At 74.4% G+C, this 57,671-nt stretch carries 41 protein-coding genes and 1 pseudogene; 31 read left to right on the top strand and 11 right to left on the bottom strand.

What is annotated here, in order from left to right; all coding sequences use genetic code 11:
• The first annotated feature begins 556 nt into the window (after window positions 1-556).
• Both ACYQ02_RS00210 and ACYQ02_RS00205 read left to right on the top strand, forming a co-directional pair.
• Complete coding sequence (locus ACYQ02_RS00210) at window positions 557-838, top strand: AbrB/MazE/SpoVT family DNA-binding domain-containing protein (RefSeq protein WP_460038420.1); 282 nt, start codon at window positions 557-559, stop codon at window positions 836-838.
• Complete coding sequence (locus ACYQ02_RS00205; RefSeq protein WP_460038419.1) at window positions 831-1,241, top strand: type II toxin-antitoxin system VapC family toxin; 411 nt, start codon at window positions 831-833, stop codon at window positions 1,239-1,241. Before ACYQ02_RS00210 ends, ACYQ02_RS00205 begins: the two co-directional genes overlap by 8 nt.
• Window positions 1,242-1,340: 99 nt before the next feature.
• On the opposite strand, the gene ACYQ02_RS00200 is transcribed toward ACYQ02_RS00205, so the two are convergent.
• Window positions 1,341-2,516: an LLM class flavin-dependent oxidoreductase gene (locus tag ACYQ02_RS00200; RefSeq protein ID WP_460038418.1), complete on the bottom strand. Its 1,176-nt coding sequence runs from the start codon at window positions 2,514-2,516 to the stop codon at window positions 1,341-1,343.
• 337 nt (window positions 2,517-2,853) lie between these two features.
• Between ACYQ02_RS00200 and ACYQ02_RS00195 the strand changes: the two genes are divergently transcribed.
• Complete coding sequence (locus ACYQ02_RS00195) at window positions 2,854-4,125, top strand: serine hydroxymethyltransferase (protein ID WP_460038417.1); 1,272 nt, start codon at window positions 2,854-2,856, stop codon at window positions 4,123-4,125.
• 82 nt (window positions 4,126-4,207) lie between these two features.
• A complete protein-coding gene (locus ACYQ02_RS00190; protein ID WP_460038416.1) occupies window positions 4,208-4,993 on the top strand; it encodes a tyrosine-protein phosphatase in 786 nt (261 codons plus the stop codon).
• 195 nt (window positions 4,994-5,188) lie between these two features.
• Here the strand turns inward: ACYQ02_RS00190 and panD are convergent, their stop codons facing one another.
• Entirely contained in the window at window positions 5,189-5,563 is a 375-nt protein-coding gene (gene panD, locus ACYQ02_RS00185) for an aspartate 1-decarboxylase (protein WP_460038415.1), read from the bottom strand.
• A gap of 255 nt (window positions 5,564-5,818) precedes the next feature.
• On the opposite strand from panD, the gene ACYQ02_RS00180 reads away from it, so the two are divergent.
• On the top strand, window positions 5,819-6,235 hold the full coding sequence (locus ACYQ02_RS00180; protein WP_460038414.1) for an EVE domain-containing protein: 417 nt from the start codon (window positions 5,819-5,821) through the stop codon (window positions 6,233-6,235).
• Here the strand turns inward: ACYQ02_RS00180 and ACYQ02_RS00175 are convergent.
• Entirely contained in the window at window positions 6,204-7,178 is a 975-nt protein-coding gene (locus ACYQ02_RS00175; protein WP_460038413.1) for a 4-hydroxy-3-methylbut-2-enyl diphosphate reductase, read from the bottom strand. The two genes, ACYQ02_RS00180 and ACYQ02_RS00175, sit on opposite strands and share 32 nt — an antisense overlap.
• A 416-nt stretch (window positions 7,179-7,594) precedes the next feature.
• Here ACYQ02_RS00175 and ACYQ02_RS00170 point away from each other — a divergent pair, with 416 nt between their 5' ends.
• The 5 genes from ACYQ02_RS00170 (at window position 7,595) to hemG (ending at window position 13,722) form a co-directional block, all read left to right on the top strand.
• Entirely contained in the window at window positions 7,595-8,932 is a 1,338-nt protein-coding gene (locus ACYQ02_RS00170) for a quaternary amine ABC transporter ATP-binding protein (protein ID WP_460038412.1), read from the top strand.
• A 3-nt stretch (window positions 8,933-8,935) separates the two neighbouring features.
• On the top strand, window positions 8,936-9,826 hold the full coding sequence (locus ACYQ02_RS00165; RefSeq protein WP_460038411.1) for an ABC transporter permease: 891 nt from the start codon (window positions 8,936-8,938) through the stop codon (window positions 9,824-9,826).
• Between the two features lie 84 nt (window positions 9,827-9,910).
• The gene (locus ACYQ02_RS00160) at window positions 9,911-10,846 is read left to right on the top strand and encodes a glycine betaine ABC transporter substrate-binding protein (RefSeq protein ID WP_460038410.1); all 936 of its coding nucleotides are present in this window, start codon (window positions 9,911-9,913) and stop codon (window positions 10,844-10,846) included.
• A gap of 180 nt (window positions 10,847-11,026) precedes the next feature.
• On the top strand, window positions 11,027-12,112 hold the full coding sequence (hemH, locus tag ACYQ02_RS00155) for a ferrochelatase (protein ID WP_460038409.1): 1,086 nt from the start codon (window positions 11,027-11,029) through the stop codon (window positions 12,110-12,112).
• A 5-nt stretch (window positions 12,113-12,117) separates the two neighbouring features.
• Window positions 12,118-13,722, top strand: a complete 1,605-nt coding sequence (gene hemG, locus ACYQ02_RS00150) for a protoporphyrinogen oxidase (RefSeq protein WP_460038422.1) — start codon at window positions 12,118-12,120, stop codon at window positions 13,720-13,722.
• Between the two features lie 314 nt (window positions 13,723-14,036).
• Here hemG and ACYQ02_RS00145 read toward each other — a convergent pair whose 3' ends face one another.
• Both ACYQ02_RS00145 and ACYQ02_RS00140 read right to left on the bottom strand, forming a co-directional pair.
• Window positions 14,037-15,308 carry a PQQ-dependent sugar dehydrogenase gene (locus tag ACYQ02_RS00145; RefSeq protein WP_460038408.1) on the bottom strand — a complete coding sequence of 424 codons (1,272 nt, stop codon included), beginning with the start codon at window positions 15,306-15,308 and terminating at the stop codon, window positions 14,037-14,039.
• Between the two features lie 902 nt (window positions 15,309-16,210).
• Window positions 16,211-16,726 (bottom strand): Fur family transcriptional regulator, encoded by a 516-nt coding sequence (locus tag ACYQ02_RS00140; RefSeq protein ID WP_460038407.1) that lies wholly within the window; start codon window positions 16,724-16,726, stop codon window positions 16,211-16,213.
• A 299-nt stretch (window positions 16,727-17,025) separates the two neighbouring features.
• Between ACYQ02_RS00140 and ACYQ02_RS00135 the strand changes: the two genes are divergently transcribed.
• The 4 genes from ACYQ02_RS00135 (at window position 17,026) to ACYQ02_RS00120 (ending at window position 21,674) form a co-directional block, all read left to right on the top strand.
• Window positions 17,026-17,640: a DoxX family protein gene (locus ACYQ02_RS00135; protein WP_460038406.1), complete on the top strand. Its 615-nt coding sequence runs from the start codon at window positions 17,026-17,028 to the stop codon at window positions 17,638-17,640.
• Window positions 17,641-17,929: 289 nt separating this feature from the next.
• Window positions 17,930-18,604 (top strand): response regulator transcription factor, encoded by a 675-nt coding sequence (locus ACYQ02_RS00130; protein ID WP_460038405.1) that lies wholly within the window; start codon window positions 17,930-17,932, stop codon window positions 18,602-18,604.
• Window positions 18,605-18,628: 24 nt separating this feature from the next.
• Window positions 18,629-20,029 (top strand): sensor histidine kinase, encoded by a 1,401-nt coding sequence (locus tag ACYQ02_RS00125; RefSeq protein WP_460038404.1) that lies wholly within the window; start codon window positions 18,629-18,631, stop codon window positions 20,027-20,029.
• A 325-nt stretch (window positions 20,030-20,354) separates the two neighbouring features.
• Window positions 20,355-21,674, top strand: a complete 1,320-nt coding sequence (locus ACYQ02_RS00120) for an NAD(P)/FAD-dependent oxidoreductase (protein WP_460038403.1) — start codon at window positions 20,355-20,357, stop codon at window positions 21,672-21,674.
• A gap of 24 nt (window positions 21,675-21,698) precedes the next feature.
• On the opposite strand, the gene ACYQ02_RS00115 is transcribed toward ACYQ02_RS00120, so the two are convergent.
• Window positions 21,699-23,138, bottom strand: coding sequence for an FMN-binding glutamate synthase family protein (locus ACYQ02_RS00115; protein WP_460038402.1), 1,440 nt, complete (start codon window positions 23,136-23,138; stop codon window positions 21,699-21,701).
• A 398-nt stretch (window positions 23,139-23,536) separates the two neighbouring features.
• On the opposite strand from ACYQ02_RS00115, the gene ACYQ02_RS00110 reads away from it, so the two are divergent.
• The gene (locus tag ACYQ02_RS00110) at window positions 23,537-24,325 is read left to right on the top strand and encodes a hypothetical protein (protein WP_460038401.1); all 789 of its coding nucleotides are present in this window, start codon (window positions 23,537-23,539) and stop codon (window positions 24,323-24,325) included.
• Window positions 24,326-24,609: 284 nt separating this feature from the next.
• Window positions 24,610-25,209: pseudogene (gene nth, locus ACYQ02_RS00105) on the top strand (endonuclease III); the annotation flags it as partial.
• 275 nt (window positions 25,210-25,484) lie between these two features.
• On the opposite strand, the gene ACYQ02_RS00100 reads toward nth, so the two are convergent.
• Window positions 25,485-26,045, bottom strand: coding sequence for a hypothetical protein (locus ACYQ02_RS00100; RefSeq protein ID WP_460038400.1), 561 nt, complete (start codon window positions 26,043-26,045; stop codon window positions 25,485-25,487).
• A gap of 575 nt (window positions 26,046-26,620) precedes the next feature.
• Here ACYQ02_RS00100 and ACYQ02_RS00095 point away from each other — a divergent pair.
• From ACYQ02_RS00095 to ACYQ02_RS00075, 5 genes are all read left to right on the top strand, one after another.
• The gene (locus tag ACYQ02_RS00095) at window positions 26,621-27,400 is read left to right on the top strand and encodes a hemerythrin domain-containing protein (protein WP_460038399.1); all 780 of its coding nucleotides are present in this window, start codon (window positions 26,621-26,623) and stop codon (window positions 27,398-27,400) included.
• A gap of 390 nt (window positions 27,401-27,790) precedes the next feature.
• On the top strand, window positions 27,791-28,984 hold the full coding sequence (locus ACYQ02_RS00090) for a tripartite tricarboxylate transporter substrate binding protein (protein WP_460038398.1): 1,194 nt from the start codon (window positions 27,791-27,793) through the stop codon (window positions 28,982-28,984).
• Window positions 28,985-29,112: 128 nt separating this feature from the next.
• Window positions 29,113-29,937 carry a tripartite tricarboxylate transporter TctB family protein gene (locus tag ACYQ02_RS00085; protein ID WP_460038397.1) on the top strand — a complete coding sequence of 275 codons (825 nt, stop codon included), beginning with the start codon at window positions 29,113-29,115 and terminating at the stop codon, window positions 29,935-29,937.
• 51 nt (window positions 29,938-29,988) lie between these two features.
• Window positions 29,989-31,518, top strand: coding sequence for a tripartite tricarboxylate transporter permease (locus ACYQ02_RS00080; RefSeq protein WP_460038396.1), 1,530 nt, complete (start codon window positions 29,989-29,991; stop codon window positions 31,516-31,518).
• A gap of 225 nt (window positions 31,519-31,743) precedes the next feature.
• Window positions 31,744-32,619 carry an inositol monophosphatase family protein gene (locus ACYQ02_RS00075; RefSeq protein WP_460038395.1) on the top strand — a complete coding sequence of 292 codons (876 nt, stop codon included), beginning with the start codon at window positions 31,744-31,746 and terminating at the stop codon, window positions 32,617-32,619.
• Window positions 32,620-32,895: 276 nt separating this feature from the next.
• On the opposite strand, the gene ACYQ02_RS00070 is transcribed toward ACYQ02_RS00075, so the two are convergent.
• Window positions 32,896-33,411 carry an NUDIX hydrolase gene (locus ACYQ02_RS00070; RefSeq protein WP_460038394.1) on the bottom strand — a complete coding sequence of 172 codons (516 nt, stop codon included), beginning with the start codon at window positions 33,409-33,411 and terminating at the stop codon, window positions 32,896-32,898.
• A 351-nt stretch (window positions 33,412-33,762) separates the two neighbouring features.
• Between ACYQ02_RS00070 and ACYQ02_RS00065 the strand changes: the two genes are divergently transcribed.
• The 8 genes from ACYQ02_RS00065 to ACYQ02_RS00030 all read left to right on the top strand — a co-directional run bounded on the left by ACYQ02_RS00065 (window position 33,763) and on the right by ACYQ02_RS00030 (window position 51,632).
• The gene (locus tag ACYQ02_RS00065; RefSeq protein WP_460038393.1) at window positions 33,763-35,262 is read left to right on the top strand and encodes a hypothetical protein; all 1,500 of its coding nucleotides are present in this window, start codon (window positions 33,763-33,765) and stop codon (window positions 35,260-35,262) included.
• Between the two features lie 299 nt (window positions 35,263-35,561).
• Entirely contained in the window at window positions 35,562-36,971 is a 1,410-nt protein-coding gene (locus tag ACYQ02_RS00060) for a hemolysin family protein (protein WP_460038392.1), read from the top strand.
• A gap of 135 nt (window positions 36,972-37,106) precedes the next feature.
• Window positions 37,107-37,721, top strand: a complete 615-nt coding sequence (locus ACYQ02_RS00055) for a glycerol-3-phosphate acyltransferase (protein WP_460038391.1) — start codon at window positions 37,107-37,109, stop codon at window positions 37,719-37,721.
• A gap of 227 nt (window positions 37,722-37,948) precedes the next feature.
• Window positions 37,949-39,088, top strand: coding sequence for a metallophosphoesterase family protein (locus ACYQ02_RS00050; protein WP_460038390.1), 1,140 nt, complete (start codon window positions 37,949-37,951; stop codon window positions 39,086-39,088).
• Window positions 39,085-42,747: an AAA family ATPase gene (locus tag ACYQ02_RS00045; protein ID WP_460038389.1), complete on the top strand. Its 3,663-nt coding sequence runs from the start codon at window positions 39,085-39,087 to the stop codon at window positions 42,745-42,747. Before ACYQ02_RS00050 ends, ACYQ02_RS00045 begins: the two co-directional genes overlap by 4 nt.
• Complete coding sequence (locus ACYQ02_RS00040; protein ID WP_460038388.1) at window positions 42,744-46,538, top strand: PD-(D/E)XK nuclease family protein; 3,795 nt, start codon at window positions 42,744-42,746, stop codon at window positions 46,536-46,538. The genes ACYQ02_RS00045 and ACYQ02_RS00040 overlap by 4 nt, the downstream gene beginning before the upstream one ends.
• Window positions 46,535-51,163 (top strand): UvrD-helicase domain-containing protein, encoded by a 4,629-nt coding sequence (locus tag ACYQ02_RS00035; protein ID WP_460038387.1) that lies wholly within the window; start codon window positions 46,535-46,537, stop codon window positions 51,161-51,163. Before ACYQ02_RS00040 ends, ACYQ02_RS00035 begins: the two co-directional genes overlap by 4 nt.
• A 166-nt stretch (window positions 51,164-51,329) precedes the next feature.
• Window positions 51,330-51,632 (top strand): hypothetical protein, encoded by a 303-nt coding sequence (locus ACYQ02_RS00030; protein WP_460038386.1) that lies wholly within the window; start codon window positions 51,330-51,332, stop codon window positions 51,630-51,632.
• 35 nt (window positions 51,633-51,667) lie between these two features.
• Here the strand turns inward: ACYQ02_RS00030 and ACYQ02_RS00025 are convergent, their stop codons facing one another.
• Entirely contained in the window at window positions 51,668-53,065 is a 1,398-nt protein-coding gene (locus tag ACYQ02_RS00025) for a hypothetical protein (protein ID WP_460038385.1), read from the bottom strand.
• A gap of 203 nt (window positions 53,066-53,268) precedes the next feature.
• On the opposite strand from ACYQ02_RS00025, the gene ACYQ02_RS00020 reads away from it, so the two are divergent.
• Window positions 53,269-53,991 carry an SDR family oxidoreductase gene (locus tag ACYQ02_RS00020; RefSeq protein WP_460038384.1) on the top strand — a complete coding sequence of 241 codons (723 nt, stop codon included), beginning with the start codon at window positions 53,269-53,271 and terminating at the stop codon, window positions 53,989-53,991.
• 309 nt (window positions 53,992-54,300) lie between these two features.
• Complete coding sequence (locus ACYQ02_RS00015) at window positions 54,301-55,569, top strand: YpdA family putative bacillithiol disulfide reductase (protein WP_460038383.1); 1,269 nt, start codon at window positions 54,301-54,303, stop codon at window positions 55,567-55,569.
• Window positions 55,570-55,856: 287 nt separating this feature from the next.
• Here the strand turns inward: ACYQ02_RS00015 and ACYQ02_RS00010 are convergent, their stop codons facing one another.
• Window positions 55,857-56,204: an ASCH domain-containing protein gene (locus ACYQ02_RS00010; RefSeq protein WP_460038382.1), complete on the bottom strand. Its 348-nt coding sequence runs from the start codon at window positions 56,202-56,204 to the stop codon at window positions 55,857-55,859.
• Window positions 56,205-56,438: 234 nt separating this feature from the next.
• The gene (locus tag ACYQ02_RS00005; protein WP_460038381.1) at window positions 56,439-56,684 is read right to left on the bottom strand and encodes an alpha/beta-type small acid-soluble spore protein; all 246 of its coding nucleotides are present in this window, start codon (window positions 56,682-56,684) and stop codon (window positions 56,439-56,441) included.
• Window positions 56,685-57,671 lie beyond the last annotated feature (987 nt).

Genomic DNA, 57,671 nt, shown 5'->3' with positions numbered 1-57,671 from the left:
GTGGGGTAGGGCTTCGCCTCGGCCCGGGCCACGGCGGCGCGGAGGTCGTCACCCCGCGACTCCCCGCTGCCGCCGGTTCCCTGGTCGCTCGCTGCGTCGTGGACGGGAACGGTTCGACTGGCTGGTGCCATCCCTGTCGGGCGGTGAGTTGGGGAGCCAGGTTCGACCGCCGAACGGCCTTCGTCCCTGCGCTCGCCATCCTGCGGCATCGGATTTCACCCCGCAGTGGAACAGAGTGGTGCCGTGAGCGCGGCGCCGGACCCGTCTACAACGGGGACACGGCTTTTCTGCGCCCACGGGCCGGTGTGGCGAGGGACTGCCCGCCGCTCCCGAAGTATGGCCGAAACGGCAGCCCACCTTGCGCCACCCGGCATTCGGGGGCGCACCCCCTGTGCGGGGTGGCGACCTATCCCCGACCGTTCCGGAGAGGGTCGACGGCTCATGCGGGGCATGCTAAAGTAATGACAAAGGATAGGTGTAAGGAAGGAAAGGGCGATCCTTACCCAGTGGGTTTGATCTTACGGGGGTGCCACGGTTGCGTAAGGAGGGGCCGATCGTGGCCGTTGCCAAGGTAACGGCGAAGGGACAGGTTACCATCCCGGGAGAAATCAGGGAGCGTCTTGGCATTCGGGAGGGGGATGCGATTCTGTTCGAGCAGGTAGGCCAGGCGGTGACGATGATCCCGATCAAGCGCCGGAGCCCTTTGGAACTGGTCGGTCTACTGCCGGCTACCCGGCCTTACCTTGGAACGGACGCGATCCGGCGCGAGGTTCGGGAACGAATGGTCGCCGCCACTGGCCTTGAGGAACAACGGTTCGAGGAGACTCGGAATGGGTGAGAGGGCTTACGTCGACGCCAACGTCCTTCTCCGGGTCTTGACCAATGATCCGCCTGAGATGGTTGAACAGGCTCGTAAGTTGTTGGGAAGGGTATCCCGCGGTGAGGTCACGCTCGTCCTTGACCCGCTCGTGATCGCCGAGATGGTTTGGGTGTTGTCTTCGTACTATAAAGTTCCCCGGCGACAGCTGGGTACCACGCTCCTGGAAATGTGCGAGACGGAGGGATTTGAGGTCAAGGAGAAGGGCGTGGTCGTCCAAGCCTTGCGCAACTACGTCCAAACCAGCGTGGATTTCATCGATGCCTATCTGGCTGCCCGTTGTAATGCCGAGGCTTGTCCTGTGTACTCCTTCGACCGGGACCACTTTGCGAAGCTTGCGACCAAATGGCTCCCACCGGAATAAAGGTCCCCGTGAGTCCAACCTCCAGACCCGTCGAATATAAACCGTCAAGTGTAAAGGGGCCGGCGCGACGGGCCGGCCCCTTCGCCATCCACGGCCTACTCAGCCCATCATGGAGGGAGGTGTGCCCGCCGTGCTGGCTGGCGCTGTATCCCGCGAGCCCTCCCAGTCGCTGCGGGTTGGTGTGCGACCCAGACCACCCATATCCGGCTTGTCGTCCCCGCCGCGGTGACCACCGCGGTCCTCCGGTTCCTTCCCCAGCGCCTTTCGCACCGCCGGCGCCACCTTCGTCCCCAAGAGCTCGATGGCCCGCAGGACCTTCTTGTGGGGCAGCGTGCCCACCGTGAGCTGCAGCAGGAAGCGGTCGTGGTGGAACAGCTCGTGCTGGTAGAGGATCTTCTCGATGACCTCCTCCGGGTTGCCGACGAAGTCGGCGCCGTGCAGGGAGCGCGACCACTCGAACTGCTCGCGGGTGAGCGGTCCCCAGCCCCGCTCGCGCCCCAGCCGGTCCATGACCTCCTTGAAGGCCGGGAAGGCGGTGTCGGCCGCTTCCTTGGACGTGTCGGCGATGAAGCCGTGGGAGTTGATGCTCAGCCGCGGCACCGGATGCCCCGCCTCCCGCGCCGCCTGCCGGAAGATCTCCACCAGCGGCCGGAACCGCGCCGGGATGCCGCCGATGATCCCCAGGGCCATGGGCAGGCCGAGGCGCCCCGCCCGCACCGCCGACTCCGGCGTGCCGCCCACGGCGATCCACACCGGGATCGGGTTCTGGATGGGGCGCGGGTACACGCCGCGGTCGCGGATGGGCGGCCGGAACTTCCCCGACCAGGTCACCCGCTCCGATTCCCGCAGCTTGAGCAGGAGGTCCAGCTTCTCCTCGAACAGGGCGTCGTAGTCGCGGAGGTCGTAGCCGAAGAGGGGGAAGGACTCGATGAAGGAGCCGCGCCCGACCATGATCTCGGCCCGGCCCCCGCTGATCAGGTCCAAGGTGGCGAACTGCTGGAAGACCCGCACGGGATCGTCGGAACTGAGGACGTTGACGGCGCTGGTCAGGCGGATGCGCCGGGTGCGGGACGCCGCCGCGGCCAGGACCACGGCCGGCGCCGAGACGACGTAGTCGGGGCGGTGGTGCTCGCCGACGCCGAAGACGTCGAGCCCCACCTGATCGGCCAGCTCGATCTCCTCCAGGAGGCGCCGGATGCGCTCGGCCGGGCTGATCAGCTGCCCGGTCTCGGGGTCGGTGTTGCGGTCGCCGAAGCTGTAGATGCCGATCTCCAAGGGAGGCCCTCCTCGCCGGCGGCCAAGGCCGTGGCCGCCGCCCGGGTCGACCGGGCTGGATCCTCTTGCGGGACCAGTCTGCCCCGGGATTGTTCTTTCGAATATCAAGGTACTTTAAAAAAGTTAGTCAGGCAAGGGCCGCCCATCCCACCACCCCGCGGGGCCCCGTGCCGGGCACCTGGCCGGCGGGCCCGTTCCACCGCGATGGCCGGCCCTGCGACCCGCCCGTCCCTGCAGGTGAACGCCTGCCGCCTGCGAACACTTGGTACGACGGCTTCGGTCCCCCGGGACCCGCCCCGCTGTCCCGAGGCCCCGATGTCGAGAGGAGGAGAGCAGGGTGACCAGTCCCCTGGCCGCCACCGATCCCGAGATCCTGCGCTGGATCCGGGAGGAACACCGCCGCCAGCGTGAGACCCTGGAGCTCATCGCCTCGGAGAACTTCACCAGCGCCGCCGTGCTGGAGGCCATGGGCTCCGCCCTGACCAACAAGTACGCCGAAGGCTACCCCGGCCGCCGCTACTACGGCGGCTGCCAGTTCGTCGACCAGGTCGAAGAACTGGCCCGCCGGCGGGCCTGCGCCCTCTTCGGCGCCGAGCACGCCAACGTCCAGCCCCATTCGGGGGCCCAGGCCAACATGGCCGTCTACTTCGCCACCCTCCAGCCCGGCGACACGATCCTGGGGATGAACCTGGCCCACGGCGGCCACCTGACCCACGGCAGTCCCGTCAACTTCTCCGGGCAGCTTTACAAGGTCGTGGCCTACGGCGTCGACCCCGAGACCGAGCGGATCGACTACGACCAGGTGGCCCGCCTGGCCCGGGAGCACCGGCCGAAGCTGATCGTGGTGGGCGCCTCGGCCTATCCCCGGGTCATCGACTTCGCCCGCTTCCGCGCCATCGCCGACGAGGTGGGGGCCAAGGTGATGGTCGACATGGCCCACATCGCCGGCCTCATCGCCGGGGGCGAGCATCCCAACCCGGTGCCCCACGCCGAGTTCGTCACCTCGACGACCCACAAGACCCTGCGCGGGCCGCGGGGCGGGTTCGTCCTGTGCCGGGAGGCCGAGGCCAAGGCCCTGGACAAGGCGGTCTTCCCGGGAATGCAGGGCGGGCCGCTGATGCACGTCATCGCCGCCAAGGCCGTGTGCTTCCACGAGGCCGCCCAGCCGGCCTTCCGCCAGTACGCCCGGCAGGTGGTGGCCAACGCCCGGGCCCTGGCGGAGACCCTGGCCGCCGAAGGCCTGCGCCTGGTCAGCGGCGGCACCGACAACCACCTGATGCTGGTCGACCTGCGGCCCCTGGGCGTGACGGGCCGGGAGGCCGAGCAGGTGCTGGAGCGGGTCGGCATCACGGTGAACAAGAACGCGATCCCCTTCGATCCCCAGCCGCCCATGGTGACCAGCGGCATCCGCCTGGGCACGCCGGCTCTGACCACCCGGGGGATGAAGGAGACGGAGATGAAGGCCATCGGGCAGCTGATCGCCGCCGCCCTGCGCCACCGGGACGAACCGGCCGAGCTGGAGCGCATCGCGGGCCGGGTCCGGGAACTGTCGGCCGCCTTCCCCCATCCCTCGGGGGCGACGGCGACGGAACCGCCGGCCGGGGCGTGAGCGCCGCCCGGCCCAACGGGCGGGGGCGATCCCGATCCCGGTGCGGGAACCCCATCACGAGGCAGGACAAGGGAGGGACACGGTGGAGCCGCAAGGGACGCCCGGGCGGGTCGACGTCCACAGCCACCTGCTACCGGGCCTGGACGACGGCGCCGCGGGCTGGGACGAGTCCCTGGCCCTGGCCCGGGAGGCGGTGGCCGACGGCACCGCCGAGATCATCGTCACGCCCCACATCTACCCTGAGGTCTACGACAACGACCCCCGGACGATCCGGGCCCTGACCGCCGAGTTCCAGCGCCGGCTGGAAGCGGCGGCCCTGCCCCTGCGCGTGCGGCCGGGCAGCGAGGTGTTCCTCCTGCCCGACACCGCCCGGCGCTGGCTGCGCGGCGAGGTGGTCCCCCTGGGCGGGGAGGGGCCCTACGTCCTGGTGGAGTGGAACATGCTGGCCCTGCCGCCCTACGTGGAGGGGGTGCTCTTCGACCTCCAGGCGGCGGGGGCCGTGCCCGTGATCGCCCACCCCGAGCGCTACCTGCCGGTGCAGCGGCGCCCGGAGTGGCTGGTCCCCCTGGTGGAGCGGGGGGTGTGGCTGCAGATCACGGCGTCCAGCCTGCTGCGGCCGCGCAAGGACCCGGCGCGCCGGGTGGTGGAGTGGCTGGTGCGCCGCGGCATGGTCCACCTGATCGGGTCCGACGCCCACAACGCCCAGCGGCCGCCCCGGCTGCACGAGGCCTACCGGGTGCTGGAGCGCCTGCCCGGCGGCACCGAGACCCTGGCGGTGGTGGAACAGGCCACGGCCGCCGTGCGGTCGGGCCAGCGGGTCGGCCTGCCCCGCCCGGCCGCCCCCCGGCGTCGGCGCTTCTGGCTCTAAGGCGTTCGAAGGCGCTTCAAGGCCCGACAAGGAGCGGGGAGGGGCGGGCGTTGAGGGGGCGGTCGCCCGTCGCAGGAGGGCGCTGCCGGCAAGGGACGGCGCTGCCGGCAAGGGCGGTGCCGCCGGGCCCGGACCCGGGGGTATCCGCGACCACGGACGAGAGGCCGAAGCCGGGTTTAGCGGTAGAGCTGGGCTCTACAGCGCCGCCGGCTGCTCCCGGACCTCCAGGATGCGGTTCCCCTCGCCCAGGATCACCACCCGGCCCCGGAAGGTGGGGATCTCCGCCGGCTCCAGCTGCGCGTAGGCGATGACGATCACCTGGTCGCCGGGTTGAACCAGCCGGGCGGCGCCGCCGTTGGCGCCGAGGACGCCGGAGCCGGCGGGGCCGGGGATCACGTAGGTCTCGAAGCGGGCGCCGGTGGTCACGTTGATCACCTGGACGAGCTCGCCCGGCAGGATGTCCGCCGCGGCCAGCAGGTCCCGGTCCACCGTCAGGCTGCCCACGTAGTGCAGGTTGGCCTCGGTGATGGTGCCGCGGTGCAGCTTGGCGCGCATGAAGGTGCGGAGCACGATGGGCCCTCCTTGCCTCGTCCCTGGCCTTGCCGGCCGGGACCGGGTGAACCGCCCGCCCAAGGTCCCGGCCGGCGGCCCACCAGGGCTACACTGTAGCAAAAGAAGAGCCGGGCGGCACGGCACCGCCCTTCCGGTCGGCAGGTTCGTCAGGCGGGCGGTTCGCCCGGCGGGCGGCGTCGCGGCCGCGGCGGCCGCCGAGCCGAAAACCGGGCCGAAAAGGGAGTCGAAAAGGGAAAGGAGCCGATCATCCCCGTGGGCTACTGGCTGGTCAAGACCGAACCGTCGGTGTACAGCTACGCCGACCTGGAGCGCGAGGGGACGGACTACTGGGACGGGGTGCGCAACAACCTGGCCCAGAAGCACATGAAGGCCATGCAGCCCGGCGACCTGGTCCTGGTGTACCACACGGGCAGCGAGAAGCAGGCGGTCGGGGTCGCCGAGGTGGTGCGCGGCGCCTACCCGGACCCCACCGACCCGACGGGGCGCTGGGTGGCCGTCGACCTCAAGGCCCGGCTGCGCCTGCCGCGCCCGGTGACCCTGGTGGAGATCAAGGCGGACCCGGCCTTCCAGGACTGGGAACTGGTGCGCAACGCCCGCCTTTCGGTGATGCCCGTGCCCGAACCCCTGTGGGAACGGATCATGCGGATGGCAGGGCTTGGGGCCGTGTAAGGGCCGGGTCCGCTCCGGTCGCCCGGGCGCCGGAGGGCGCGCCGGGGGCGGTGCCGGCCGGTTCGTCCGGCTCGTAGGCCTCCAGCCACTCGATGACCTGGCGGGTGATCTGGCTCGGCGTGGACGAACCGGCCGTCACCCCGACCCGCCGGGCCCCCCGGAGCCAGGCGGGGTCGATCTGCTCCACGCTGTCGACCAGGTAGGCCGGCTTGCCCGCGATCTCCCGCACCACCTGGACCAGCCGGTTCGAGTTGTTGCTGCGCCGGTCGCCCACCACGATGACCACGTCGGCGTCCCGCGCCTGGCGGACCGCCGCCTCCTGGCGCAGCTGGGTGGCCAGGCAGATCTCGTTGTGGACCTCGGCGTGGGGGAACCGCTCCAGCACCGCCCGGATCAGCGCCTCGGTGTCCCACTTGCTCAAGGTGGTCTGGGTCACCACGGCCACCCGCGGCGTCGTGGCGGGGTCCAGGGGGATGGTGTCCAGGTCGTCGGCCGTCTCGATCAGGTGGACGTGGCCGGGCGCCTCACCCATGGCGCCTTCGGGCTCCGGGTGGCCCTTCTTGCCGATGTAGATGATCTCGTAACCCCTGGCCACCCGGTCCTTGATCAGCTCGTGGGTCCGGGTCACGTCGGGGCAGGTGGCGTCGATCCAGGTCAGGCCCTTCTCGATGGCGCGGCGGCGAACCTGGGGTGCGATGCCGTGGGCCGTGAAGATCACCGTGCCGCGATCCACCTGTTCCAGGAGGGAGAGGCGGTCCTCGCCGTCCAGGGTGTGGATGCCCTCGCGGGCCAGTTCTTCCACCACGTGGTGGTTGTGGACGATCATGCCAAGGATGTAGATCGGCCGGGGCAGGGTCGGGTCGGCGGCCGCCCGGCGGGCCAGGGCGATGGCGTCGACCACGCCGTAGCAGTAACCGCGGGGGGAGATCTTGATGACTTCCACGCTGGTGGCCTCCTCGGGACCCGGCCAGGGCCGGCGTCCGGTTCCGCCCCCAGTATAGAGGAACGCTGCAGGCCGAAACAGCCTTTCTCCCTGCGCTGGTACAAAGACGGCCGTGGGAAGCGGCCAACCCGGAGAACGCCGCGAAGCCGGCAGAGGAAGCGGCCCATTCCGGCCGAGGAGCGGCGGTTGCCGGCGGCGAAGCCGCCGGGGCAGGCATCAGCAGCCCTGGTTCGGCATAACAATTCAACGAATACCGTTGAGACTTGAGGTTTGCATACAATTGTGATATAAACGTTAAGGCTTACTGTTTCCATTTCACCGACCGATTCCAAAACCGGACCGGCGCAACTCAGGCCGGTTTTTTGTTTCCTCCGGTCCGGGTTTCCCCCCAAGGCAAAAAGGAGGTGAGGCGACGCGTGCCCCGTCTTGTCGTCGAAGACGTGTACAAGATCTTCGGGCCGCGGCCGCGCGACGCCCTGGAACTGGCCCGCGCCGGCCGCAGCAAGGAGGAGATCCTCCGCCGCTCCGGCCACACCCTGGCGGTGGCGGGCGCCAGCCTGGAGATCGACGCCGGGGAGATCTTCGTCATCATGGGCCTGTCCGGCAGCGGCAAGTCGACCCTGCTGCGCTGCCTGAACCGCCTGGTGGAACCCACCGCCGGCCGGATCCTCCTGGACGGCCAGGACATCACGGCCCTCGGTCCCAAGGAGCTCCTGGAGGTCCGGCGCCAGCGGTTTGCCATGGTCTTTCAGCACTTCGCCCTGCTGCCCCACCGCACGGTCCTGGGCAACGTGGAATACGGCCTGGAGATCCGCGGGGTCGAACCGGCGCGGCGCCGCCGGCGCGCCATGGAGGCCCTGGAGACCGTGGGGCTGGCCCAGTGGGCCTCCAGCTACCCCGGCCAGCTTTCGGGGGGCATGCAGCAGCGGGTCGGCCTGGCCCGGGCGCTGGCCACCGACGCCGACATCCTGCTGATGGACGAGGCCTTCAGCGCCCTGGATCCCCTGATCCGCCGGGAGATGCAGGACGAGCTCCTGCAGCTGCAGCCCGAACTCCACCGCACCATCGTCTTCATCACCCACGACCTGAGCGAGGCCCTCAAGCTGGGGGACCGCATCGCCATCATGCGGGACGGCCGGATCGTCCAGGTGGACACGCCCGAGGGCATCCTGGCCCGCCCGGCTGACGATTACGTGGCTTCCTTCACCGAGGACGTCGACCGCAGCAAGGTGTTCACGGCGCGCAACGTGATGCGCCGCCCTGAGACGGTGCGGGAGAGCGACGGGCCGCGGGTCGCCCTGCGCAAGATGGAGGAGCTGCAGCTCTCGTCGGTGTTCGTGGTCGACCGGGAGCGGCGGCTGCGGGGGCTGGTGACGGCCGACGACGCCCTGGCGGCGGCCCGGCGCGGCGACACGACCCTGACCGGCGTGGTGCGCCGCGACGTGCCCACCTGCCAACCCGACACCACCCTCCACGAGCTCATTCCCACCATTGCGCGCACGCCGTGGCCCGTGGCCGTGACGGACGAACGCGGCCGGCTGGTCGGCCTGGTGGCGCGGGTCCAGGTGCTGGCCGGCATGGCCGGCCACGTCCGGGTGGAGGAGGTCGGTCAGGCCGCTGCGGCCGGCGATGGGCCGGCGGCGCCGGAGGAACCGGCGGGCCGGTGGGCAGCCCCCGCGAAGGGCGCTCCGGCGGCGACGGACCGGCGCGGGCGGTTGCCGGAGGGGGCGCCGTTGCAGGAGGAGGTGAGGTGAGGATTGCCGGGGACTGGTGCGTTCAACGTGCCCCTGGGCGAGGCGGCGGAGGCGCTGATCTACTGGCTGCTGCGGACGCTGGACCCGGTGTGGGACGGGTTGTCCAGCGGCGTCACGGCCCTGGTCGAGGGGACGTCGGCGTTGCTCTTGGGCGGACCGGCGCCCGTGATCATCCTGGTGCTGGCCGCCCTGGCCTGGCGGCTGCGGGGCCGCGGCTTCGGCCTGTTCAGCGCGGCCGCGTTCGTCCTGGTCTGGGCCATGGGGGAGTGGGAGCCGGCCATGCAGACCCTGGCGCTGGTCCTGGCGGCCACGGTGGTGGCCGTGGCCATCGGGATCCCGCTGGGGATCGCGGCCAGCCGCTCGCCCTTGCTCCGGTCGCTGTTGCGCCCGGTGCTGGACCTGATGCAGACCTTGCCGGCCTTCGTCCACCTGCTGCCGGCGGTGCTGTTCTTCGGCGCCGGCGTGGTGCCGGGCCTGCTGGCCACGGTGGTGTTCGCGGTGCCGCCGGCCATCCGGCTGACGGATCTGGGCATCCGCCAGGTGCCTGCGGACGTGGTGGAGGCCGGTCGCGCCTTCGGATCGACCCCCAATCAGATCCTGCGCAAGATCCAGCTGCCCCTGGCCTTGCCCACCATCATGGCCGGCGTCAACCAGGTGATCATGCTGGCCCTGTCGATGGTGGTCATCGCGGGCATGGCGGGGGCGCCCGGGCTGGGCGCTGAGGTGGTGCGGGGCCTGACGACCCTGGACATCCCCCTGGGGGTCGAGTCGGGGCTGGCCGTGGTGCTGCTGGCCGTCTACCTCGACCGGGTGACGGAGGGGCTGGCCGGCCGGGTGTCGCGCCGCCAGCCGCGCCCCCAGGCGCAGCCGGCCCGGTCGAGCCAGGCCGCGTGACGGGCGCCGCGGCTGGCGCCGGTTCGAATCTGACAAACATCGCAACGGTGCGTCTGACAATCGCAACGGTACGGAGGTGACCCCATGGGCAAGGGAGCAGCCCGGCGGCGAGGACTGCGCAAGGCGGTGGCGGTGCTCGCCACCCTCTCGGCGCTGCTTTTGGCCGCGTGCGGCGGCGCCGGAGGGACGGGCGCGCAGGACGGCAACGGGACGACGGGCGAGAAGGGCACGATCGAGATCGGCTACATCCCCTGGGACGAGGACGTCGCCGTCTCCTACCTCTGGAAGCAGCTGCTGGAGGAGAAGGGCTACCAGGTGACCTTGACCCAGGTGGAGGTGGCGCCGCTCTTCGCGGCGGTGGCCAACGGCAGCATCGACCTGTTCATGGACGTGTGGATGCCGTCGACCCACGGCCAGTACATGGAGCGGTTCGGGGACCAGGTGGAGGTCCTGGGCACCTGGTATGACCAGGCCGACCTGGGACTGGCCGTGCCGGACTACGTGGAGGCCCGCAGCATCGAGGACCTGAAGCGCTACGCCGATCGCTTCGGCCAGCGCATCGTGGGCATCGAGGCCGGGGCGGGCCTGATGCGGGTGACGCGGGAGAGCGCCATCCCCGGCTACGGCCTGGAGGACTGGGAACTGGTCCAGAGCAGCACGCCGACGATGCTGGCCGAGCTCGACCGGGCGATCCAGAACCAGGAGTGGATCGTCGTCACCCTGTGGCGTCCCCACTGGGCTTTCGCCAAGTACGACATCCGCTACCTGGAGGACCCCAAGGGCTTGATGAACCCGACGGGGGCCGAGCAGATCCAGATCATCGCCCGGGAAGGCTTCAGCGAGGACTTCGCCCAGGTGGCGAAGTGGCTGGGCAACTTCAAGCTGACCGACGAGCAGCTGGCCCAGCTGGAGGCGGCCATCCAGGACCACGGCGCGGACCAGCCGGAAAAGGGCGTCCAGGCCTGGCTGGAGCAAAACCGCGACGTCGTGGAGGCGTGGCTGCAGGAGGCCGGGTCGTGACGGCGTCAGGCCGTCTCGGTGTGACGCCGTGACGGCGGCCTGCGGCGGCCTGGAGGGGGCGGGCCTGTTACCGGCGGCCGGGTCTTGGACCCGGGCCGCCGGTTCGTCCTTTCCCGGGTGGCCAACCGAGGCGCGGGACGGGCTGGTTGTGCTAACGTGGCCTGGGAGGCGGGAACAGCCATGCTGGACAGCGAGCGCGGCAACACCCCAGAGCGCCACAGCACGACCGGCGCCGCGCCGGCCCCCGATGCGGCCGGCTCCGCGGCCGGCGGGTCCAACGGCCGGGACGAGGGCCTGGTGGCCCTGCTGGTCATGGCCTACGGCACGCCCCAGAGCCTGGACCAGGTCGAACCCTACTACACCCACATCCGGCACGGGCGGCCGCCGACGCCGGAACTGCTCCAGGAGCTGATCGAGCGGTACAAGGCCATCGGCGGCAAGTCGCCCCTGCACGAGATCACCGAGGAACAGGCCCGCCAGGTGGCCCGCCGGGTGGCGGAGCGCCTGGGCCGGCCGGTGGAGGCCTTCGTGGGCTACCTCCACATCGCCCCCTTCATCGCGGACGCCGTGGAGCGGCTGGTCGCCGCCCGGCCCCAGGACGCGGTGGGCCTGGTCCTGGCCCCCCAGTACTCCGAGGCCAGCGTCGCCCTCTACCACCGGGCCGCCCGGGACGCCCTGGCGCGCCATCCCGAGGCGCCGGCGGTCCGCTTCATCGACCACTTCCACAACCACCCCGGCTTCATCGCGGCCCTGGCCCGGCGGGTGGAACAGACCCTGGCCGCCCTGCCCGCAGACCGCCGGGACGGGGCGGTGGTCGTCTTCACCGCCCACAGCATCCCGCAGCCGGTGGTGGACCGGGGCGATCCCTACCCGCGCCACGTGGAGGAGACGGCCGCCCGGGTGGCCGCGGCGGCGGGCCTCGGCCGGTGGCGCGTGGCCTACCAGAGCGCCGGCCGGACCGCCGATCCCTGGCTGGGCCCCGACGTGACCGACGTGATCCGGGAGCTGGGCCGGGAGGGGGTGCGGGCCGTGGTGGCCTGCCCCGTCGGCTTCGTGGCCGACCACCTGGAAGTGCTCTACGACCTGGACATCGAAGCCCGGCAGGTGGCGGAGGAAGCCGGCCTGGCCTTCGCCCGCACGCCGTCGCTGAACGCCGACGCCGACTTCGTCGAGGTCCTGGCCGACCTGGTCCTGGACCGGCTGGGGGCCACGCGGCATGAGGCGGCGGCCGCCGGCGCCCGGCCGGAAGGGCCGCAGGGGTCGTGAGCGCCATGACGGCGCCGGTGGGGCGCGATGCGGCGGCGCGGGTCGCCGTGGTCGGGGGCGGCATCGCCGGGCTGGCGGCCGCCCTTCGCCTTCTGGAGCTGGCCCGGGCCGGCGGCCGTGCCCTGGAGGTTACCGTCGTCGAGGCCGGGGACCGGGTGGGGGGCAAGGTGCAGACGGAGCGGGCCGGGGCCTTCGTCATCGAGCGGGGACCGGATTCCCTGGTCGCCTCCAAGCCCCACGGGATCCAGCTGGCCCGGCGCCTGGGCCTGGAAGGGGACCTGGTGGGGCCCGGCCCGTCCGCCGGGCGGACCTTCGTCGTCTGGGGCGGGCGGCTGCAGCCGATGCCCGAGGGGTTCGCCCTGGGGGTGCCGGTCCGGGCCCAGGCCCTGTGGGCGTCGCCGCTCTTCAGCCTCGGCGGCAAGCTCCGCGCCAGCCTGGAGCCCTGGATCCCGCCGCGCCGGGACGGGGAGGACGAGTCGGTGGCTGCCTTCCTGCGCCGCCGCCTGGGCCGGGAGGTCACGGACCGGCTGGCGGCCCCCTTGCTGGCTGGGGTCGCCAGCGGCGATCCCGAGCAGCTGAGCATCCGGGCCACCTTCCCCCAGCTGGTGCAGCTTGAACGGGAGTTCGGCAGCCTGGTGCGGGGGATGGCCCGCCAGCGCCGGAAGCGGCCGGGGGCGGGGCGGGGGCGAACCGCGGTTCAGGACGGGACGGCGCCGGCGGGGCGAACGCCCTTCGTCACCCTCAAGGGAGGCCTGGGGCGGCTGCCCGAAGCCGCCGCCCGGCGGATCGCCGAGCTGGGGGGCCGGATCGTCACCGGCACCCTGATCACCCGGCTCGAACCGGTGTTCACGAGCGCCGGGTCGGCGCCGTCCGGACCTGCGGCCGCGCCGGCGGCGGCCGGCGGGCGGGGCCTGGGGTACCGGCTGACCACGGCGGGGGGCGAGCGGCTGACGGTAGACGGCCTGGTGCTGGCCGTGCCCGCCTGGGCCGCCGCGCCCCTCCTGGAGCCCTTCGTGCCGGCTGCCGCCGAGCACCTGGCGGCCATTCCCTACAAGTCCACGGCGGTGGTCGCCCTGGCCTATCCGGAAGAACGGGCCGGGCGCCTGGACGGTAGCGGCTTCATCGTGCCGCCGGGCGAAGGCCGGTTCATCACCGCCTGCACCTGGGTCTCCAGCAAGTGGCCCGGTACCGCGCCGCCGGGTATGGCCCTGCTGCGTGCCTTCGCCGGGCGGCCGGGGGAGGATCCGCTGGACCTGGCCGACGCGGAACTGGTCGCCCGGGTTCGGGCCGACCTGGCCGAGCTGGCGGGCGTGGAAGGGGACCCGGCGCTGGTGCGGGTCTACCGCTGGCCGCGGGCCATGCCCCAGTACGCCGTCGGCCACCTGGATCGCATGGCCGCCGTGCGGGCGGCGCTGCAGGAACACCCGCTCCTGGCGCTGGCGGGGGCGGGCTACTTCGGGATGGGCGTGCCCGACTGCATCCGCCAGGGGGAGGCGGCCGCCGAGGCCGTCTGGGCTGCCCTGGGTGGCCAGGGCTCGGGCGCGCCGGGCGGCGCCGGGGACGGGACCCCGGTGGAGGGGGCCCACGCCGGCGGGGCGGCGGCCCTGTAGGGTTCTTTAGGGCGGGAGCCCGGGTCGGGCGGACGGGTGCAGGGTGGGCGTCTGCTGGGCGCCCGCTGGCACTCGGGCTGGCGCCCCGGCGCCGGCGGCGTTCTCTCCGCTGGCGGGACCGGGAGACGGTGCGCCGGCGGGACCCGCCCAGGACCCGGCCCCGTCCCGGCCGGGTGCAGTACGCTAGCGGGACCCGTCCAGAGCCTGGGCCCGTTCCGGCCGGGTGCAGCCGCGGTCCCGTCCTCGGGCGGGGTCCACCGTGGGAACGGGTCCCGCTCCGGCCCAGGGCTCCCCTGCGGGGCCGGCGCGGGGCGTCAAGGGCGGGTTCCGGCACACAGGCGCAGGAGGCGGTCGTCGTCCGGGCCGGGCTCGCCCCGGCCGTCGCGGTTGCTGGTGCCGAAGTACACGCAGCCGTCGGGGCCCACGGCGACGGCGCGGATGCGCCCGTACACCCCCTTGAACAGGACCTCTTCGGTGACGACGCGGGTGCCCGTGGCATCCAGCTGGAGCCGCCGCAGGTGCCGCCCCGGGCTGTCGGGTTCAAAGCCCAAGGTGCCGAAGAACAGGCTGCCGTCCCAGGCGGCGACGGGGCCGCGGTAGAAGGCGGCGCCGGCGGGGGCGATGATGGGGTCGTAGCTGCGCAGGGACCGGGTGAAGGGAGCCCCATGGTCCCGGGGATCCACCGCCTGGGGCCAGCCGTAGTTGGCGCCCGGCTCGATGCGGTTGACCTCGTCCCAGGCATCGGGGCCGTGTTCCACCGCGTAGAGGCGGCCGCTGGCCGGGTCGAAGGCCAGCCCCTCGGGGTTGCGGTGCCCGTAGGAGTACACGGGGTTGCCGGGGCCCAGGGGATTGTCCGCGGGGATCGACCCGTCGGGGTTGAGGCGGAGGATCTTGCCGTGCAGGCTCTGGGGGTCCTGGGCCCGCTCCGCGGCCCGCGCGTCGCCGGTGCTCACGTAGAGCTTGCCGTCGGGCCCGAAGGCCAGCGCGCCGCCGTCGTGAATGGAGGCCGCCGGGATCCCGGCGAAGATCACCTGGCGCCCCGTCAGCCGGGGCCGGCCGCCCGAACCGTCGTCCTGGAAGCGGAAGCGCAGCACCCGGTTGACCACCATGCCGCCGCCCCGGGCCCGGTACGTCTGGTAGACGTACAGGTACGGCGGGTCGGGGAAACGGGGGTGCAGGGCGATCCCCAGCAACCCGCTCTCACCCACCTCCACCGTGTCGGGCAGGGTGAGCAGCCGCGTCACCCTGCCGCCCTCCAGCAGGTTGATCCGGCCGGGCCGCTCGGTGAAGAACATCCGCCCGCGGCCGTCGAAGGCGATGCCCCATGGGACCTCGAGGCCCGTGGCCAGCGTGGTCACGGTGGGGGAAGGGGCGGGTTCGCCCGCCGGGGACGTGGCGGAGCCGCCCGCCGGGCCCTTTGCGGGTTCGTCCTGCGGGGTCGGGCCGGTTGGGACCGTCTGGGCCGGACCCGCGCCCCCGCCGGCGGGCTGGCCGTCGCCGCCGGCACCGGCGGGTGGGGCCGCGGGCGGGGTGCCGGGGCCGCCCGGCGCGCCGGGCCATCCCGGGCCGAGGGCCGCCAGGGCCATGAGGCCCGCTGCCAGCAGGAGGAACAGGCCGGCCAGGGCCAGGGTGGTGGGCCTGGGCGGCCGCCGCCCGGGGCCTCCGGGACGGCCCTGGTGAGGACCGACGCCGTGCGCCCCAGGGCCGGCCCCAGGGTCGGTCCCAGACCTGCCCCCCGGATGGGGCGTCGGGCCGGCCGCCGGCGGGCCCGCTGGGCCTGGCGCAGGCCGGGTCGTAGGGTCAACCGCCGGCGGGCCTGCTGGGGCTGCCGCAGGTCGGCCCGGCCGGCCCGCCAGCGGGTCCACCGGCGGGGCGTCGGGCCGGTTCGTCGTGGGGTTGGGCGCCGCGGGACGTGGGGGCCGGCGTCGCAGGTCCATGCTCCGGGTTGCGCTCCTTGGGGGCAAGGCGTCCGGGTTCTCCATGCGGTTGAAGACCGGTCACCGCTGAATACCGGTCCCGGTCACCTCGCCGGTGAGCTGGCCGCCGCCGGTGGCCCGGCCTGGCGCCGTGCCGCGACCGGGTCATCCGGCTCTCTCCCGGGCTTCGACATGGGGGAGGGGGGTTCCTGGCCGGACCTTCGCCGCTTGCCTCGGGGAGCAGCCTTGGCTTGAGCGGCCGCCTTCGTCCTGCTGCCGGGGCGCGTGCCGCTGCCCTCGTCCGGTGGCCGGCCTTGCGCCGCCGTCCGCCCGGGCGTTTCGTCCGCCGTCCTGGAGCTCCTTGGGCTTGTGCCGCCGCCTGCCCGCTGTGTCACGTGGACTTGCGCTGCTGGACTTGCGCTGCCACCTGCGCGCTGCGTCGCTTCGGCCCTTGGGCCTGCGCTGCCAATTGCTCGCCGCGTTGCTGGAGCCGCGCTGCCGCCGCCCCGGGCAGGTGGGCCTGGCCGGCCGGAGCTGGTTTCGGCCGGCGCTGGTCTCGGCCGGCGCCGGCCCTAGCCTACCCCGCCGGCGGCCCGCCACCGCGGCGCCGCCTCCTGCTGGCACGCCGGGCAAAGGCCGGTGAACACCAGGGAGTGCCCGGTCAGGACGAAGCCCGTCCGCTCGGCGATCTCGTCTTCCAAGCCCTTTAGCTGGGGGACGGACACGTCCTCGACCCGGCCGCACTGGCGGCAGTGCAGGTGGACGTGCAGGTGGGGGTCGCCGTCGAAGTGTTCGGCTTCGCCGGGGAAGATCACGCGCCGGGCCAGGCCGAGTTCCACCAGCAGGTCCAGGGTCCGGCGGACCGTGGCCGCGCTGGCCTGGGGCAGCTCTCCCTCCAGCGCCTGCCAGACCTCCTCCACCGTCGGGTGATGGTGCCGTGCGGCAAAGGCCTGCAGGCACCGGTACACGGCCAGGCGCTGGGGCGTCATCCGCAGCCCCTGGTCCCGCAGGCGCCGGGCCAGGCGCACGGCCGGATCGAGGGAGCCGGCGCCGTCGTGAAGGCCGCTCCGGCCGGGGTCCTCCGCCATTCGGTCCAACCTCCCATCCTTTTCCTGACGGGCGCGGCCGGTCGCCGGGCGGCGGCCAACCGAAGGGGCGCACCCCGCCGCCGCGCCGGCATGGGCCCAAGGGGATCATGCCACCTGCGCCTGATGGACCCCTGAAGCCCCCCTGAGGGCCGGCTGAGGGCTCCCCGGTCGCCGCGCGGGCCGGCGGTTGCGCCGGGCGGCGGGGGCGGCCGGGCCGCTTTCTCAGTCGCCCCTCAGAGCCCGTTCATGCGCCGTTCAGCCACGCCCGTCATGCTGGAGCCGGAAGGAGGCGATGGGCCATGGCGACGACGGGAGGAGTGGGCGCCATGACGCAGCCCAGGACGGTCGAAGGGATCCAGCAGCGGCACGGCATCTTCACCGAACCCCCCTTCGCCCGGTGGTTGTTCAGCGACACCCGGTCGGCGTGGATCTGGCTGGTCCTGCGGGTATGGCTCGGGTGGCAGTGGCTCGAGGCGGGCCTGCACAAGGTGGGCAATCCCGCCTGGACGGGCGATCAGGCCGGTGCGGCGGTGGCGGGCTTCCTCAAGGGGGCCCTGGCCAAGACGACGGGGGAACATCCCGATGTGCCCGGCTGGTATGCCTGGTTCATCGATCGGGTGGCGCTTCCCAACGCGCCCGTCTTCGGATACCTGGTGGCCTACGGCGAGGTGTTGATCGGCGTCGCCCTGATCCTGGGGATCTTCACCGGCATCGCGGCCTTCGCCGGCAGCTTCATGAACGCCAACTTCCTCTTCGCCGGCACGGTCAGCGCCAACCCGGTGATGTTCATCGTCGCCACGTGGCTCGTGCTGGCCTGGCGGGTCGCCGGCTGGTACGGCCTGGACCGCTGGGCCCTGCCCGCCCTGGGCACGCCGTGGCAGCCGGGGGCCGTGTTCGAGGCAAAGCGGCGCTGACGGGCTGCGAGGCCGGGCGCGGCCGCGGCCGCCGGCCCGGCGGTGGCCAGGAACCTGGGACGCGGCGGAGGCTGGGTTCGTCAGGAGGGCGGAGGCGCAAGAGGCGGGGGTTCCGGCAAGCCATCCAGCGTACGCGACGGCGCCGGCGGCAGCCGGCGCCGTCGCGCCGGAAAGGGGCGACGGCGGCATGGCGCATCCCAGCGCATTGACCGGGGTCCGCCCCCCCGGCGACAATGGGAGGCGGAATCGGCCGCGGCGGCAGCGCGGCCTGCGCCCGGGGGGAGACCGTGTGGACCGGATCCTGGTGGTCGACGACGACCCGTCCATCACCAGCCTGCTGAAGCGCGGATTGGCTTACGAAGGCTTCGCCGTGGACACCGCCGCCTCGGGCGAGGAGGCCCTGCGGATCGCCCGGGAGCGGCCGCCCGACCTGGTCATCCTGGACATCATGATGCCGGGCATGGACGGGTTCGAGGTCCTGCAGCGGCTGCGCTCGGCGGACCCGGAGCTGCCCGTGCTGTTCCTCACGGCCCGGGATGCGCCGGTGGACCAGGTGCGCGGCCTGGAGGCCGGGGCCGACGACTACGTGGTCAAGCCCTTCACCTTCGAGGTGCTGGTGGCCCGGGTCCGCGCCCTGCTGCGCCGGCACCAGGCGGAGCGCCCCCAGGTCCTGCGCTTCGCGGACCTGGTGCTGGACACCGGCACCTACACGGCCCGCCGCGGCGAGCGGGAGATCCACCTCACCGCCCTGGAGTTCAAGCTGCTGCACGAGTTCATGCTCCACCCGCGCCAGGTCTTGAACAAGGACCAGCTCCTCGAGCGGGTCTGGGGATACGACTTCGGCGGCAACGCCAACGTCCTCGAGGTGTACGTCAAGCAGCTGCGCCAGAAGCTGGAGGCCCAGGGCGAACCGCGGTTGATCCACACCGTGCGGGGTGTCGGCTACGTGCTGCGGGAGGGATGAGCGCTGCCCCTGCGCTGGCGGCTGGTGGTGTGGTTCGGCGCCGTCATGGCCGTGGTCGTCCTGGTCGGTTCCATGGCCAGCTACGCCTTCCACGCCCGTGCCCACTACGAAGCCATCGACCGCGCCCTAATCGCGGCCGCTGCAGCCACCGCCGCCGACCCGGCCGCCTCCGCCCACCTGGGCCACCTGGCCGGCCAGCAGGGCGTCGCCCTGGTCTTGCGCCTGTACGATCGGGGCGGCCAGCTCCTGCAGCGCTCTCCTGACGACGGGGCCCCGCCGGTTGACCCCCGCCGGGTCCTGGACCGGCCCCAGGGAGCCGCCTATGGCTTCTTCCCGGCCCTGGCGCCGTCCATCGTCGACGTGCCCCACCAGGTCCGTGGTGCCTTCGGTACCGTCCACGACGGCCGCCAGCGCTGGCGGGTGTTCGTCTACCCCGTGAGCCGGGGGGGCGATCCCACCGGCGCGGGGCCGGGGTTCGTGGTGACCCTCTCGCCGCTGGGGGGCCTGGACGCCTCCATGGCCGACTTCCGGGCGCTGCTCACCGGCCTGGGCGCCCTGGGGCTGGTGGTGGCCGGGGTCGGCAGTTGGGCCGTGGCGGGCAGCGCGTTGCGGCCGGTGGCCCGGCTGACCGAGACGGCGCGGGCCATCGCCGCCTCGCGGGACCTCTCCCGCCGGGTCCAGGCCGCCGGGCGGGACGAACTGGCCATGCTGGCCGCCACCTTCAATGAGATGCTGGACAGCATCGAGGCTGCCTACCGGCTCCAACAGCGGTTCGTCGCCGACGCCTCCCACGAGCTGCGGGCGCCCCTGACGGCGATCCTGGGGAACCTGGACCTGCTGCGGCGCCGCCCGGACCTGCCGCCGGAGGAACAGGCCCAGGCCCTGGCCGAAGCCCGCAACGAGGCGGAGCGCCTGAGCCGCCTGGTGGCCGACCTGCTGTCCCTCGCCCGGGCCGACGCGGGCGTGCCCCTGGCGATCAAGCCGGTGGACGTCGATGTGGTCGTCCTGGAGGCCTTCCAGGAGGCCCGGCGGCTGGCCAAGGGCCAGGAGCTGGTGCTCGAACCCCTGGAGCCGGTGCGGATCCGGGGCGATGCCGACCGCATCAAGCAGCTCCTGCTGATCCTGCTGGACAACGCGATCAAGTACACGCCGGCGGGGGGCCGGATCGTCCTGGGGTTGGAGGCGGCCGGCAACGGCGGCGCCGTGTTGACCGTCGCCGACACCGGCGTGGGCATCCCGCCTGCCGACTTGCCCCACGTGTTCGAGCGCTTCTACCGGGCCGATCCGGCCCGTAGCCGGGACCCGGGTGGAACGGGCCTCGGCCTGCCCATCGCCCGCTGGATCGTCGACCAGCACGGCGGATCCATCGACATCGCCAGCACCCCGGGCCGCGGCACCACCGTCACCGTGCGCCTCCCGGCCTGACGGGCCAGCAGGCCCGGCGGGTCCCCGGCCGGGCCGCTGCGGGCGGCGCCGGGGCCCCGGGGCCGGCCGGCCCCGCCCTCCTCAGCCGATCCTCAGGTGGTCCTCAGGTTCCTCCGTTAGACTGGTGCCCCTGGAAGAACCGGCACGCCGTGGCAGGGGCCGATCCGTCCCGGCGCGGTGGGAGGCGGGCGGCGACCGCCACGCGGTGGGTGGCGGCGCGGCGACCGCGGCGCCCCGCCCGGGACGGTCCCCCGCCGCGGCAGGCTCCCGCCGCCGCCGGCCGGGCCGGCACGGCGGGCCGGCCGGGACGGGGAGGCGAGGAACCGTGGGGACGGAGAACAGCGCGGGCAGCCGGCCGGGCGACCATGGGGAGCGGCCGGGCCGCCCCGGAGAGCGCCGGAACGGGACCGGTGCCTGGAACGGAACCGGACGGGCGCCGGTGACGGGCGACCCCCAGCGAGTGCCGGCAGGAGGACCCCAGGACGCCGGTGGCGCGGCAGCACCCGCTGGCCGCGAGGGGGAGGGGCAGCTGGAGGCGCCGGCTGCGCCGGTGGCCCCGGCTCGGGCTGGCGGGAACCAGGCGGCGGCCGGCGGCGTGGACGGCGACGGCCCGGTGTATGACGTGGCCATCATCGGCGGCGGTCCGGCGGGGCTCTTTGCCGCCTTCTACGCCGGCCTGCGGGGCATGCGGGCCGTGATCCTGGAGGCGGCGGGCCAGCTGGGCGGCCAGCCGGCCCTGGTCTACCCGGAGAAGTGGATCTACGACGTGGCCGGCTTTCCCCGGGTGCGGGCCCGCGAGCTGGCCGAGCGGCTGATCGAGCAGGGGCTGCGCTTCGGCGCGGAGGTGCGGCTCAACACCCGGGCGGAAACCCTGGTGCCCGAGGGCCACGACGGATGGGGGGCGCCGGGTTCCGGCACCGGCACGGCGGCGCCGGGTGAGCCGGGGACGTACCGCATCGGCCTGCAAGGGGGCGGGTTCGTCCGGGCCCGGGGCGTGGTGGTGGCCGCGGGGCTCGGCGCCTTCGAGCCCAAGCGGTTGCCGGCGCCGGGCCTCGACCGCTGGGAGGGGCGGGGGCTCAGCTACGGCGTCCGCCGGCTGGAGGACCTCCGGGGCAAGCGGGTCGTCATCGTCGGCGGCGGCGATGCCGCCGTGGACTGGGCGCTGATGGCCCTGGACGTGGCCGCCTCCGTCACCCTGGTCCACCGGCGCCGGCAGTTCCGGGCCCTGGAGGAGAGCGTGCGGGCCCTGCGAGAGAGCCCCGTGCGGCTGGAGCTGGACGCCGAGGTGGTCGACGCCGGGGGCGGCCAGCGGCTGGAGTGGGTCCGGGTGGCGCGCAAGGCCGAGGGCACCGCCGTCGAGCTGCCCTGTGACGTGCTGGTGCCCTGCCTCGGCTTCAAGGCCGACCTGGGCGGCCTGGCGGGCTGGGGCTTCGCCGTGGAGGGGCACGAGATCGTCACCGGCCCCGGCGGCGAGACCACCCTGCCCCGGGTCTACGCCGTGGGCGACGTGGCCCGGTATCCCGGCAAGATCAAGCTGATCGCCGTGGGCTTCGCCGAGGCCGCCATGGCCATCAGCCAGCTGAAGACCCGGCTCGACCCGGAGGCGAGCCTGCAGCCGGCCCACAGCAGCGACCTGCGGCTCTGACCAACGGCGGCGGGTGGGGGGCGGCTACCAGGTGCGGCGGCCCGGGGGCCGCCAGGCGGGGGGCAGGCCCAGGATGCGGGCGGCCGCGGGGGTGCGGGCCACCAGGTCCGTGCGGTCGATGGCGCTCAGGCGCTCCCGCCCCAGGGCGCGGGCGGCTTCGGCCATCTCCAGGGTGCAGGCCCGCAGGAACTGGGCCACCGTGCGGGCGCCCTCCCCGGGGTCGAACCGGCCCGCCAGCCGGCCCGTGGCCCAGACCAGCTGGGTGATGGGCTCAAAGGGCAGGGGCTTGCTGAGCTGGCCGTGGGTGGCCGCCATCATCACCGCCGTGCCCAGGTAGACGGCGTCGGCCCCCAGGGCCAGCGCCTTAAGGGCCTCGCCCGGGGTCCGGATCCCGCCGCCGACGATCAGGCTGACCTGGTCGCGGAGACCGGCCGCCTCCAGCAGGGCGGCGGCCCGGACCAGGGCGTAGAGGGTGGGGATGCCGAAGTCGTCCGCCAGGGTGGGCGGGGTCTCCGTGGTCCCGCCCTCGGAACCGTCCAGGGCGATGACGTCGACCCCGGCGTCGAGGACGTAGAGGAGATCCCGCTCCAGGTCGTGGGTGGCCACCAGCTTGACCCCGACGGGCGCGCCCCCGGTGAGCCGGCGGAGCCGCTCCACCAGGTCCCGGAAGGCCCGGGGATCCAGGGCCTCGGGCAGCGGCGCGTCGATGACCAGGTGGTCCCGGGTCCCGGCCCCCATGCGGTGCCGCGCCTCGGCCGGCAGCCGGTCGACCTTGATCAGCCGGCCCAGGGCGCTCCGGGCGCCATGGCCCAGGCGGATCTCCACCATGGCGGCGCGGGCCAGTTCCTCCGGGATCTGGTTCCAGGCGCCGCCGGTGTATTGGAGGATCACCGGCCCCTCGCTCTCCAGGATCTCGGGCAGCACCGGGCCTGAGCCGGCGTTGTAGGCCGTCCCAGCCCGGTGGGCGCCGCGGGCCAGGGCCAGGGCGAAAGCCTTGCTGACGCCGATGCCGTAGCCCATGGCGCTGACCAGCAGGGGGGTGGCCAGCCGCAGCGGCCGGCCCGCCCGCGGGCCCAGCACCACCTGAGTGTCCACGGGGGCGCCGGGGGGAAGGGGCGGCCGGGCCAGCTGGGCGGGGTTGAAGGCGATGGCTTCCCAGGGGCTGAAGCGGCTCAGCCCGCCGAGGGGCCGCTCCAGCAGCTCCCCCTTGTCGGCCCGCAACTCCAGCTCCAGCAGCAGGGCCGGCGGGATCCGGTGCATGCCGACGGCCAGGTCCCAAAGGTTCTCCCGGTAGGGCTCGCGCAGCAGCCGGCGGACCGTGCGGTCGGTCAGGCGATCGACGATCAGGCCCCGCCCGAGCCACAGGGCGGCGCCGGCCACGGCCAGGCCGATCAGCACCGCCGCTACCAGAAGGGGCAGGGAGGCCCATCCGTTCCAGCTGGATGCCACCGGCGACCCCGGCACGGCCATCCCTCCTTCCCATGGTCCACCTGCGGGCGGCGCTCCTGCGGCCGGTCCGGCCGCCGGCCGGCCTTCCCGCGGATGCTGTCCCCTGCGGCCGGACCTCCTGCGGCGGCCCGCCGGCCTGCGACCGCCGGGGGCCCGCCGGTCGGTGGCCGGACCTCCTGCGGCGTCCTGCCAGCTGGCTCGCCAGCCTGCGGCCGGCGGGGGCCGGCCGGTCTGCGGCCGGTCCTCCGGGGGCCCGGCAGCCTGCGACCGGTCCTCCGGCCGCGGGTGCGGTACAATGCGGTTGATGGTCTTGCCGGCGACGGGTGGCCGGCGACGAGTCCGAGGGGCGCGCAGGTGGCCGGTGCCGGGGTTGCGGTCCCGGGCCGGCCACCGCGGCCGGAGGGGGTGCCAGGTTGACGGCGGTCCATCCCGGCCCAGGGTCGGGGCCGGCACCGGACGAACGCGGCCGGCAGGCGGCCCGCGAGGCCCTTGCGGCGGGGCGGGAGGCGGTCCAGCCGCCCGGCGGCTTCGATGCCTGGCTCCACCTGCTGGCCGTCCCGGTGTACGGACCCGGGGACGGAGCCGGTACCGAACCGGCCCCGGCCGGCGAGGGCCCCGCGGCCCCGCCGGGCGCGTCTTCCCCCCAAGGCCCCGCCGCCTCATCGCCGTCCCCAGGCGCCGTGGCGGCCGGCCCCGTATGCCTGGCCACGGCAAGCCTGACGGCCCCCAACGACCCGTCCAATCCCCTATCCCTCTTCTTCATCCCGCCCGCCCGGGTGGAGGCGACCCTCGAGCGGCTGCTGGCCCAGCTGGCGGGTACGGGAGCCGGTGGCCCGGCGCCGGGGGGAGGGGCCGGAGCGGGTGGGGACGATGTCGCCCGCTGGGAGCGCCTCCCCGGGACCGGGACAGCTTCCCTCCCAGAGGGCCGGGGAGGGGGCCGGCCCCACGACCTTGCCGCGCCCCCCGGGTTGGCCGCGCCCTCCGGGTGGCTGTTGCAGGTCGGGGCCAGCGGCATGCAGTTCCGCGCCCTGGCGGAGCCCCCGGCCGGGTTCGTCCCCCGCTACCGGCTGCCCCGCCGGACCGGGGCGGAGCCCGTCTGGGCACCGGACGAGCCCCTGTGGTGTCCCCACGGACGCCTGGTCAGCGGGCGGGCGGCGGTGGCCCGGCAGCTGGCGGAGGAACTGGGGCGGCGGCTGGCGTGAGGGCCCCGGACCCTGGGGCTACCCGGTTCGTCCCCATCGTGGTAGGCTAGGCGGCGGTGACGCGCGTGAACCCTCGTCCATCGCCCGAAGACCGCCACGAGACGAAGGCGCCCGCCGCCGGGGAGCCGAGCGCCACCCCGGGCCGGGACCGCCGGCCCGGCACCGGCGCGAGAACGTCCACCCGCCGCCCCCGGGCGCCGCGGAAGGGGGAGCCCCCCAAGGCGGTGGCCGTCCCTGGCGCCCCCGGGGGCGCCGAGCCGCCCGCTGAGGCCGAGCGGGCCCGCATCGCCCGCATCCGGGCAACCCTGGCCCGCATGTACCCCCAGGCCACCACGGCCCTGCACTGGCGCACGCCCTTTGAACTGCTGGTGGCCACGGTCCTCTCGGCCCAGACCACCGACGCCGCGGTGAACCAGGTGACCCCGGCCCTGTTCGCCCGCTGCCCGACGCCCCAGGCGATGCTGGAGCTCAGCGAGGACGAGCTGGGCTCGATGATCCGCACCATCGGCCTCTGGAGGAACAAGGCCCGCAACCTCCTGGCCCTGTGCCGCATCCTGGTGGAGCGGCACGGCGGGGAGGTGCCGGCGACCCGGGAGGAGCTGGTCCAGTTGCCGGGCGTCGGCCGCAAGACCGCCAACGTGGTGCTGAGCAACGCCTTCGGCATCCCCGCCATCGCCGTCGACACCCACGTGTTCCGGGTGGCCCGCCGCCTCGGCCTGGCCTCCGGGACCACCCCCGAGCGGGTCGAGCAGGAGCTGATGGCGAAGATCCCGGAGGCCGAGTGGTCCCGGGCCCACCACTGGCTGATCTGGCACGGGCGGCGGATCTGCCACGCCCGCAACCCGCGCTGCGACCTGTGCGCCCTGCGGCCCGACTGCCCCACGGGACGGGCCCGGACCCAGGGGGCCGAGCCGGTCCCCGGGGACGAACCGGCCGGCCCGGGGGCGGCCGCCCCGGCGCCCCAGGTGGCCGCGACGGCCGCGAAGGCCCCCGGCACGGCCGCGGGGTCGACGGCGGCGGCCGGCGGCGCCCGGACCGGCGACCGCTGATCGGCCGCCAGGCCGCGATGCTCCAGGCCAGGATGCCGGCGGCAAGCACCGGGGCCCCGGGACCATGGGCCCCGGGGCCCCGGATTCACCGGTGGCGTTCCCGCCGCCCCTCAGCGGTCGTCGTCGCCCTCGTCGCCGCCGGCTTCGCAGACGAAGCACCGGACCCGGAAGGGCCGCTCCCCCGCGGCGCCGACGAAGCTGGTGATGCCCTCCAGGTAGCTGGCCAGGGTGGTCCCGCTGAACTCGCCCTCCAGGGTCAGGGCCAGGCGCGGCCGGCCCTCGCCGGTCTCGAAGGCGTCGACCGGATCGGCCGCCTCCACCCCCCGCATGCGGATGGGCTCCAGGTGGACGTTCCCGCCCCGGTCCTTCTTGATCCCCAGCCGGTAACGCAGGTTGCGCACCTGCCACTGGCTAAGGCCGAACATGGCCCCGATCTCCTCGTCGTTGCGCCCGTCCCGCACCAGCTCCAGCAAGGCCTGGCGCTGTTCCTGGGGGCTCAGGCGCTGGAAGTCGACCCGGCCGGAGAGGGCGCCGGGTGCGGCGCCGGTCCCTGCCGGCTGGCCGCCGGGACCACCCGGCATCCCGGCGCCGGATCCCGGGGCCCCGGCAGCGGGATGGGCACCCGGCATCGCGTAAGCCTGGCTGGCCCCCTGGGTCATGGGTTCCTGCATCTGTCCTCCTCCTCCCGATGGTTTCGATGACGGATGTCGCGGGTTCCGTGCCCGGTTCGGACGAACCGGCCGGTCGCCGGCGGCCCCCGCGGCCCCCGGATCGGCGGGCCGGTCCGGCCGGACCCCGGGCCCCGGATGGGCGGCGGCCGCCGCCGGTTCGTCCAGACGGTAGTGGATCACCGGTCCGGAGCGGGGCCGGCTGGGGCCCTCCCGGCCCACCAGGTCGGACGGCATGATGACGCGGCGCGGCCTGATCTTGCCGACCAAGCTGCTTCCTCCTTTTGGTGCCCGGGCACGTTCCAGTATGGCCGGTACGCTGGCGGCTCATACATGCCGGAAACACCCCGTTGGCTCCACGCACGGCTCACCAGACCGTTGCATTGCGTCTCTGGGAGGCCACCGGCACGGGGACCTCCCGGCCCCTTTTAGCGCACCGCCCTGGGGGCCCGGCGAGCAGCGAAGGGCCGGGGGGTGGCGTGGTGGCGGAGCCCTGGCGCACCGCCGGGGCCGGGCGCTCTAGCGCAGAGCCGCGGCCGGGTTGGAAAAACTAGCGCTGACCGAAGGGGGGATGGGCCGTGGACGACGGCGTGGCGACCAAGGGGCCCGGGGAGCGGGCGCTGGAGATCCTCCACGAGCAGCACCGGCGGCTGGCGTCCCTGCTGGAACGGGTGCGGTCGGAGGCGGGGGAGCGCCCCGGCGTGGTGGCCCAGCTGATGGATGAGCTGGACGCCCACCGGCGCCTGGAGCAGGAGGCCTTCTATCCGGCCTTGCGCCTCTACGGCGGCAGCGGGATGGCCCAGCAACTGGCCGCCCGGGCCCGGGAACACCGCCGGCTGGACGAACTGGCCAAGCGGCTGGCCGCCGCCGTGGAAGCCAGCCAGGGGGTGGAAGGGGCCGTCCCGGCCCCCGGCCGCGGCCGTTCCGCCACGGAGCCGGCCGCTGGCCCGGGGCCCGGCGCGGGGCGCCTGGAGATGGCGGCCGACGGTCTGGGCGGGCCCCCCGGCGGCTCCCGCACCGCCGGCCCCCGGGCGGCCGGCGGCTGGAGCGGATCGCCGGCGCCCGCCGGTGCCATGGATGGTCCGGCTGCAGGCTCCCTCGATGGCCTCATCGCCGGGCTGGCGGAGGCCCTTCACCAGCACATCGCCGCGGAGGAGGGCGAGCTGTTCGCCGAGGCGCGCCGGCGGCTGGACGGCGATTTGGCCCGCATCGCCGGCGAACTGGTCCGGGGCATGGAGGAGTTCCGGTTCGACTACGACGACGTGGTGGAGGGCACCTTCCCCGCTAGCGACCCGCCGGCCACCATGGCCGCCCCGCGGCTGCGGACCCCGCGGCCTTACGCCCGCAGCCGGAAGTAGGCCCTCCCATCCGGTGCCGTCCCGGCCGCGGCGGCCTCCGTCCTCGCAGCCCGCCGCGGCCGCTTCCCGGGCTGCCGGCGGGGCCCGCGCCATGGTTTCGCCTTGCCATCATGCGGCTCGTCGTCTCGTCTTGCTTCCGGCGCGCCGCCGGGGCCCGCGCCAGGGTTTAGCTTGCCGTCATGGGGCTCGCCGTCTCCGCTTCCGGGCCGCCGGCGGAGCCGGGGAGGCCGGCGGCGCCGGCCTCCCCGTTCCGGCTTCCCGCCATGCGGCACGTCGCCTCCCCGGCGGGCATACAGTACGCCTAGCCCGGCGGGATGAACGCCCAGGGCCGCGGGACCGGTGCCCAGCGCACCCGGTCCCGCCGCTCCGCCGGGAGGGGAGGACGAGACCATGGGGATCCGGAGACAACCGGCGCCCGCCACGGCGAAAGGGGCCCCCGCCCTGAAGGGGCGCCCGGACGGCCGGGCGGGGACGGCTGCCTGGCCCACCGGCCGCCATGGGCCGGCGGGATCCCGCTTCCTGCCCGTCCTGCTGGCCCTGCTCCTCGCCCTGGCCCTGATCGCAGCCGGCTGCAGCGCCGGCGGTGCCGTGGGGGCGGGGCCGGGGGCCCAGGACGGCCAGGGGGCCGGTTCGTCCGGGGGAGCGGGCCCGGCGGCGGGCGGCGCCGGCGAGGCCAACGCGGGCGGCTCGGGCAGCGGGCAGCCGGCCGGCGGGGCCCGCGGCCCGCTGACCTACCTGGTGTGCTTTGACCCCGGAGGCCAGTCGGACATCGAGGCCCGGCGACAGCAGCCCCACCTGGAGCGGCTGCTGGGCCGGCAGGTGGCCATCGAGTACAAGGTGGGCGGCGGCGGCGCCCTCTGCTGGAGCGAGCTGGTCCGGAGCCGGCCCGACGGCTCGGTGGTGGCGGGGATCAACCTGCCCCACATCATCCTCCAGCCCCTGCAACAGCAGACGGGCTACCGCACCGAGCAGATCGAGCCGGTGGTGCTCTTCCAATCGACCCCCCTGGGCCTGGCGGTGCCCGCCTCGAGTCCCTACAAGACCCTGGAGGAGTTCATCGCCGCGGCCAAGGCGAATCCCGGCGCCATCACCGTGGGCGGCTCGGGGACCTTCTCCGGGCATCACGTGGCCACGGTGCGGCTGGAGAAGCTGGCGGGGATCGACCTGACCTACGTCCCCTTCAGCGGCGCCGCCCCCCAGATCACCGCCTTCCTGGGCGGGCACGTGGCGGCGGTCTTCGCCAACTCCAACGACCTGGTCAAGTACCGGGACCGGATCCGGGTGCTGGGCATCGCGGCCGACCAGCGGTTTCCGGGGCTGCCCGACGCCCCCACCTTCAAGGAGCAGGGCATCGATCTGGTCGAGCGGATCGACCGGGGGGTGGGGGTGCCGGCGGGAACGCCGCCGGAGATCATCGCCGAGCTGGAGCAGGCGTTCCTGACCATCGCCCGGGATCCCGCGATCCGCGCCCAGATGGAAGCGCAGGGCTTCGTGCCCCTGGCCATGGGCCACGACGAGAGCAAGGCCTATATCGAGCAGGTGCGGGCCACCTACCAGGCCCTCTTGCCCGACCTGCAGCAGTAGGCCCTTCGTGAACCCTGCGTGAGGCGGGAGGGGAGCGTCCGGCGGGACGCGCTGGACGCCCTCGACGTCCCGAACGTCCTGGACGTCCTGGGCGTCCTGGGAAGGAGGAACCGGGAGGAGGCAGCGGCATGAAGCGGGATGCGGCGGCGGGAGCCGGCCTCGTCCTCCTCGGGCTCGTCGCCCTGGCCGGCGCCCCGCCCCGGGCCCCGGTGGCGGGCGTGATGGGGCCCGGCGTGTTGCCGTCCCTGGTGGCCGCCGGGCTGGTACTGACGGGACTGGGCCTCGTGGCGACGGCGGCGGGGTCCTGGTGGAAGGCGCGGCGGGCCGGGCCGGCGCGGGGACCGGCTCAGGCGGCGGAGGCGCCGGCGGCGGTGGAAGCGCCTCGGCCTGCCGGCAGCTGGGGGGAGGCCCCGCCGGGGGCCCCGCCCCCCGGCTCGGGGGCGAACGGCCCGCGGGGTGACGCCGCCCTTTCCCCGGACGAACCGGCCGGCGGGCAGACTCCCTCGGCCGCCTGGCAGACTCCCCCGGCCGCCGGCCCGGTCTCCGGCGGGGCTGCAACCCCGGTCGCCGGCGGCGGCCAGGGGGCGGGGGCCGGGGGCGGTAAAGCCGTCACGGCCGTGGAGCGGGTGTCCGGCGCGGCCCTGGAGCGGGTGCCCGGCGCGTCCCGCCGGGACGCCTGGGCGGGCCGGGTTCGGCTGGCGGTCACGGTGGCGGCGCTGGCCGCCTACACCACGGCCTTGCCGGTCCTGGGCTTTCCCCTGGCCAGCGCCCTGTTCATGGCGGGCATGACCTGGTATCTGGGCGAGCGGCGCTGGTGGGTCGCCGCCCTGGCGGGCGGGCTCCTGGCCCTTGGCCTGTGGGCCGGGTTCGTCCGGGGACTGGGGGTGCCGTTGCCCCTGGGGGTGCTGGCGGGCCTGCCGGGCCTGGTGGGGGGGATCGGGGGCGGCCCGTAGGCCGCCCCGGTGCCCGTCACCGGGCCCCGGACCGGATGGGGGGCTTGAGCGGTGACGTCCTTCGAATGGCTTCTCCACGGGCTCGGCATGGCGCTGGAGCCCCAGACCCTGCTGTACGGGCTGGCCGGTTGCCTCTTGGGGACCCTGGTGGGGGTCCTGCCCGGCATCGGCCCCACCTCGGCCATCGCCATGCTGCTGCCCCTGACGGTGATGGTGCCGCCGGGGCCGGCGCTGGTGATGATGGCGGCCATCTATTACGGCGCCATGTACGGCGGGTCGACCACGGCCATCGTGGTCAACATCCCGGGGGAGGCCTCGTCGGTCCCGACGGCGCTGGACGGCTACCAGCTGGCCCGGCAGGGCCGGGCGGGGGCGGCCCTGGGCATGGCGGCCCTGGCCTCCTTCGTGGCGGGGACCTTGAGCCTGGTGGGCCTGACCTTCTTCGCCCCGGCGCTGGCGGAGGTGGCGCTGGCCTTCGGCCCGCCGGAATACTTCGCCCTGACGGTGCTGGCCGGCGCCCTGGTCGCCAGCCTGTCGGGCGGGCAAGGTCTCAAGGGCGCCGCCTCGGCCCTGCTCGGCCTGCTGGTGGCCATGGTGGGGCTCGACCCGGTGACGGGGGCGGCCCGCTGGACCTTCGGCTGGCTGCCCTTGATGGCGGGGTTCCCCTTCGTGGCCGTGATCATCGGCCTCTTCGCCGTCAGCGAGGTCCTGCTGGCCGCCGAGGAGCGGGTCACCCACCTCTACGAGACCCGGGTGCGGGGGTGGCTGCCGACCCGGCGGGACCTCCAGGTGGGGACGCCCGCCATGTTGCGGGGCAGCCTCATCGGCTTCCTGTTGGGGCTGCTGCCGGGTTGCAGCCCTTCGGTGACGACCTTCGTCGCCTACGACGCGGAACGGCGGGTGAGCCGGCACCCCGAGCGCTTCGGCCGCGGGGCCATCGAGGGGGTGGCGGCCGCCGAGGCGGCCAACAACGCCACCTCCACGGGCGGGTTCGTCCCGCTCTTTTCCCTGGGGCTGCCCTCGGGGCCCGTGCCCGCGGTGCTGCTGGGCGGGCTCATGATGTACGGCCTGGACCCCGGGCCCGGCCTGTTCCGCCAGCACCCCGAACTGGTTTGGACCATCATCGCCAGCATGTACGTGGGCAACCTGATCCTGCTGGTGTTGAACCTGCCCCTGATCGGGCTGTGGGTGCGGGTGGCCCGGATCCCCTTCGCGGTGCTGGGGCCGGCGATCCTGGTGCTCTCGGCCCTGGGGGCCTACAGCCTGCGCTACGCCCTCTTCGACGTGGGGGTCGCGATGGCCTTTGGGGTGGTGGGCTACGGCCTGCGCAAGCTGGACTTCCCCGTGGCGCCGCTGGTGCTGGCCAACGTGCTGGCGCCGATGATGGAGGAATCCTTCCGCCAGTCCCTGACCATGGCGGGGGGCTCGCCGGCCATCTTCGTCACCCGGCCCCTGGCGGCGGCCTTCCTGGCGCTGGCGGCTGCGGTCCTGGCCATCGGGCTGCTCTGGCGGCGGCCGGCGGAAGGGACGGGCGCTGCAACGGTCGAGGCCGGGGCGGCGGGGCGGGCGGCAACGGGCTGACCCGCCCGGCGGCCGGACGGCCGGGCGCCCGGCGCCCGACGGCCGGCGGACGATGGGGGGCCGGTGGGCCGCCGGTCTTCGTGCCGGCGTGGCGGCGGCCCGCCCGGTTTGCGACAATGGTACCGGTGCCCCGGCTCCGGCCGGGACGCCCGCGGACGACCCGCGCCCCGGGGCGCGGGTTCTTCGTGGCCGCCGGGGCCCGGGGGCCAACAGGAGGGTGCCGTCATGCTCGATGCGGAGACCTTGCGGAATGCCGTGATCGACGTCGCCCTGCGGGGCGGCGAGATGTTGCGCCACCACTTCGGTGCGGCCACGGGGGTCCGCACCAAGACCTCCCGTTACGACCTGGTGACGGAGGCCGACGAGGCCATCGAGGCGGAGCTGGCCGCGTACATCCAGCGGCAGTTCCCCGGCCACGCGGTGGTGGGGGAGGAGGACATCTCCCGGCGCGTCCTCTCCGGCCAGGCGGGATCCCGGGAGGGGGCCGTGGCCCAGGCGGCCGGGGAGCGGGAGTGGGAGTGGCTCGTCGATCCCATCGACGGGACGACCAACTTCATCCACGGCCTGCCCATCGTCGCCACCTCGGTGGCGATCCTGTACCGCAACGAGGTCCTGGCGGGGGCGGTGTTCAACCCGATCCAGGACGAGCTCTACGTGGCGGTGCGCCGGCACGGGGCCACGCTCAACGGCCGGCCCCTGCGGGTGTCCGCCGAGGAGGAGCTGGCCGAGAGCCTGCTGGCCACGGGGTTCCAATACGACGCCGTCGAGGGCAAGCGGATCAACCTGGACCTGTTCCGGGCGGTGCTGGCCGAGGCGCGCAACGTGCGGGCCATCGGCTCGGCCGCCCTGTCCCTGTGCTACGTGGGGGCCGGGCGGATCTCCGGCTTCTGGGAGCTGCGCCTGGGGCCCTGGGATCTGGCGGCGGGGACCCTGGTGGTCCGGGAGGCCGGCGGCCGGGTGACCCGGCTGGACGGCAGCGCCTTCGACGTCTGGCAGCCGTCCGTGGTGGCGACCAACGGGCGCATCCACGAGGCCCTGGTGCGCCTTCTCCAAGGGGCGGCCCGGGAGGAACCGGCCCGCGGCGGGCTGGGCAACGGCTGATCCGGCCGCCGCGGGCGTGCCTGGCTGCGGCGGTGCCTGCGGCGGTGTTGGCGGCGGGGTTTTGCGGCGGTGTTTTGGCAGCGGGCCGAGCGGTTGGCGATGGGACGGTGGGGCGGGGGGACCGTGGGGCGGGGGCCGGTGTGCCGGCCGCGTCCCCCCAGGGCGCCGGTGTCGACCGGGGACGCCGTTGTTGTTCGGGGACGCCCGCAGGACGGAGGGCCGGTGGGGTTCACGGGCGTCACCCGGGCCGCGGGGGGTGTGAGCCGGTGCCCGCCCCTAGGCCTCCCTTCCCCCGAGGGGATCGCCCGCTGGGCGCCCGCCGCCCAGAGGGCCTCCGGTGCCCGCGCCGGCCGGCCGGCTCGTCCCCCGCACCGCCCGCCACGCCGACAGCACCTGCTCGGTGCCGGGGACCAGCCGGTACCGGTCCACCTCGGCCCAGGGCACCCAGGCGGCCTCGGCGGCGTCGTCGGCCGCCTGCAGGGTCCCGCCCACGGGCCGGGCGGCGAAGAACAGGATCACGTAGTGGAACCGGACGCGGCGGGCTTCGTCCCGGTTGACCGCGTCCTTGTACATCAAGAAGTCCTGGACCTCGACCTCCAGGCCCGTCTCCTCCCGTACCTCCCGGCGCAGGGCCTCTTCCACCGTCTCGCCCAGTTCCACCGCCCCGCCCGGCAGGCCCCACCACCCGCGGAAGGGCTCGCCGCCCCGCCGCACCAGGACGACCCGCTCTCCGTCGCTGACCACCGCATGGCAGGACGGGCGGGGATGGGTTGGATACTGGAAGGTCGCCACCCGCTTCACCTCCACGGAGGAGTTCGATCCGCTGGCGGGGTCTTCCCCCCGCCCGGGGGCCCCGACCGGGATCTTCTCTCCAGCATAGGGATCCCCGTCCTGGACCTCAAGTCGAGCGAAAACAGTAGAAAATGACGCAAAACGTAATACAATCCCGATAAAATGCTGGACAAGCCCAAAAAACTGGGATCCGACTCGAAACCCTCTCTCGGGTGGGGAAGAACCGGCCGCCGCAGGGCGCCGGCTGGGCCCGCCGGGCGGTGGTGCGGGGAGGGCCGCCGCCGGGCCGGCCGGTCGCCGGTGGCCGGTCATCCCCCGGGGAGGGACAAGACAGGAGGTGGGTTCCGGCGCATGGATCCGACGATGAGGCTTGCAGGCGGGCGGTGGGGTCGCAGGTGGCGGCTCGCCGTCACGGTGCTGGCGCTGGTGGCCGCCGGAGCGCTGCTGGCCACCCCCTTGCTGGCGGCCGCGGGAACCGGCTCGGCATCGGCACAGGGCCACGTGGTCACCCGTGCGCAGGTGCTGGCCGAGGCGGCGGCGGTCTTCGCGAGCCCGGAGGCCGGCGCCCAGGCGGCGGCGTCCGGGCAGGTCCAGGCCGGCGGCCAGGGGGGCCCGGTGTCGACCGGCGACGCGGCGACGGGCCTGACGGGCCGCGGTCCCGCCGCGGGCGCCGAGGGGGCCCCGGGCCCCGTGCTGGGCTTGTGGCAGCGGATCCGGGGGCTGGTCGTCGCCCTGTGGCAGAAGGTGGAGACGACCCTGGCCCGGGGGTCGCAGGCGGAACCCGCCGGCCCGGCTGCGGGCGGTGAGGCGGCCGCGACCGGGACCGCCGGGGAGGCGGCCGCCCGGGTGGCGGGGTCGGCCGGTTCCACCCTGGAGGTGGACGGCAAGGCGGTGATCGATGCCGCGGCCATCCCCCAGGCCTACCGCGACGGCGTGGAGGCGGCGATCCGGGCCGGGCTGGTGCAGGCCGGCGACCTGACGGCGGGCGGGGCCCTGCAGCCGGAGCGGCCGGCGACCCTGGCCTGGGCGGCGACCGTCCTGGTGCGGGGGCTCGTCCAGGCGGGGGCGGACGTGCCGGAGCCGAACATCCAGGAACGGGCCGGCGATCTGGCCGGCGCCGTGGGTAAGGCCGCCGGCGGCCTGGCGTCCCTGACGGAGGAGCAGCAGCGGGCGCTGGCCATCTGCCTCGACCTGGGGATCGTCCAGGCCCGGGTCGAGGCGGGGGCGGGGCCGGCCCTGCAGCCCCTCACGCCGCTGCCCCTGGAAGTCTGGCGCTCCATGTTGGAGCGGGCCGCGGAACGGGTGGGACGAACCCTGCCCCAGGACCTGGGGGCCGCGGCCGGGTCTGAAGTCAGGACGGGCGCCCAGGGGCAGGCCACGGTGACGGCGGGAGCCGGCCAGGGCGGCGGCGAGGGCGACGGGGCGGCCGGTGGGGCGGCCGGTTCGTCCCAGGCGGTGGACCTGCAAAGCGTCCTGGCCGGCAAGGCGAGCCTCCGGCTGGAGGGCGTGCTGCTGGACAGCCCGGGCCTGGAGGGCCTCCTCGGCTCGCTGACCGGCTCCGCCCAGGGTTCTGCGGGCGGGGAGGCGCAAGCCGGCGCGGAGGCCCGTTCCGGCAGCCAGGGGCAGGCCGCCGGTGCGGGCCGGGCGGAGGGGCAGGTCGGCGGGACCTTCCACCTGCGGCTGCGCCTCGACGACGGCCGGGTGGTGAACCTGCCCGTCGATCCCCGGCGGCTGGCCCTGCAGGGCGGCAACGGCCTGTTCCTGGGCATCGACCTGGCGGGCCTGCTGGGCCAGCGGGTCGAGGTGCTGATCCAGGGCGGCACGGTGGCCGAGATCCGGCCGGCCCCTTGAGCTTCCCGCCGACCCTCTGGACGTCCCGGGAAGGCCGGACCGGTCTCGCCGGGATCCTCGTTTCCGACCGGGGCCGCGGGCGGCTGGCGAGCCGCCCGCGGCCCGTTTCTTTGCCCTTGCCGGCCCGGCCCGCTGGGTTCCCCGGCCCCTGCGCCCCGGTTCGGGCAGGCGGTGGGGCGCGGGCCGCCCCACCCTCCCCGGCGGCGGGGAAGACGGATATATTCTTTGGAAGAAACCACGCGTGCAGGAAGATCTCCCGGGCCGTGCCAGGGCCGGGTGGGGAAGGGGGCGGTTCGCCGGTGGCCGGCGTCTTGCCGGAGCTGCTTTGGATCGGTGTCCTGGTGCTGGTCAACGCCTTCTTCGCCGCCAGCGAGATCGCGGTCATCGCCGCCCGGGACGCCCGCATCCACCAGCTGGCGGAGGAGGGCCACCGGGCGGCCCAGGTGGCCCGGCGGCTGATGGCCGACCCCAGCCGGTTCCTCGCCACCATCCAGGTCGGCATCACCCTGGCCGGCTTCCTGGCCAGCGCTTCCGCCGCCGTCACCCTGGCCCAGCCCGTGGCCGCCTGGCTGCGGCGCCTCGGCCTGGGGCCGGGCCTGGCGGGTTCGGTGGCCGTCGGGGCGGTCACGGTGGTGATCTCCTACGTCACCCTGGTGCTGGGCGAGCTGGCCCCCAAGCGCCTGGCCCTCCAGAACCCCGAAGGGCTGGCCCTGAGGGTGGCCCGGCCCATCGCCCTGCTGGCCCGGGTCGCTGCACCCTTCACCACCCTGCTGGCCCGTTCGACCAACCTGGTGGTGCGGGCCCTGGGCGGCCGGGTCGACGTCCAGGAGCGGGGTTTGACCGAGGAGGAGATCCGTTTCTACGTCGCCGAGCACCAGGATCTGCGATCGGAGGAGAAGCAGCTCATCGAAGGGGTCTTCGACTTCGGGGACCGGATCGTCCGCCAGGTCATGGTGCCCCGGCCGGAGATGCGCACCCTGCCCCGGGACTTGCCGCTGGCCCGGGCGGTGGAACGAGCCCTGCAGGCGGGCCACCAGCACTACCCGGTGACGGGGACGGGGCCCGACGACATCGTCGGCCAGGTCCGTACCCAGGACCTGCTGCAGGCCGCCCTGGCAGGGGACGGCCCGGAGACCGTGGAAGGCTTGATGCGCCCCGTCCGGTTCGTCCCCGAGACCAAGCTCGCCCTGGACCTGCTGAAGGAGATGAAGCGGGACCGGTTCCGGCTGGCGGTGGTGGTGGACGAGTACGGCGGGGTGGCGGGCCTGGTCACCCTGGACGACCTGCTGGAGGAGATCGTCGGGGAAGTGGGAGGCGGCCTGCCCGGCGGGCGCCAGGTGGCGGCCAGCGAGTGGGTGCTGGAGGGCGACACCTCCATCGAGGATGCCAACGAGCGCCTCGACCTGGGCATCCCCGCCAGCCCCCACTACGAGACGGTGGCCGGGTTCGTCCTCTACAACCTGGGCCGGCTGCCCGAGGTGGGCGAGGGGTTCGAGCACCAGGGCTGGTCCTTCATCGTGGAGCGGCGCGAGGGGTTGCGCATCGCCGCCGTCCGGGTACGCAAGCCGGCCGAGGTCGCCGGGCGCCCGGCGCCGGAGACCCCCGCCGCAGCCGGCACGGGGCCCGCACCCGGGGCGTCGCCGGAACCCGAACCCCTCGACCCGATGCCCAAGGACCCGGTGGAACCGGGCCGGCGGCCGTCCCCCTAACGTGCCGGCCGGCTCAGCGGGCTGGGCCGCCCGACCCGGGGGACCGGGGACGGCCGGCGGCGAGACGGGGCCGGGCGGTGGAACCGGCCGGGGCGGCCGGCGCCTGCAACCCCTGCCGGGCAGGAGGGAGCGCAGATGGAGCGGGGATTCGCCATGGCCTGGCCGTCCGCCCCGGCGGCCCCTGGATGGATCTGGGTCATCCCCGTGCTGGCCTATCTTCTGGGCGGGGTGCTGCCCGCGGAATACCTGGTCCGCTGGCGGCGGGGGGCCTCGCCCCGCGAACTGGGGGACGAACCCGGCACCGCCGGCACGTGGCGCCAGGCCGGTCCCGCCGCGGGCCTGATCGTCTTCGCCTTCGACTTTGCCAAGGGTCTGCTGCCGGTGGCCCTGATGGACCGGCTGGGGGGTGGCGGCTGGTGGCTGGTGGCCGCCGCCGTAGCGCCGGTGGCCGGCCACAACTGGCCGGCCCAGCGCCGGTTTCGGCCGGGGGGGCGGGGCCTGGCCAGCGCCATCGGCGCCACGGTGTACCTGGCGCCCGCTGCCCTGATCCCGGCCCTGCTCGCCGGTTGCCTGGTCGCCCTGTGGCGCCGCCGCACCCCCTGGGTGGGGATCGTCGGCTTTCCCCTGGGGCTGGTCTTCATGGCGGTGGGGCACGTCCCCGGCTGGCGGGTGCTGGCGGCGGTGGCGGCCATGGTGACCGTGGGGCTGCGCTATTTGCAGTGGACCCGCCAGCGCGGCCGGTGGATCTAGGGTTCTGGCGGTTGGAACCGGAGTCCCGATGGTTGGGGCTTGGCAGCGTCCCGGGCAGGACGAGCGGCCAGCGGCCTTGACACGGGGAACGTTTGTTCTGTAATCTGTATCCAGCGACCCGGTGGCCCGCGGAACGGGCCCGTCGAGCCGGGCGACCATCGCCCTGGCGGAGGCCGGCCGGGCCCGGCCCCCGATGGGGGACTTTCTGTCCGCTGGAGGGACAAGCCGTGTTCCGCATCCTGCACCTGGCGGATCTCCACTTGGGTTGGGAGCCGCGGTTCATGGCCCCCGACCGCAGGGCCGAACGGCGGCGGCGCCGCGACGGCCTGCTCGCCCGGGCGGTCGACTTCGCCCTCGATGAACGTCACCGGGTCGGCCTGGTGGTGATCGCCGGCGACCTGTTCGAGACCCACCGGCCCGAGGAGCGGCTGGTTCAGGAGGTCCTGGCCCAGTTGCGCCGCCTGGAGGACGGCGGGGTCCCCGTGGTCACGGTGCCCGGCAACCACGACGAGATCACCTACCACGACTCGGTCTACCGCCGCTTTGCCGCCGCCTGGCCCGGCGTGCTGGTGCAGAACCCCCTGCCCGCCCACGTGGCGACCCTGACGGTCGCCGGCCAGCCCGTCCACGTGTACAGCCTGGCGTACACCGGCGGCCTCACGCCGGTGGGTGCCCCACTGGCCACCTTTCCCCGGCTGGACGAGTCCGGCTTTCACCTGGCCGTCTTCCACGGGACCCTGGGGACCTGGGCCGGCGACCGCAGCCTGCCCCTGGACCGGGAGGCCCTGGGCCGGGCGGGTTACGACTACGTCGCCCTGGGCCACATCCACCAGGCTCTGGAGGAGCGGCTGGGATCCACCCCCGCCGTCTATGCCGGCGCGGTGGAGGGAAAGGGCTTTGACGATCCCGGCACCGGCGTCCTGACCCTGGTCGAGGTGGAACCCGGCCGGGGGGTGGTGGCCGTCCGCCGGCAGCCGGTGGCCTTCCAGCCGATGGAGAGCCTGGTCATCGATGCCGGCGCCTTTCCCGATGCCGCGGCCCTGGGCGACTACCTGGCCGGCCTGGCGGGGCCCGACCGCATCCTGCGGGTGCGGCTGGAGGGGGCCCCCGCCTTCGCCGTGGACGGGGAGGCGCTGGTGGCCGAGCACGGCAGCCGCTTCTTCCACCTGGAGATCGACGATGCCACGGAACCCGTAACCTGGGACGAGCTGGTGCGCTGGTCCGCGGAGCCCACCATCCTGGGCCTGTTCGTCCGGCGCCTGCTGGGCGAACTGGAGACGGCGGCGGACCCGCGGCGCCGCCGGGTGGTGGAACGGGCCCTGCGGCTTGGTGCGCGGGCCCTGCTAAAGGAGGGGGCCGGGCGGTGAGGGACGGGATGGCGATCCCGGACGGCAACGGGGCCCATGGGGAAGCGGGCGGACCTGCGGCCGGGGAGGCGACGGCGGCCGGCGGGGAGGGGCCCATGGCCCCGGCCGCCGGGGACCCGCAGGTGGGTGAGGCCGGCGGGGCCCGCCACCCGGTGATCTGGCACCGCCTGGTGTTGCGGGGATTCGGCCCCTTCCGGGACGAGGCCGAGTTCCGGTTCCCTGCCGGATTGGGCCACTGGGTCTCTCCCAACGAATCGGGCAAGTCGACCTTGCTGGCCGGCCTGGTTGCCGTCCTCTTCGGCCTTCCGGGGTCGTCCGACCCCACCCGCTACGGGCAGGCTCGCTATCGCCACTGGAACGGGGCGGCCCGGTTCGAGGGCGAGCTGGAGTTCACGGCCAGCGACGGGCGCCGGTACCGGCTGGTGCGGGACTTCGAACGCCACCGGGTCCGCCTGCTCCGCCTCGAAGGGGCGGGGGCGGTGGAGGAATGGGCGGGAACCCATAACCCCGCGGCCAGCCGGCCGGCGGAGGGGTATGAGCAGGCCCTGCAACGGCTGATCGGCGTGGCATCCCGCCATGTGATGTTGCAGATCTATTGCCTCGAGCAGCCCCTCCGGGCGCCGGAAGGCCCTGGGGAGCGGCCCGGCCTGGCGCAGGAGGTCCAGGCAATGCTGGCCGGTGCGGGAAGCCGCTCGCCGTCGGCCGCCCTGGCCTTCCTGGTGGACGGCATCAAGCGGCTGACCCGGGCCACCCGGGACCTGGGCGTGTCGACCCATAACCAGCGCCAGGACCGGCAGCTCGAACAACTGGAGGCCCGCATCCGGGATCTAGAGGAGGCCATCCGCCGGGACCGGGCGGCGGCCGACGACCTGCATCAGGTCCGCCTCCAGCTGGCCGAACTGGCCGCCCGGCGCCGGGAACTCGAGGACGCGCTGGAACGGTGTCGCCGGCGGCGCGATGCCTGGCAGCAGTGGCAGCGCCGGGCCGAGCGCTACCGCGACCGGACGGACCGCCGGATTCGGATGGAGCAGGCGGCTCAGCAGGTCGGCCTGCTGCAGGCAGAGATCGCCGCCTTGCAACGGGAGGCGGGTGCCCGCTGGCCGGGCTGGCCGGAGCTGGCCCGGGAGGGCGAAGGGGAGGCCCGGGCCGTCCTGGAACGCTTGCGCGACCTGGACCGGCGCATCGCTGACCTGCGGCGGGAGCTTCAGGCCACCCTGAGACGCCAGCGCCAGGCCGCGGCCCGGTCCCTGCTGGCCGCCTGGTACCGGCATCGTTTCCTGGCCAGGGTGCGGCAGGCCGTCGAGGGGCTGTCCCAGCGGGTTCCCCGGCTGGCGGCGGCGGAGCCAGCGACGCTGGAGCGGTTGCGGGACGTCCCCCGAAAGGAGGCCGAGCTGCAGCGCCACATCGCCACCCTGGAGGGGGCGTGGCGGGCCCGCCAGGATGCGCTTAAGGCCTGGCAGGCGGACGCCGAGGCCGCCCGGGCCACCTACGCCGACGTCGCCGGGTGGACCCCGGAGGTGGCAGCGGCCGCCCTGGAGATGGTCCAGGTGCGGGCCGAGATCCAGCACCTGGAGGCGGAGAATCGCCGGCGGGCCGCCGAGATCCAGCGGCGCCGGGTAGTGGCCCGGTGGGTGGCCCTGGTGGTGGCGGCCCTGGCCGGGCTGGTCGCCGGCCTGCTGGCCGGGCCCCGGTTGGGGCTTCCCATGGGAGCCGGGCTCGCCGGCCTGGCGGCCCTGGCGGGCGGGGGCCTGGCCTGGCGGCTGTTGATGGCGGGCCAGCCCACCGTCGACCCGGCGGCGGAAGATGCCCTGCGCCGGCGGGAGGAGGCGATCCGCGGGCGCCTGGGCCCCTGGGCCGACCTTCCCGGCGACCGGCTGCTGGAGATGGAGCGCCGGTACCGGGAGTGGCAAGCCCGGACGGACGAACTGGAGCGGCGGCGCCGGACGCTGGAGGCGGGCGGGCCCGGGGAGGTCGAGGCTCGGCTTGTTGAGGCCCGCTCCCAGCTGGAATCCCTGTACCGGGAGGTCGAGCCGTTCCTTGCAGGCCGGGGCGTGGCCGAACTGCCCCGGATCCTGGCCTGGTGGGAGGCGGTGGCCCGAGTGGGCCGGGAGGCCGCGCAGGCTGCCGAGGACCTGGCCCGGCGCCTTGGGGAAGACGTCCCCCCTGAAGGGAGCGGGGACGGCCGGGGGCCCGGCGACAGCGGGGCTGCCTCCGATGGCGGATGGCGGCGGCTGGTGCGCATGGTGCTGGCCCCTGCCGCCCAGGGCGAGGCGACGGGGGAGGTGGCGGCGGCCCGGGCGGTGGTTTCATCGACGGGGACCGGCACCGAGGGGCCGGCCGCCGACGCCCCGCAGGCCGGGGCCCGGCCGGCCGGCGAGGTGCCGGTCGACCCCGAAGGCCTGGCGGCCTGGCTGCAGACCTGGGATCCGGCCCTGTGGGACGACCCGGCGGCCGAAGCCGTCCGCTGGCGGGACATCGAAAGCCGGCTCGAGGCGTGGCGGAGGGCCCTGGAGGGCAGCTGGGACGCCGACCGGGGACCCGATCCCGGTGCCGTTCCCGGGTGGCCGCCGTCTGCCGAGGCGCAGCTGGAACGGATGCATCTGGACGCCGAGGAGGAGGCGCGGGCCGCTGGCCGCCGGGCCGACGAGCTAGCCGAGGCGCTGGCCGGCCTGGAGGCCGAAGCCGGCGACCTGCGCCGGCGCTGGTCGGTGTTGCTGGATCCCCACGGGGGCGACGTGGAACGGGCCCAGGAGGCATGGAGCGAGTTCCTCCGCCACCAGCAGCGCTGGAAGGACAAGGAGAAGGAACTGAAAGGACTCCTATCCGCCTGGGAGGTGGCCAGCACGGCCGACCTCCTGGGCCGGGCCGCCCAGGAGCGGGACACGGCCCTCCTGGACCTCAAGGCGATCGAAGAGCTGGCGGCGGCCCATCCCGAACTGGACGCCCGGGACCTGAACCCGGACCGGGCCCGGGAGGCGCTGGCCCAGCTGGACGCGGAAGAGGGGACCCTTGCCGCGGAGCTGCAGCGGCTCCAAGAGGCCCAGGTCCAGCTGGCAAGCCGGGAACAGGCCTACCTGCGGCAGGAGCCCATCAACATTGCCCAGGCGGAGCAGGAGCTGGCGGCCTTGCGAGCGGAGAGGGACGCCCTGCAGGAGGAGCTGGAGGCCCTCGTCCTGGCCCACCGCTCGCTGGATGCGGCGATTCGGGACTACCACGCCGCCTACCGGGAGCGCCTGGAGAAATCGGCCAGCGCTCACTTCGCCCGGTTGACCGGGCGGCCGGGCCGCCGGGTCGTCCTGGACTCGGACTTCCGCGTCCAGGTACGGGAGGCGGACGGCACGCTGGCCGTGCCGGAGCAGCTCAGCCAGGGGACCCGGGACCAGCTCTACTGGTCCCTGCGGGTGGCGGTGGCCGAGCTCCTGGCTGGGGACGTGATCCTGCCCTTCGTTCTGGACGACCCCTTCGTCCACTGGGACGACCGTCGCCTGGGCGAGGCGCGGCAGATCGTCACCAACCTGGCCCGGGGCCGGCAGGTGATCCTGCTCTCCCACCGGACGGCCCTGGCCGGGTGGGGGCATTCCGTTGAGGTGGCGCATGCTGACCCGGCCCTGGCGGCCGGCAATGGTGACCGGCGGCCGGGTGGAGGGGATGGCCGGTGAGCTTGCGCCTGGTTCTCGGCCGGGCCGGGGCCGGCAAGACCCACCACTGCCTTGAGGCCGTGGCCGCCGAGGAGGGGAAGGGTTACCAGGGGCCAGCCCTGATCCTGCTGGTCCCCGAGCAGGCGACCTTCCAGATGGAGCAGGCCTTGCTGGCCCGGATCCGCCGGCGCTGGGGCCGCAGCGGTTTCGCCCGCGCCCGGGTGGCCAGCTTCCAGCGGCTCGCCTGGTGGGTCGAACAGGAGGGGGGCGGGGGCGCCCGGCCGGTCGTCAGCGAACTGGGCAAGCGGCTTCTCCTGAGGGCGCTTCTGGCGCGGGAGGCGGGGCGGCTGCAGCTCTTCCACAGGGTGGCCGACCGGCCGGGGTTCATCGACCGCCTGGCCGTGACCCTGGCGGAGCTGGCCGCCTACGGGATTGACGCCGGCCAGCTGTGGCGGCAACGGGAGGCGTGGCTCGCCCAGGGGCGCGAGGGCCTGCTGGCCGTCAAGCTGCATGACCTGGCCCTGCTGGTCGAGGCTTACCAGGCCTTTCTCGCAGAGAAGGGTTTGACCGACCCGGGCCACGCCCTGGACGGGCTGGCGCAGCGCCTGCCCGCCAGCGGGTGGTTGCGGGGCGCCCTGGTGTGGGTCGATGGCTTCACCGGGTTCACCCCCGGCGAGCTGCGGGTGCTGGGGGCCTTGATGTCCGTCGCCCAGCGGGTCGAGGTCAGCCTCTGCCTTGACCCCACGGAGGTTCCCTGGGCCGTGGCCGGCGAAACCGCCGCCGGCGGCAGCGCCGGGAGCGGGCCCGGATCCCGGCCCGCGGAGGACGAGGCCTCGGCGCTGTTCCACCCAACCTGGGTCACCGCCCGCCAGCTGCTGGACCTGGCGGCCCGGCAGGGGATCCCGGTCGAACCGGCCCGGGTCCTCCCCCTGGGACAGGACGCCACGGGTATGCCCCGCTTCCGCAACCCGGCCCTGGCCCACCTGGAGCGGGAGCTCTACCAGTTCCCCGGGCGGCGCTTTGGTGGGGCTGCCGATGGGATCACCCTGGTGGCGGCGCCCGACCGCCGGGCGGAGGTGGCGGCGGCGGCCCGGGAGATGCTGCGGCTGGCCCGGGAGGAGGGGTACCGCTTCCGGGACATGGTGGTCATCGCCCGGGACCTCGAGGCGTACCACGATCTGCTGGCCGCAGCCTGCGCCGAGCATGGGATCCCCCTGTTCGTCGATCGCCGGCGGCCCGTGGGACACCACCCGCTGGTGGAACTGGTGCGGTCCGCCCTGGAGGTGGTGGCGGGCGACTGGCCGTATGAAGCGGTCTTCCGCTACCTCAAAACGGACCTGGTCCCGGTGGCGCGGGGGGCGGTGGACCGCCTGGAGAATTACGTCCTGGCCTTCGGCATCCGCGGGGAGCACTGGTACCGGGGGCGGCCCTGGCGCTGGCGGCACCGCTTCACCCTGGAGGACGACGAGGCACCGGAGCCCACATGGGAAGAGGAACTGCAGGCGATCAACCGCGTGCGGGACGAGGCGACCGCGGCCCTGCGCCGCTTCCACGCCCGCGTGGCCGAAGGGCGGCGCCGGCCCCTGCCGGTGGAGACCCTGGTCAAGGCGTTGTACCAGCTGCTGACCGATCTGGACGTACCCGCCCAGATCGTGCGCTGGAGCGAGGAGGCCGAAGGGGCGGGTGACCTGGATGCGGCCCAGGAGCACCTGCAGGTATGGAACGGGATCTGCGAGCTCCTGGAGCAGGCGGTCGCCAGCCTGCCGGACCTGGCCCTGACGCTGGTCGACTTCCTCCGCGTGCTCGAAGCGGGCATGGAGGGGTTGCGGGTCGGTCTGATCCCGCCGGGGCTCGATCAGGTGGTGGCCGGGAGCGTGGAGCGCTCGCGGCACCCCAGCGCCCGGGCGGCCTTCCTCCTGGGGGCCACCGACGATGCCTTCCCGCGGCGGATCGAGGAGGACGCCATCTTCACCGACGGGGAGCGGGAGGAACTGGCGGATGGCGGCCTCGAGCTCGGCCCGCCGGGCCGGGTCCGCGCCCTGCACGAGCAGTACCATACGTATGTCGCCCTCACCCGGGCGCGGGAGCGGCTGTGGGTCAGCTATCCCCTGGGGGACGAAGAGGGGCGGGCCGTGGCGCCGGCATGGTTGACCCGCCGCTTGCAGGTGCTGTTCCCCGCCTTGCGGGTGACGCCCGCTGAGGTGGAGGGGCCCGCCGGGGTTGCCACGGCGACCCAGGCGGTGGACCAGCTGGTCCGGCTGCTGGGGCGGGAGCCCGGGTCGGCGGCAGCGCAGCCCCCGGCGGCGACCGGGTGGCAGGTCCTCTACCAGTGGGCCGTCACCGAGCCGGCCGTCCGGGAGCGGGCCCTTCAGGCCTTGCGGTCGCTGGTCCATTCCAACCAGGTCGATCCATTGGGGCGCGACCTGGCCCGGCAGCTCTATGCCCGGCCCCGGGAAGGGCAGTGGGAGGTCCATACCAGCGTCAGCCGCCTGGAACGCCTGGCCGCCTGCCCCTTCCAGCACTTCGCCGCCCACGGCCTGGCCCTGGCGGAGCGGGAGGTCCGCCGCCTGGACGCCCCGCAGCTGGGCCGGATCTACCACGCCGCCCTTAGCTTGCTGTCCCGGCGCGTCTGGGAGCGGGGCCTGGACTGGGCCGATCTGGACGGAGAGGCCGTCGACCGGCTGGTCGGGGAGGCGCTGGACGCCATTCGCCCCCGGCTGGCGGAAGAGGCTGCCACCAGCACCGCGTACCAGGCGTACTTGATCGAACGGGCCCGCCAGACCCTGGTGCGGACGGCCCGCCGCCTGGTTGACCAGGCGCGGCATGGCGCCTTCCGGCCCCTGGCCGTGGAGGTGGAGTTCGGCCCGGACCACCCCGCGTTGCCCGTGGTCCCGTGGGCGCTGGGCCCCCAAGAGCGCCTCGCCCTTCACGGCCGCATCGACCGGATCGACGCGGCCCGGAGCCCGGCGGGCCGGTGGCTGGTGCGGGTCATCGATTACAAGAGCGGCCGCAAGGACCTGCCCCTGGACCGGGTGTACTACGGCCTGGCTTTACAACTGCCCGTGTACCTCTGGGTGGCGACCCGCGCCGGCGCCCGGCTGCTGCAAGGGTCCAGGGCCGGTCAGGCCACGGGGCCGGCCGCTGCGGACCCGGGCTCGCCACCCGCCGGTGGCCCCGAAGCCGGCGCCGGGCAGCAGGGGGGGCCGGCCGGGGCCGGAACAGGTGTCCCGGCAGCCGCGGCACCCGAGCTTGAGCCAGCGGCGCTGCTGTTCGTCCCTGTGGCCGATCCCTATCTGGATGCCGAGGGGCCCCTGGACCCCGAAGAAGCGGCCCGCCGGCGGGACGGCAAGATGCTGCGACCTCAAGGCTGGCTGCTGGACGATCAGGAGGTCTTCGCGGCCCACGGGCCCGGCGAACGGCTGCCGACCCTGGTCCCGGTGACGTTGCGGAAGCGGGACGGCCGGCCCGACGCCCGCTCCCGGGTCCTGGACCGGGAGCGCCTGGAGGCCCTGTTCCGCCATGTGGAGGACCGGGTCAAGGCCATGGCGGCGACCCTCCTGGCGGGCCGAGCCGACGTGGCGCCCTACCGGTTGAAGGACGAGTCGCCGTGCAGCCTGTGCCGCTACCGGGCCGTTTGCCAGTTCGACCCGCGGATCCCCGGCAACCATTACCGGGCCCTGCGCCCGCTGCGATCCCGGGAGGTGCTGGAGCGGCTGGCCGGCGCGTCCCAGGGCACCCCGGTGATCGCGGGGCCCTCGGAGCCCATGGCGGGCACGCCGCCACAGCAGGGGGAGGGGGCGACGGGTTCATGAGCCAGACCATGCCGGACCGCGACCCGGACGTACCGCCGGCGACCGGCGCCGGTGCCGGCCGCCGCTGGACGCCGGCCCAGCAGCAGGCCATCCGGATGCGGGGCACCATCCTGGTCAGCGCGGCGGCGGGTGCCGGCAAGACCTCGGTGCTGGTGGAGCGGATCATCCGGCGCCTCCTCGACCCGCGGGAACCGGTGGAGATCGACCGGCTGCTGGTGGTCACCTTCACCGAGGCCGCCGCCACCGAGATGAAGGAACGGATCCGGAACCGGCTGGAGGAAGCCCTGGCCGAACGGCCCCAGGACGCGCGGCTGCGCCGGCAGCTGGCCCTCCTGGGGCGGGCGTCCATCTCCACGCTCCACAGCTTCTGCCTGCGGCTGGCCCGGCAGTACTTCTACCGCTTGGGCCTGGACCCGGCGACCCGGGTGGCCGGCGAGCACGAGGCGCAACTCTTGCGGTATGAAGTCCTGGACGAGGTCTTCGAGCGGCGGTATGCCGAGGCGTCGCCCGCCTTCCTCGACCTGGTGGAGGCCTATGGGGGAACCCGCGGCGACGAGGACCTGCGCCAGCTGGTGCTGCGGCTGTACGATAGCGCCTATGCCCGGCCATGGCCGGAGGCGTGGTTGCGAACCCTGCCCCAGGCCTACCGGGACGCCGCCGCCGCCCTGGAGGCGAGCGATTGGTTCGCCGTGGTGCGGGACGGCCTCGTCCGCTCCCTCCAGCGCCACGTCCGGACCCTCGAGGGCCTGGCGGCCCAGTGCCGGCAACCGGGTGGCCCCATCGTCTGGGAGGAGACCCTGACCGGCGACGCGGCGCGCCTCCAGGCCCTGGCGGAAGAGCTGCAGGGGGCCGGATGGGAGGGGGTCCGGTGCCTGGTCCAGGCGGCGGCCGAGGGGTGGCCACGGCTTCCCAACAACCCGAATTCGAAGGACCCGTCCCACAGCCGTGTCCGCAAGGGGCGGGACAAGGTCAAGCGGGCGTTACGCGACCTGGCCCAGGGACTGTGGACCCGCCCCGGCCACGAGGTCGCGGCCGACCTCGGGCGGATCGAACCCTACGTGGCCACGCTGGTCGACCTGTGTGAAGACTTCGCCCGGTCCCTCCAGGCCGCCAAGCGCGACCGGGGGCTGATGGACTTCACCGACATGGAACACTACGCGCTCCGGGTCCTCCTGGACCCCGAGGCGCCCCCCGGCGAGCTCCGGCCCTCGCCCGTCGCCCGCGAGCTGCGCCGGTTCTTCCAGGAGGTCCTGGTGGACGAGTACCAGGACATCAATCCGCTTCAGGACGCCATCCTGCAGCTGGTGACGGGCGACGGGAGCGAGACCCCGGCCAACCTGTTCATGGTCGGCGACGTCAAGCAGAGCATCTACGCCTTCCGGCAGGCGGAACCCGGTCTGTTCCTGGCCCGCTACCGGCGCTACCGTCCCCTCCCGCCGGAGGCGGAATCCCCCAGAGAGAAGCGTGGGGACGCCCCGGATGGGCAGGGCTGGCGCATCGGCCTCAACGCCAACTTCCGCAGCCGGCCGGCGGTGCTGGCCGCGGTCAACGACCTCTTCCAGCGCATCATGGTGCCGGGCCTGGGAGGCCTGGCCTACGACGACGAGGCCCTCCTCTGGCCCGGGGCACCCTATCCCGCGCTGCCGCCGGGCGCCCGGGGTGGAGAGGCCCCGGTGGAGGTGCACCTTCTGGAGCGGAAGCCCGAGGCCCTTGGGGACGAGTGGCCCGAGCGGCTGGAGGGTGGGGCGGCGGAGCCGGGTGCCGGCATCGGGACCGGCCCGGAGGGCGGCGGCTCGGCCCAGTCCGAAGGAGCGGGGGCCGGCGCGGCGGGTCCGGTCGCCAGCAAGGCGGCGGGAGCGCCCCTGCTGGCCATGGCGGGGGAGGAGCGCGGCGAGGCTTCCGCCGGGGCCACGGACCGCGACGGCGCGGAGGACGAGGCCGAGGAGGCCACGGAGGGCGATCCGGCCGGTGAGGGCGACGGGACCGGCGAGGAGGTCGACCTCACGGCCCTTGAGCAGGAGGCGCGGCTGGTGGCCCGGCGCCTCAAGGAGCTGGTCGAAGGCGGGCCAGGACAGGGGCCGTTGGCCATCTGGGACCCGGAGCAGCGCCGGTACCGGCCGGTGCGCTACCGCGACGTGGTGGTCCTGCTGCGCAGCGCCCGGCTGCGGGCCTCCACCTTCGCCGAGGTGCTGAGCAACGAGGGGGTGCCCGTCTACACGCGCTCCCGGACCGGCTACCTGGTGGCCCCAGAGGTCGAGGTCATGCTGGCCCTTCTGCAGGTCCTGGACAACCCCCGGCAGGACATTCCCCTGGCCGCCGTGCTGCGGTCGTGGATGGTCGGCCTGGAGGCGCGGGACCTGGCGCGGATCCGCCTGGCCGGGCGCCGGATCTCCTTTTACGAAGCGGCCTGCCGGGTCGCCGGGTGGGATCCCGACCGGGAGCAACCGGCGGCGCCGTCCCCGGACCCGGATGCTCCGTCCCCGGACCCGGCCGGGCCGGATCCCGACGACCCGCTGGCCCGTCGCCTGCGGCGCTTCCTGGCTGACATCGCCCGGTGGCGGACCCTCGCCCGGCGCCACCCCCTCTCGCGGGTGATCCAGCAGATCTATGACGAGACCGGCGTCCTCTCCTACGTGGCGGGGCTGCCGGGCGGGGCCCAGCGCCGGGCCAACCTGGAGGCCTTGCGCGACCGGGCCCGCCAGTTCGACCAGTTCGCCCGCCAGGGCCTCTTCCGGTTCCTGCGCTTCATCGACCGCTTGCGCGAGCGCGGGGACGACCTGGGGACGGCACCGGCCCTTGGGGAGAACGACGACGTGGTCCGGGTGATGACGATCCACCAGAGCAAGGGGCTGGAGTTCCCGGTGGTCGTGGTGGCCGATCTGGGCGCCCGTTTTCAGTTCGCCACCGGCCACGCCCTGATCCACCGCCGGCAGGGCCTGGGGCTCAAGGTGGTGGATCCCGAGCTCCGGATCCGCTACCCCAGCCTGGCCTACGAAGCGGTCCGCACCCAGGACCGCCTCGACACTCTGGCGGAGGAACTGCGCATCCTCTACGTGGCCCTGACCCGCGCCCGGGAGCGGCTGATCCTGGTGGGGTCGGTGCAGAACCTGCCGGCAGCGGCGGCCAGCTGGTGGGCGACCGCCGGCGGCCCGCTGGCCGAGGGCACCGGCCCGCTGCCGGTGGCCGCCCTGGAGGGGGCGGCATCCTACCTGGACTGGCTGGGGCCGGCCCTGATGCTGCACCCCGATGCCGGGCCCTTGCGCGTCCTGGCCGGTGTTCCCTCCGGTCCCTCCGGCGACCGGGCGGAGCCGGAGCCGGGGTCTGGCGCGGCCAGTGGTTGGAGCTCCCGCTGGCACTGGTCCCTCTGGCTGCGACCACCCGCCGCGGGGGACGCCCTTCCCGTCCTGGCCCCCGGCGACGTGGAACCCCCGGCCGGGGAAGCCGGCGGGGCCGGTTCGTCCGCCGGGCGGGGGCCCGACTGGTTGGAATCCCTGGTGCGGGGCGAGCCGCTGCCTGCTGACGCGGTGGACGGGGCCGCGGTGGAGGCCCTGCGCCGCCGCCTGGCCTGGCGGTATCCCTATGCCGGGCTGGCGAACCGGTTTGCCAAGCGATCGGTCAGCGAACTCAAAGGCCAGGCCGATCCAGAATGGCAGGCCTATCCCGTGCCGGCCGAGCTCCGCCGCGGCTTGCGCGAGCCCCGGTTGGGATGGGAGGAGGGAGCGGGGCCGGGGCAGGCGGGGGCGGAGGACGCCGCCGGCGGCCGGACCGAACCGGAACCGGCGGGTCGCCCCCCAACCCCTTCGGGCTCTGCGGCCGCTGCGCCATCCACCGCCCCCGGCACCCCGGCGGTCCAGCCCGGCCGGCGGGCGGCGGATGAAAGGCCGGGGGACGGCCGGTCGGCCGGCCAGGCGGTGACCGGCGCCGCCCGGGGCACGGCCACCCACCGGGTGCTGCAGCATCTGGACCTGGCGGGCCCCCTCAACGAGGAGGACCTGGCCCGGCAGGTGGAGGCCATGGTGGTCCGGGGGCTTCTCACCCGCGCCGAAGCGGCGGCGGTGGACGTGGCCGCCCTGGCCCGGTTCTTCCAGGGGCCCCTGGGCCGTCGCCTGCGTGCTCGGCCCGAGCGGGTCCACCGCGAGTGGATGTTCACCCTGGGCGTTCCGGCCGGCGAGATGTACCCCGATCTCGGCGGCGGGGAGCCTGATGGGGTCACGGCCGCACCGGCCGGGGCCAGCCCAGCCGCCGGCACGGCCGGTGGAACGGCCAGCGGAACGGCCGGCCCGGCCCGTCCTGGACGGGCCGGCGGGGACGCCGGCGCCGGGGAGCGGGGCGGACCCCGCACCGGGGCGGCCGAGGCCGAGGCCGCGCCAGAGGCCGATGATCCGACCGGTGATCTGGTGGTGGTGCAGGGCATCGTGGACTGCTTCGTGGAGGAGGAGGACGGCCTGCTCCTGCTGGATTTCAAGACCGACGAACCGCGCCAGCAGACCATTGCCCAGCTGGCCGCCTTCTACGCCGCCCAGGTCCGGTTCTACCGCCGGGCGCTGGAAGCCATCACGGGCCGTCCCGTCAAGGAGGCCTACCTCTACTTCCTGGCCACGGACGAGGCGGTACCCGTTCGCTAGGGAAGGCGCGGGGCCCAGGTCCGTGACTCCGGATCGGGGCTGGGGCCAGCCCGTGCCCGTTCCCGTGCAGGCCACCATCTAGCCGGACCCGTCTCCCCCGGGTGGGATGGGCGGTTGCGCCTGCCCGCAACCCCCGCAACGGCCATACTAGGCCGGGGGTGACACCATGCCGAGGGCGGACAAGGACGGCGGCCGGGCAGTGCCGTCCGGGCGACCGGCGCAGGGCGACCCGGCGGCGACCCGGAAGGGCCGGGTCCACCAGGGGGAAGGGGGACCGGTGCTGCCCGTGGAGGGCGGGGTGCCGGGTCCCCAATCGGCTGAGGCGGCGCAGCTGTGGGGTGCGACCTACGGGGAGGAACCCGGCAGCGGGACCGACTACGAGGCGACCCGGCAGTCGACCGAGGCGATCCGGCGCGCCCACCGGGTGGCCCGAGGGCCCGGGAACCCGCGGCAGGGCGACACCCCTTGAGCCGGGCGAGGGGTCCAGGGACGAGGGGGCAGGGACTAGAGCTTGCCTTGGGCGGCGCCCTGCAGCACAGCCCGCCGGCGCAGCCAGAGACCCTCGCCGGCCGTCCTGGCGGCACCGGCCCAAAGGACGGCCCACTCCGCCAGGTAGGCGGCGATGAGCGCGACGGCGGCGATCACCGTGCCCGACATCGCCGGGACCAGGGCCCGGACCATCAGGGCTGTGGCCGTCAAGGCAGCCACGTTGGCCAGTGCGGCCAGGTGGACGAACACGGTGTGCCGGCTGCGAACGAGCCGGCCTGCCTGGCAGGAGGCCAGGGCGACGATCAGGGGGACGGGGATCATCGCCAGCAAGCCCAGGCGGGCGACCCGCGCCACTTCCCCGGATACGGCCACGGCGCCTTGAAGGAAGGGGCCGGCCAAGGGGGTCGCGGCAAGCAGGGCCATGGCCGCCACGCCACCCAGGCCTACGCGCCCGGCGAAGCCGTGGATGGCGCGCCACGGCACCTCCTCGCCGTGGGCGATGGCCACCTGTTCCACCGTGCGCATCGGCAGCATGAAGAGGAGCACGACGCTCCAGGCCACCGGCCAGGCGGCCAGGGCCAGCGGGGCGTCCACCGCCCGGGCCAGGAGTCCCGTCAGGACGGGCCGGGCGGCGAAGGTGGTCACGCTGGTCAGCGCCAGGGGGACGTAAAAGCTCAACAGGTCCCGCCAGCCCAGGACGTTCTGCGGCACCGCCTGGGCGGCCGGGCGGCCGGCGCCCCTCCAGGTGCGGTGGAGCCAGCGCCGGGCATAGCGGTCGACATAGGCGCACTCGGCCGTCACCGCCGCGGCCAGGCCAGCACACCCGGCGATGGCCCCCGGCATCCCGGTGAGGCCGCCCAGCAGGAGGACCGCAGCCAGGGTGGCCAGGCGGATCATGGTGCCCCGGCTGGCCACCACGGTATGGCCGTGGCGGATCAGCAGGCCCTGGTGCAGGCGCCGCCAGGCGATGGCGGCCGTCCAGGGTAGCATGACGGCAAAGGCGGGCCGCACCAGGGGCAGCAAGGCGGGCTCAAGCCCCAGCATCCGGCCGAAGTACAGGTCGAACAAGCCGGTGAACGCCAGGGCGGCATGCAGGGCCGTCAAGATGCCGCCCAACAGCAGCGTGAAGTGCTGGAGCCGGCGCAAGGCCTGGTCGCCGGTGGCCAGGGCGTTGCCGGCGTGGAGCAGCATGATGACGGGGCTCTCGATCAGCAGGCAGGTGGCGATCACCGCGCCGTAGGCCGCCAGCGAAAGATCGGGTGCCGCCAGCCGGGCGATGCCGGCATTGACGGCCATCTCCCCAGCGGCCATCAAGAGGTCGCTGGCGGCCAGGGGGACGTAGAAGCCCCAGAGGCGCCGGAACGTACCAGCCGGCGCCGCCATCCACCGTCCCATCGCCCACCCTCTCTCCATGGCCCCGCCTCTCCCAACCCGCCCGGGCCCTTCCCGGCAAGCCCCGGGCCGTCGACGGCTCCAACGATAGCACCGGGTTTCAGGGGCGACAAGGGCGCCCCGTCCCACGGAAGACGGGGCGCGCTGGGGGACCGCCCCGAGGGGTGGCCCCCCACGGCCCCATCCTGGGTTACGATGGACGGGTGAGAGGGGGCGATCATCCGATGGCAGGTCGACTGGAGGACAAGGTGGCCATCGTCACCGGCGCCAGCCGCGGCATCGGGGAGGCCATCAGCCGGCTGTTCGTCGCCGAAGGGGCCCGGGTGGTGGGCGTGGCCCGCTCGGCCGACCGGCTGGAGGCCCTCCGGCAGGCCCTCGACGCCGAGGGCGCTGGGGGCCGTTTCGTCCCCCGGGCCGCCGATGTGACCTCGGCCCAGGCCGCCCGGGAGGTGGTCCGCGAGACCCTGGACCGCTGGGGCCGGATCGATATCCTGGTGAACAACGCCGGCGTCGGCCACTACGCGCCGGTGACCGAGCTGAGCGAGGCCGCCTGGGACGAGATGATGGCGGTCAACCTCAAGGCGCCCTTCCTCTGGACCCAGGCGGTGCTCCCCCATATGATGGAGCGGCGGGACGGCCACGTCATCATGATCTCGTCGGTGGCGGGGACCACCACCTTCGTCCACGGCGCCGGTTACTGCGCCTCCAAGTGGGGGCTGATGGCCCTGGCGGACACCCTGCGGCAGGAGGTCCGGCCCTACGAGCTGCGGGTGACCGCCGTCTGCCCGGGTTCGGTGCAGACGGGCTTCGGCGGGACCCCGCCGCGGGACTACTCCTTGCGGCCCGAGGACGTGGCCCACACCGTCCTGGAGGTGGCGGCGGCGCCGCGGCGAGTGATCTACGGGACGGTGATCATGCGCCCCCTGGTGCCCGCGGACCGGCAGTGACGGGCGGCGCAACCCGGAGCCAGGGGCGGCACCCCGAGCAGCCCGGCGCCAACCGGAGGGCGGGCCCAGGGCGGGCCCGCCCGAACCCGGCGGCCAGCCGGGCGATCCGCGGGGTTCCGGCCGGGCGATCCCCGGGGCTGTCCGCAACAGGGCTCCGGGTGGGCGTGCCGGAATCCCCGGGAGGCGAGGCTCGCAGCCTGGGGAGGGCCGGGTGCGCCGGAACGGGCGCCACGCCAGCCGGGGTGCGCCCGCCCCAATCCGGGGCGTCTGCATCGGGGCGATGCTTTCGCAGGTAGGGAGGCCGGCAAGGTGATTCCGGAGGAACCGGCTCGGAGCGCACCGGAGGAACCGGCTCGCGGTGCGGCGCAGGCTCGGAGGGCGCCGGAGGTTCCGGCCCGCGGTGCGGCGGAGGAACCAGCTCGGACCGCACCGGAGGAACTGGCTCGCGACGCGGCGGCCAGGGCGGCCGGGGCGACCCCGGCCGCCCCGTATGATCTCCTCATCGTCGGCGGCGGCCCCTGTGGCCTGGCCTGCGCGGCCGCGGCGCAACAAGCCGGGCTGCGCTACCGGGTGTTCGAGAAGGGGGCCATCGTCAACTCCCTGGTCCACTTCCCGGTCCAGATGAACTTCTTCAGCACCAGCGATAACCTGGCCATCGCCGGGATCCCCTTCGTCACCGAGCGGGCGAACCCGACGCGCCGGGAGGCCCTGGACTACTATCGGGCGGTGGTGCAGCACCTGGGGCTGCAGGTGGACACCTTCACCGAGGTGGTCGACATCCGGCGGGAGGCCGGCGGCACCTTCCAGGTGGTGGTGCGCCCGGTGCCGCGGCTGGTGGGGGGCTTGCCGCCCCTGGAGCCGGCCGGCGGGGCCGAGCGGGCCACGAGCCCGGGGGATGCCGGGCCGGCGGGCGTGCAGGTCTACCGGGCGCGCAACGTCGTCCTAGCCACGGGCTACTACGACCGGCCCAACCGCCTGGGCATCCCGGGAGAGGACCTGCCCCACGTCAGCCACTACTACCGGGAGGGCCACGCCTTTTACGGCCGTTCCGTGCTGGTGGTCGGCGGGCAGAACTCGGCCGTCGAGGCAGCCCTCGACCTGCACCGCTGCGGGGCCCGGGTGAGCCTGGCCCACCGGGGCCCCGCCCTGTCCCAGCGCATCAAGCCCTGGGTGCTGCCGCCCTTCCGCAGCCTGGTGGAGAAGGGCCGGATCGCGGTGTTCTACAACACCGAGGTCCTGGCCATCGAACCCGGCCGGGTGCGGCTGTCCGTGGCCGGCGAACCCCGGGATCTGCCCGCCGACTTCGTGTTCCTGCTGGTGGGGTACCGGCCCAATCATCACCTGGTGCACCGGCTGGGCATTCCGGTGGACCCGGCCACGGGCGAGCCCCGTCACGACCCGGAGACCATGGCCACGCCGGTCCCCGGGGTCTACCTGGCCGGCGTGGTGGCCGCCGGGTACGACGCCAACAAGATCTTCATCGAGAACGGCCGCTGGCACGGCGAGCGCATCGTGCGGCACATCCTGGCGCAGGCCCGGGGGCGCGACGCAGGCCAGGAGGCAGGCCCCAAGACGTGAGCCGGAAGGAGGCCGCCGCGCGCCGGGGAGCGGACCCGCCCGGGATCCGGCGATGGGCCGCGGGCCGTACAGGGTATGACCGAGAAGGCCGCCGGCGGGCTGCCCGCTCCGGGCAGCCCGCCGGCGCGCCGCCCAGCGGCCCGCCACCGGCCCCCTAACGGCTTACCCACGGCGCGCCGGAGGGCCCGTCCAGGGCTCGCCAGCGGCCCCTCAACGGCGCGCCAAAGGCGGCGTCCACGGCCCCCAACGGCCCGCCAATGGCTCGTCAACGCCTTGCTGGCGCGGCCTCACTCCAGCACCCGGGAGAAGAAGACGGCGCTCACGGTTTCGTCCAGGCCGACGGGCCGGTCGTAGATCCGCTCGAGGAAGCGGGCCAGTTCGTCCGGCGCCTTGAGGTTGGGATCTTCGGCGGCCAGCTCTTCGGGGGTCAGCTGCCCCAGGGGCTTGACCACCACCCGGTCGATCACGGCGGTGAACAGCTTCTGGCGCGGCTCGTAGCGGTTGCCGTAGGTGACCCAGACCAGGTCGCCTTCCCGGTACTTGTCGCGCTTGTCACCCAGGCGGATCGTGCAGCGCTTTTCCGCCGCCAAGAGGTTGGCCTGGTAGACCGTCGAGTAGAAGTTGAGCGCCTTCACGGCCAGCCCTCCCCGCTGACACCTTGACGGGATCCGACGAAAAGCGGCCAACCACGGTTTGATAACCCGCTATTCGTCCGCGCCCCGGGGCATTCCTTCCGAAAAATTGAAAAGGACCGACGATGGCCGCCTCGGGGTAAAGCGAGAGCGGCCGCGGGCGTTTTGCCGCGGCCGCTCCGGCCTTTGCGCGTTCCGGCGCTCGACGCGACGCTCCTCACCGCTGGACGTTTGCCTTCACCGCTTGGGGTCGGCCGGCAGGGTCTGGCCGTTAGCCAAGGCCTGCTCGGCCAGGGCGATCATCCGCCGCACCATGTGGCCGCCGACGGCGCCGGCCTGCCGGGCGGGGATGTCACCCCAGTAGTCCTCCGAACCCTGATGGACCGGCAGCCCCAGCTCCGCAGCGATCTCGTACTTCAGGTTATCCAGGGCCGGGTGGGCTTCCTTGATCAGCAGCCGGTTGGTCTTCTGACCCAACGCCATGGGTATCACCTCGGTGGTCGAACTCGGCCCCGCGCGCTGGCGGCGCCCCGACGGCACCGTGGAGCGCCTTGGGCGGCGCGGCCGCCGCCACCGCCGATCCATGCCCGGTGCTGCTGGCTCCTGGCTGCGGGCCTGCGCATGCTGCGCCGCTGCCGATGCATCCGCTTCGGCCGGTGGGGCCGCTGCGGGCGGTTGCCGGCCGAGGCGGCAGGTGGCGTTCCCGAGCTTAATCTGCGCGCCCCGGACGGCCCTCAGGCTCGCAAATCCGGGTCCGGCCGGTCGATCCCCGGCCGCGCTGCCGGCCCGGCGGCATCCCGTCCTGGGCGGGGGCACCGTGCCCGCCGGGGGGGCAATGGGCCCGCCGGGCGGGCAACGGCCCCGTTCCTCCGGAAACCCGACCGGTCCCCGGCGCCCGAGCCGGTTCCTGGCGCGCGGTTCTCCGCGCTTTCTCCGTGCCCGCTCCGTGCTTTCCTTTCTCGGAGCCTCCATGGCGTTTCCGTGGCTTTCTGGGCGGCGTTCGAGGTGCTCGGCCGCCGGGCGTTTGCGCCTCCTGCCCCTTCAAATTGCTAACGATGGCCTCAATTAATTTTTAAACGTGCAAACCTTTCCGAACGAACCTCGTTGATCCTCCGGCAACGATGTGGTATCCCGGAGATGCAAGGCCTTGCCGGGCCCCGGCCCGGCGGCCAGCCGGCCCGACCGCCGGCGGGGGCGGCGCGCATCGCAGGCTGCCGGCCCGGCCAGTCCCGGCGGTGGAAGACCCCACAGGGCCGGGCCGCACGGACCGGCCGACCGGCCGGGTTCGTCCAAAAGGGGGTTCGCGAGATGTCGGTGGCGGTACGGCAGCAGGTGGAACCCGCGCCGGCGCCGCGCCGCAGCGGCGGCTGGCTGGACCGGTTCTTCGCCATCCAGGCCAGCGGGTCCGACGTGCGGACGGAGGGCGTGGCCATGAGGACGGCGTTGGGGTCGAGCCCGGCCGCCCCCAGG

Source organism: Thermaerobacter litoralis (assembly GCF_054654595.1).
The sequence above is the reverse complement of the archived record's forward strand: the minus strand, read 5'-3'. Positions and strand labels throughout refer to the sequence as shown.

Excerpts from the sequence above, each read along its gene's own strand:
- ACYQ02_RS00205 (WP_460038419.1), top strand. The coding sequence starts at position 831 with ATGGGTGAGAGGGCTTACGTCGACGCCAACGTCCTTCTCCGGGTCTTG.
- ACYQ02_RS00160 (WP_460038410.1), top strand. The coding sequence starts at position 9,911 with ATGGGCAAGGGAGCAGCCCGGCGGCGAGGACTGCGCAAGGCGGTGGCG.
- hemH (WP_460038409.1), top strand. The coding sequence starts at position 11,027 with ATGCTGGACAGCGAGCGCGGCAACACCCCAGAGCGCCACAGCACGACC.
- hemG (WP_460038422.1), top strand. The coding sequence starts at position 12,118 with ATGACGGCGCCGGTGGGGCGCGATGCGGCGGCGCGGGTCGCCGTGGTC.
- ACYQ02_RS00145 (WP_460038408.1), bottom strand. The coding sequence starts at position 15,308 with ATGGCCCTGGCGGCCCTCGGCCCGGGATGGCCCGGCGCGCCGGGCGGC.
- ACYQ02_RS00140 (WP_460038407.1), bottom strand. The coding sequence starts at position 16,726 with ATGGCGGAGGACCCCGGCCGGAGCGGCCTTCACGACGGCGCCGGCTCC.
- ACYQ02_RS00135 (WP_460038406.1), top strand. The coding sequence starts at position 17,026 with ATGGCGACGACGGGAGGAGTGGGCGCCATGACGCAGCCCAGGACGGTC.
- ACYQ02_RS00100 (WP_460038400.1), bottom strand. The coding sequence starts at position 26,045 with ATGCAGGAACCCATGACCCAGGGGGCCAGCCAGGCTTACGCGATGCCG.
- ACYQ02_RS00090 (WP_460038398.1), top strand. The coding sequence starts at position 27,791 with ATGGGGATCCGGAGACAACCGGCGCCCGCCACGGCGAAAGGGGCCCCC.
- ACYQ02_RS00085 (WP_460038397.1), top strand. The coding sequence starts at position 29,113 with ATGAAGCGGGATGCGGCGGCGGGAGCCGGCCTCGTCCTCCTCGGGCTC.
- ACYQ02_RS00075 (WP_460038395.1), top strand. The coding sequence starts at position 31,744 with ATGCTCGATGCGGAGACCTTGCGGAATGCCGTGATCGACGTCGCCCTG.
- ACYQ02_RS00065 (WP_460038393.1), top strand. The coding sequence starts at position 33,763 with ATGGATCCGACGATGAGGCTTGCAGGCGGGCGGTGGGGTCGCAGGTGG.
- ACYQ02_RS00055 (WP_460038391.1), top strand. The coding sequence starts at position 37,107 with ATGGAGCGGGGATTCGCCATGGCCTGGCCGTCCGCCCCGGCGGCCCCT.
- ACYQ02_RS00035 (WP_460038387.1), top strand. The coding sequence starts at position 46,535 with ATGAGCCAGACCATGCCGGACCGCGACCCGGACGTACCGCCGGCGACC.
- ACYQ02_RS00030 (WP_460038386.1), top strand. The coding sequence starts at position 51,330 with ATGCCGAGGGCGGACAAGGACGGCGGCCGGGCAGTGCCGTCCGGGCGA.
- ACYQ02_RS00025 (WP_460038385.1), bottom strand. The coding sequence starts at position 53,065 with ATGGAGAGAGGGTGGGCGATGGGACGGTGGATGGCGGCGCCGGCTGGT.
- ACYQ02_RS00020 (WP_460038384.1), top strand. The coding sequence starts at position 53,269 with ATGGCAGGTCGACTGGAGGACAAGGTGGCCATCGTCACCGGCGCCAGC.
- ACYQ02_RS00005 (WP_460038381.1), bottom strand. The coding sequence starts at position 56,684 with ATGGCGTTGGGTCAGAAGACCAACCGGCTGCTGATCAAGGAAGCCCAC.